60 protein-coding genes, 1 tRNA gene and 9 pseudogenes (2 of these 70 only partly in view) are annotated in these 55,497 nt (G+C 61.0%); 30 read left to right on the plus strand and 40 right to left on the minus strand.

The window, feature by feature from the left end:
- The 6 genes from WDO70_09085 to WDO70_09110 form a co-directional block, all read right to left on the minus strand.
- Positions 1–1,274, minus strand: the 5' portion of a protein-coding gene (locus WDO70_09085) for a glycosyltransferase (protein MEJ0063337.1). 3,226 nt of this gene lie to the left of the window's left edge; the window shows 1,274 of its 4,500 coding nt (coding positions 1–1,274); the start codon lies at positions 1,272–1,274; the stop codon falls past the left edge of the window.
- On the minus strand, positions 1,271–3,373 hold the full coding sequence (locus WDO70_09090; protein MEJ0063338.1) for a polysaccharide pyruvyl transferase family protein: 2,103 nt from the start codon (positions 3,371–3,373) through the stop codon (positions 1,271–1,273). The genes WDO70_09085 and WDO70_09090 overlap by 4 nt, the downstream gene beginning before the upstream one ends.
- A 92-nt stretch (positions 3,374–3,465) precedes the next feature.
- Complete coding sequence (locus WDO70_09095; GenBank protein ID MEJ0063339.1) at positions 3,466–4,884, minus strand: ABC transporter ATP-binding protein; 1,419 nt, start codon at positions 4,882–4,884, stop codon at positions 3,466–3,468.
- On the minus strand, positions 4,874–5,662 hold the full coding sequence (locus WDO70_09100; GenBank protein MEJ0063340.1) for an ABC transporter permease: 789 nt from the start codon (positions 5,660–5,662) through the stop codon (positions 4,874–4,876). The genes WDO70_09095 and WDO70_09100 overlap by 11 nt, the downstream gene beginning before the upstream one ends.
- Positions 5,663–5,804: 142 nt before the next feature.
- A tRNA-Ala gene (locus WDO70_09105) sits at positions 5,805–5,880 on the minus strand.
- A gap of 107 nt (positions 5,881–5,987) precedes the next feature.
- Complete coding sequence (locus WDO70_09110; GenBank protein MEJ0063341.1) at positions 5,988–6,359, minus strand: hypothetical protein; 372 nt, start codon at positions 6,357–6,359, stop codon at positions 5,988–5,990.
- A 239-nt stretch (positions 6,360–6,598) separates the two neighbouring features.
- Here WDO70_09110 and WDO70_09115 point away from each other — a divergent pair, with 239 nt between their 5' ends.
- From WDO70_09115 to WDO70_09130, 4 genes are all read left to right on the plus strand, one after another.
- Positions 6,599–7,186 carry a RecX family transcriptional regulator gene (locus WDO70_09115; protein ID MEJ0063342.1) on the plus strand — a complete coding sequence of 196 codons (588 nt, stop codon included), beginning with the start codon at positions 6,599–6,601 and terminating at the stop codon, positions 7,184–7,186.
- Between the two features lie 194 nt (positions 7,187–7,380).
- Positions 7,381–8,295 carry a hypothetical protein gene (locus WDO70_09120; GenBank protein MEJ0063343.1) on the plus strand — a complete coding sequence of 305 codons (915 nt, stop codon included), beginning with the start codon at positions 7,381–7,383 and terminating at the stop codon, positions 8,293–8,295.
- Between the two features lie 224 nt (positions 8,296–8,519).
- Positions 8,520–9,479: a tetratricopeptide repeat protein gene (locus WDO70_09125; GenBank protein ID MEJ0063344.1), complete on the plus strand. Its 960-nt coding sequence runs from the start codon at positions 8,520–8,522 to the stop codon at positions 9,477–9,479.
- 7 nt (positions 9,480–9,486) lie between these two features.
- Entirely contained in the window at positions 9,487–10,353 is an 867-nt protein-coding gene (locus WDO70_09130) for an AAA family ATPase (protein ID MEJ0063345.1), read from the plus strand.
- Here WDO70_09130 and WDO70_09135 read toward each other — a convergent pair.
- From WDO70_09135 to WDO70_09200, 14 genes are all read right to left on the minus strand, one after another.
- Positions 10,328–10,687 carry a hypothetical protein gene (locus WDO70_09135; GenBank protein ID MEJ0063346.1) on the minus strand — a complete coding sequence of 120 codons (360 nt, stop codon included), beginning with the start codon at positions 10,685–10,687 and terminating at the stop codon, positions 10,328–10,330. The two genes, WDO70_09130 and WDO70_09135, sit on opposite strands and share 26 nt — an antisense overlap.
- The gene (locus WDO70_09140; protein MEJ0063347.1) at positions 10,684–11,286 is read right to left on the minus strand and encodes a hypothetical protein; all 603 of its coding nucleotides are present in this window, start codon (positions 11,284–11,286) and stop codon (positions 10,684–10,686) included. The genes WDO70_09135 and WDO70_09140 overlap by 4 nt, the downstream gene beginning before the upstream one ends.
- The gene (locus WDO70_09145; protein MEJ0063348.1) at positions 11,283–12,722 is read right to left on the minus strand and encodes a hypothetical protein; all 1,440 of its coding nucleotides are present in this window, start codon (positions 12,720–12,722) and stop codon (positions 11,283–11,285) included. Before WDO70_09145 ends, WDO70_09140 begins: the two co-directional genes overlap by 4 nt.
- Positions 12,719–13,933: a type II secretion system F family protein gene (locus WDO70_09150; GenBank protein MEJ0063349.1), complete on the minus strand. Its 1,215-nt coding sequence runs from the start codon at positions 13,931–13,933 to the stop codon at positions 12,719–12,721. Before WDO70_09150 ends, WDO70_09145 begins: the two co-directional genes overlap by 4 nt.
- A gap of 254 nt (positions 13,934–14,187) precedes the next feature.
- Positions 14,188–14,997 (minus strand): SDR family NAD(P)-dependent oxidoreductase, encoded by an 810-nt coding sequence (locus WDO70_09155; protein MEJ0063350.1) that lies wholly within the window; start codon positions 14,995–14,997, stop codon positions 14,188–14,190.
- Between the two features lie 17 nt (positions 14,998–15,014).
- The gene (locus WDO70_09160; GenBank protein ID MEJ0063351.1) at positions 15,015–16,184 is read right to left on the minus strand and encodes a zinc-dependent alcohol dehydrogenase; all 1,170 of its coding nucleotides are present in this window, start codon (positions 16,182–16,184) and stop codon (positions 15,015–15,017) included.
- Between the two features lie 212 nt (positions 16,185–16,396).
- Positions 16,397–16,780, minus strand: coding sequence for a hypothetical protein (locus WDO70_09165; protein MEJ0063352.1), 384 nt, complete (start codon positions 16,778–16,780; stop codon positions 16,397–16,399).
- Positions 16,755–17,144 carry a hypothetical protein gene (locus WDO70_09170; GenBank protein ID MEJ0063353.1) on the minus strand — a complete coding sequence of 130 codons (390 nt, stop codon included), beginning with the start codon at positions 17,142–17,144 and terminating at the stop codon, positions 16,755–16,757. Before WDO70_09170 ends, WDO70_09165 begins: the two co-directional genes overlap by 26 nt.
- A 22-nt stretch (positions 17,145–17,166) precedes the next feature.
- Entirely contained in the window at positions 17,167–18,924 is a 1,758-nt protein-coding gene (locus WDO70_09175; GenBank protein MEJ0063354.1) for a GspE/PulE family protein, read from the minus strand.
- A complete protein-coding gene (locus WDO70_09180; GenBank protein ID MEJ0063355.1) occupies positions 18,906–19,748 on the minus strand; it encodes a type II secretion system protein in 843 nt (280 codons plus the stop codon). The genes WDO70_09175 and WDO70_09180 overlap by 19 nt, the downstream gene beginning before the upstream one ends.
- Positions 19,749–19,807: 59 nt before the next feature.
- Positions 19,808–20,461 (minus strand): type II secretion system protein, encoded by a 654-nt coding sequence (locus WDO70_09185; protein MEJ0063356.1) that lies wholly within the window; start codon positions 20,459–20,461, stop codon positions 19,808–19,810.
- 201 nt (positions 20,462–20,662) lie between these two features.
- A complete protein-coding gene (locus WDO70_09190) occupies positions 20,663–22,444 on the minus strand; it encodes a secretin N-terminal domain-containing protein (protein MEJ0063357.1) in 1,782 nt (593 codons plus the stop codon).
- 77 nt (positions 22,445–22,521) lie between these two features.
- Complete coding sequence (locus tag WDO70_09195; protein MEJ0063358.1) at positions 22,522–23,142, minus strand: histidine phosphatase family protein; 621 nt, start codon at positions 23,140–23,142, stop codon at positions 22,522–22,524.
- Positions 23,139–23,951 (minus strand): manno-octulosonate cytidylyltransferase, encoded by an 813-nt coding sequence (locus WDO70_09200; protein MEJ0063359.1) that lies wholly within the window; start codon positions 23,949–23,951, stop codon positions 23,139–23,141. The genes WDO70_09195 and WDO70_09200 overlap by 4 nt, the downstream gene beginning before the upstream one ends.
- Positions 23,952–24,090: 139 nt before the next feature.
- Between WDO70_09200 and WDO70_09205 the strand changes: the two genes are divergently transcribed.
- Entirely contained in the window at positions 24,091–24,864 is a 774-nt protein-coding gene (locus WDO70_09205) for a hypothetical protein (protein MEJ0063360.1), read from the plus strand.
- Positions 24,865–24,881: 17 nt separating this feature from the next.
- Here the strand turns inward: WDO70_09205 and WDO70_09210 are convergent, their stop codons facing one another.
- Complete coding sequence (locus tag WDO70_09210) at positions 24,882–26,066, minus strand: DUF2336 domain-containing protein (GenBank protein MEJ0063361.1); 1,185 nt, start codon at positions 26,064–26,066, stop codon at positions 24,882–24,884.
- Positions 26,067–26,210: 144 nt separating this feature from the next.
- Between WDO70_09210 and WDO70_09215 the strand changes: the two genes are divergently transcribed.
- Positions 26,211–26,726 carry an adenine phosphoribosyltransferase gene (locus WDO70_09215; GenBank protein MEJ0063362.1) on the plus strand — a complete coding sequence of 172 codons (516 nt, stop codon included), beginning with the start codon at positions 26,211–26,213 and terminating at the stop codon, positions 26,724–26,726.
- Between the two features lie 2 nt (positions 26,727–26,728).
- On the opposite strand, the gene WDO70_09220 is transcribed toward WDO70_09215, so the two are convergent.
- The 4 genes from WDO70_09220 to WDO70_09235 are packed head-to-tail and all read right to left on the minus strand — an operon-like array spanning position 26,729 to position 29,792.
- Positions 26,729–27,451 (minus strand): ATP-binding cassette domain-containing protein, encoded by a 723-nt coding sequence (locus WDO70_09220; protein ID MEJ0063363.1) that lies wholly within the window; start codon positions 27,449–27,451, stop codon positions 26,729–26,731.
- The gene (locus WDO70_09225) at positions 27,451–28,287 is read right to left on the minus strand and encodes a transporter substrate-binding domain-containing protein (GenBank protein ID MEJ0063364.1); all 837 of its coding nucleotides are present in this window, start codon (positions 28,285–28,287) and stop codon (positions 27,451–27,453) included. The genes WDO70_09220 and WDO70_09225 overlap by 1 nt, the downstream gene beginning before the upstream one ends.
- Positions 28,284–29,123: a transporter substrate-binding domain-containing protein gene (locus WDO70_09230; protein ID MEJ0063365.1), complete on the minus strand. Its 840-nt coding sequence runs from the start codon at positions 29,121–29,123 to the stop codon at positions 28,284–28,286. The genes WDO70_09225 and WDO70_09230 overlap by 4 nt, the downstream gene beginning before the upstream one ends.
- A 3-nt stretch (positions 29,124–29,126) precedes the next feature.
- Positions 29,127–29,792: an ABC transporter permease subunit gene (locus tag WDO70_09235; GenBank protein MEJ0063366.1), complete on the minus strand. Its 666-nt coding sequence runs from the start codon at positions 29,790–29,792 to the stop codon at positions 29,127–29,129.
- Between the two features lie 141 nt (positions 29,793–29,933).
- Between WDO70_09235 and WDO70_09240 the strand changes: the two genes are divergently transcribed.
- Positions 29,934–31,463 carry a YifB family Mg chelatase-like AAA ATPase gene (locus WDO70_09240; protein MEJ0063367.1) on the plus strand — a complete coding sequence of 510 codons (1,530 nt, stop codon included), beginning with the start codon at positions 29,934–29,936 and terminating at the stop codon, positions 31,461–31,463.
- Positions 31,464–31,642: 179 nt separating this feature from the next.
- Positions 31,643–32,053, plus strand: coding sequence for a ribbon-helix-helix domain-containing protein (locus tag WDO70_09245; protein ID MEJ0063368.1), 411 nt, complete (start codon positions 31,643–31,645; stop codon positions 32,051–32,053).
- A 159-nt stretch (positions 32,054–32,212) separates the two neighbouring features.
- Here the strand turns inward: WDO70_09245 and secF are convergent, their stop codons facing one another.
- Both secF and WDO70_09255 read right to left on the minus strand, forming a co-directional pair.
- Entirely contained in the window at positions 32,213–33,166 is a 954-nt protein-coding gene (secF, locus tag WDO70_09250) for a protein translocase subunit SecF (GenBank protein ID MEJ0063369.1), read from the minus strand.
- Positions 33,167–33,225: 59 nt separating this feature from the next.
- Positions 33,226–34,002: a hypothetical protein gene (locus WDO70_09255; protein ID MEJ0063370.1), complete on the minus strand. Its 777-nt coding sequence runs from the start codon at positions 34,000–34,002 to the stop codon at positions 33,226–33,228.
- Between the two features lie 152 nt (positions 34,003–34,154).
- On the opposite strand from WDO70_09255, the pseudogene pyk reads away from it, so the two are divergent.
- From pyk to WDO70_09280, 5 genes and pseudogenes are all read left to right on the plus strand, one after another.
- A pseudogene (gene pyk, locus WDO70_09260) lies at positions 34,155–35,565 on the plus strand (pyruvate kinase).
- Positions 35,558–35,896 (plus strand): AAA family ATPase, encoded by a 339-nt coding sequence (locus WDO70_09265; protein ID MEJ0063371.1) that lies wholly within the window; start codon positions 35,558–35,560, stop codon positions 35,894–35,896. Before pyk ends, WDO70_09265 begins: the two are co-directional and overlap by 8 nt.
- Positions 35,897–35,921: 25 nt before the next feature.
- Positions 35,922–36,104 (plus strand): AAA family ATPase, encoded by a 183-nt coding sequence (locus WDO70_09270; protein MEJ0063372.1) that lies wholly within the window; start codon positions 35,922–35,924, stop codon positions 36,102–36,104.
- A gap of 71 nt (positions 36,105–36,175) precedes the next feature.
- Positions 36,176–37,699 (plus strand): tetratricopeptide repeat protein, encoded by a 1,524-nt coding sequence (locus WDO70_09275; GenBank protein ID MEJ0063373.1) that lies wholly within the window; start codon positions 36,176–36,178, stop codon positions 37,697–37,699.
- The gene (locus WDO70_09280; protein ID MEJ0063374.1) at positions 37,686–37,919 is read left to right on the plus strand and encodes a hypothetical protein; all 234 of its coding nucleotides are present in this window, start codon (positions 37,686–37,688) and stop codon (positions 37,917–37,919) included. The genes WDO70_09275 and WDO70_09280 overlap by 14 nt, the downstream gene beginning before the upstream one ends.
- A 12-nt stretch (positions 37,920–37,931) precedes the next feature.
- On the opposite strand, the pseudogene ykgO reads toward WDO70_09280, so the two are convergent.
- A pseudogene (gene ykgO / locus WDO70_09285) lies at positions 37,932–38,058 on the minus strand (type B 50S ribosomal protein L36).
- Positions 38,059–38,640: 582 nt separating this feature from the next.
- Here ykgO and WDO70_09290 point away from each other — a divergent pair.
- Positions 38,641–39,406, plus strand: a pseudogene (locus WDO70_09290) (PhoH family protein).
- 290 nt (positions 39,407–39,696) lie between these two features.
- Here the strand turns inward: WDO70_09290 and WDO70_09295 are convergent.
- On the minus strand, positions 39,697–39,933 hold the full coding sequence (locus WDO70_09295) for a hypothetical protein (GenBank protein ID MEJ0063375.1): 237 nt from the start codon (positions 39,931–39,933) through the stop codon (positions 39,697–39,699).
- 160 nt (positions 39,934–40,093) lie between these two features.
- Here WDO70_09295 and WDO70_09300 point away from each other — a divergent pair, with 160 nt between their 5' ends.
- Complete coding sequence (locus tag WDO70_09300; protein ID MEJ0063376.1) at positions 40,094–40,579, plus strand: hypothetical protein; 486 nt, start codon at positions 40,094–40,096, stop codon at positions 40,577–40,579.
- A gap of 270 nt (positions 40,580–40,849) precedes the next feature.
- Complete coding sequence (locus WDO70_09305; GenBank protein ID MEJ0063377.1) at positions 40,850–41,644, plus strand: hypothetical protein; 795 nt, start codon at positions 40,850–40,852, stop codon at positions 41,642–41,644.
- Between the two features lie 20 nt (positions 41,645–41,664).
- Here WDO70_09305 and WDO70_09310 read toward each other — a convergent pair whose 3' ends face one another.
- The 4 genes and pseudogenes from WDO70_09310 to WDO70_09325 all read right to left on the minus strand — a co-directional run bounded on the left by WDO70_09310 (position 41,665) and on the right by WDO70_09325 (position 43,377).
- Positions 41,665–42,009 (minus strand): IMP dehydrogenase, encoded by a 345-nt coding sequence (locus WDO70_09310; protein MEJ0063378.1) that lies wholly within the window; start codon positions 42,007–42,009, stop codon positions 41,665–41,667.
- Positions 41,984–42,058 carry a hypothetical protein gene (locus WDO70_09315; protein MEJ0063379.1) on the minus strand — a complete coding sequence of 25 codons (75 nt, stop codon included), beginning with the start codon at positions 42,056–42,058 and terminating at the stop codon, positions 41,984–41,986. The genes WDO70_09310 and WDO70_09315 overlap by 26 nt, the downstream gene beginning before the upstream one ends.
- Before the next feature lie 100 nt (positions 42,059–42,158).
- Positions 42,159–42,209: pseudogene (locus tag WDO70_09320) on the minus strand (hypothetical protein).
- A gap of 61 nt (positions 42,210–42,270) precedes the next feature.
- Positions 42,271–43,377, minus strand: a pseudogene (locus tag WDO70_09325) (IMP dehydrogenase).
- On the opposite strand from WDO70_09325, the gene WDO70_09330 reads away from it, so the two are divergent.
- The gene (locus WDO70_09330; protein MEJ0063380.1) at positions 43,359–43,631 is read left to right on the plus strand and encodes a hypothetical protein; all 273 of its coding nucleotides are present in this window, start codon (positions 43,359–43,361) and stop codon (positions 43,629–43,631) included. The pseudogene WDO70_09325 and the gene WDO70_09330 sit on opposite strands and share 19 nt — an antisense overlap.
- Before the next feature lie 357 nt (positions 43,632–43,988).
- On the opposite strand, the gene WDO70_09335 is transcribed toward WDO70_09330, so the two are convergent.
- The 4 genes and pseudogenes from WDO70_09335 to WDO70_09350 form a co-directional block, all read right to left on the minus strand.
- Complete coding sequence (locus WDO70_09335) at positions 43,989–44,603, minus strand: hypothetical protein (GenBank protein ID MEJ0063381.1); 615 nt, start codon at positions 44,601–44,603, stop codon at positions 43,989–43,991.
- A 122-nt stretch (positions 44,604–44,725) separates the two neighbouring features.
- Positions 44,726–45,448, minus strand: coding sequence for a type III pantothenate kinase (locus WDO70_09340; protein ID MEJ0063382.1), 723 nt, complete (start codon positions 45,446–45,448; stop codon positions 44,726–44,728).
- Between the two features lie 185 nt (positions 45,449–45,633).
- Positions 45,634–45,750 (minus strand): annotated as a pseudogene (locus tag WDO70_09345) (phosphopantothenate/pantothenate synthetase family protein).
- Complete coding sequence (locus WDO70_09350; GenBank protein ID MEJ0063383.1) at positions 45,717–45,965, minus strand: phosphopantothenate/pantothenate synthetase family protein; 249 nt, start codon at positions 45,963–45,965, stop codon at positions 45,717–45,719. The pseudogene WDO70_09345 and the gene WDO70_09350 overlap by 34 nt, the downstream one beginning before the upstream one ends.
- On the opposite strand from WDO70_09350, the gene WDO70_09355 reads away from it, so the two are divergent.
- The 6 genes and pseudogenes from WDO70_09355 to WDO70_09380 all read left to right on the plus strand — a co-directional run bounded on the left by WDO70_09355 (position 45,861) and on the right by WDO70_09380 (position 48,718).
- The gene (locus WDO70_09355; protein ID MEJ0063384.1) at positions 45,861–46,094 is read left to right on the plus strand and encodes a hypothetical protein; all 234 of its coding nucleotides are present in this window, start codon (positions 45,861–45,863) and stop codon (positions 46,092–46,094) included. The genes WDO70_09350 and WDO70_09355 overlap by 105 nt on opposite strands.
- A 19-nt stretch (positions 46,095–46,113) precedes the next feature.
- Complete coding sequence (locus tag WDO70_09360) at positions 46,114–46,317, plus strand: hypothetical protein (GenBank protein MEJ0063385.1); 204 nt, start codon at positions 46,114–46,116, stop codon at positions 46,315–46,317.
- A gap of 13 nt (positions 46,318–46,330) precedes the next feature.
- A pseudogene (locus WDO70_09365) lies at positions 46,331–47,034 on the plus strand (response regulator transcription factor).
- The gene (locus WDO70_09370) at positions 47,031–47,693 is read left to right on the plus strand and encodes a stimulus-sensing domain-containing protein (protein MEJ0063386.1); all 663 of its coding nucleotides are present in this window, start codon (positions 47,031–47,033) and stop codon (positions 47,691–47,693) included. The pseudogene WDO70_09365 and the gene WDO70_09370 overlap by 4 nt, the downstream one beginning before the upstream one ends.
- Entirely contained in the window at positions 47,621–48,400 is a 780-nt protein-coding gene (locus WDO70_09375) for a HAMP domain-containing sensor histidine kinase (GenBank protein ID MEJ0063387.1), read from the plus strand. The genes WDO70_09370 and WDO70_09375 overlap by 73 nt, the downstream gene beginning before the upstream one ends.
- A gap of 6 nt (positions 48,401–48,406) precedes the next feature.
- Positions 48,407–48,718, plus strand: coding sequence for an ATP-binding protein (locus WDO70_09380; protein MEJ0063388.1), 312 nt, complete (start codon positions 48,407–48,409; stop codon positions 48,716–48,718).
- Between the two features lie 226 nt (positions 48,719–48,944).
- Here the strand turns inward: WDO70_09380 and WDO70_09385 are convergent, their stop codons facing one another.
- Positions 48,945–49,202 (minus strand): hypothetical protein, encoded by a 258-nt coding sequence (locus WDO70_09385; GenBank protein ID MEJ0063389.1) that lies wholly within the window; start codon positions 49,200–49,202, stop codon positions 48,945–48,947.
- Positions 49,203–49,378: 176 nt separating this feature from the next.
- On the opposite strand from WDO70_09385, the pseudogene WDO70_09390 reads away from it, so the two are divergent.
- From WDO70_09390 to WDO70_09410, 5 genes and pseudogenes are all read left to right on the plus strand, one after another.
- Positions 49,379–50,553, plus strand: a pseudogene (locus WDO70_09390) (acetyl-CoA C-acetyltransferase).
- Positions 50,554–50,600: 47 nt separating this feature from the next.
- Positions 50,601–51,321 (plus strand): annotated as a pseudogene (phbB, locus tag WDO70_09395) (acetoacetyl-CoA reductase).
- Between the two features lie 6 nt (positions 51,322–51,327).
- Positions 51,328–51,789: a hypothetical protein gene (locus tag WDO70_09400; GenBank protein ID MEJ0063390.1), complete on the plus strand. Its 462-nt coding sequence runs from the start codon at positions 51,328–51,330 to the stop codon at positions 51,787–51,789.
- The gene (locus WDO70_09405) at positions 51,779–52,369 is read left to right on the plus strand and encodes a hypothetical protein (protein ID MEJ0063391.1); all 591 of its coding nucleotides are present in this window, start codon (positions 51,779–51,781) and stop codon (positions 52,367–52,369) included. The genes WDO70_09400 and WDO70_09405 overlap by 11 nt, the downstream gene beginning before the upstream one ends.
- Positions 52,299–52,514, plus strand: a complete 216-nt coding sequence (locus WDO70_09410; GenBank protein ID MEJ0063392.1) for an ATP-binding cassette domain-containing protein — start codon at positions 52,299–52,301, stop codon at positions 52,512–52,514. Before WDO70_09405 ends, WDO70_09410 begins: the two co-directional genes overlap by 71 nt.
- A 305-nt stretch (positions 52,515–52,819) precedes the next feature.
- Here the strand turns inward: WDO70_09410 and WDO70_09415 are convergent, their stop codons facing one another.
- Positions 52,820–53,002 (minus strand): hypothetical protein, encoded by a 183-nt coding sequence (locus WDO70_09415; GenBank protein MEJ0063393.1) that lies wholly within the window; start codon positions 53,000–53,002, stop codon positions 52,820–52,822.
- Between the two features lie 86 nt (positions 53,003–53,088).
- Here WDO70_09415 and WDO70_09420 point away from each other — a divergent pair, with 86 nt between their 5' ends.
- Entirely contained in the window at positions 53,089–53,520 is a 432-nt protein-coding gene (locus WDO70_09420) for an NUDIX hydrolase (protein ID MEJ0063394.1), read from the plus strand.
- Between the two features lie 49 nt (positions 53,521–53,569).
- Here WDO70_09420 and WDO70_09425 read toward each other — a convergent pair whose 3' ends face one another.
- Positions 53,570–55,144 (minus strand): sigma-70 family RNA polymerase sigma factor, encoded by a 1,575-nt coding sequence (locus WDO70_09425; GenBank protein MEJ0063395.1) that lies wholly within the window; start codon positions 55,142–55,144, stop codon positions 53,570–53,572.
- A gap of 302 nt (positions 55,145–55,446) precedes the next feature.
- On the opposite strand from WDO70_09425, the gene ybeY reads away from it, so the two are divergent.
- A protein-coding gene (ybeY, locus tag WDO70_09430) for an rRNA maturation RNase YbeY (GenBank protein ID MEJ0063396.1) crosses the window boundary here: on the plus strand, positions 55,447–55,497 show its beginning. It continues 486 nt past the right edge of the window; the window shows 51 of its 537 coding nt (coding positions 1–51); its start codon is at positions 55,447–55,449; its stop codon lies off the right edge, out of view.

A 55,497-nucleotide genomic window follows, 5' to 3' on the forward strand; every position in this document is an offset into this window, starting at 1 on the left:
GAACGCTGGAGGATCGTTTCGTAGACATTCAGGTAACGGCGGGACTGAACCGAAGGGGAAAAATTCTCGACCGCGAATTTCCGAGCGGCCATGGACCAAGCCTTCAGACGTCCGGCATCGCCCAATATATCCGTCATCGATGCGCCCAAGGCGCCGATATCGCCGGCGGGAACCAGCCAGCCGGTCTCGTTATGGCGCACGGCATCGGCAACGCCGCCGGATGAAAAAGCGAGAACCGGAATGCCGCAGGCTTGGGCCTCGAGAACGGTATTGGGCAGATTGTCTTCCAATGACGGAAGAACGAAAAGGTCGGCCGCGATATAGGCCGTGCGAAGCTTTCGCTGATCCTCGATGCGGCCCAGCGACACGATGCGGAGTCCCGTTTCGACCAATTCCCGCGCCGGTTCCCCGAAACAAAGCACCGTCGCGGCCTTTAACGCGGCAGCCGAGGCGGAGTCGTCCAGCCGCGCCTTGAGCGCCTCCATCAGGATCGAGAATCCCTTCCGGCGCTCCGCATGATTATCGGCGCCGAAGAGAATGCACGGAACGGCGGGATCGATGCCCAAGGACCGGCGCGCTTTTTCCTTGTCGCCCGGCGCGAAGATATCGACCGGCACGGCATTGGGGATGGTGAATATCTCGGCGTCACGGAACAGCGAGCTGCGCATGGCGCTTTGCCGCATCCATTCGCTCGGCGCGATCAAGGTCAGGCCGCCGCCATTAAAAGCATGGCGCCGGTCCGCCAGGCGCGCGCCGATCAGATTGTCCGGGTCGGATTCCAGCTGCGGACAGGCCGAACATTGCGCGGTGAAGCCCTCGCAGCCCGCCGTATAATGGCAACCGCCCGTGAAAGCCCATTGATCGTGCAGGGTCCAAACGACGGGACGCTCGGCATGCAACAGCTTGCCGATGGATTCTATGGATAGAAACGACGTAACCCAATGGAGATTGATCACATCGCTTCTGACGATCAGCGGGTGGCGTCCGATATCGATGCCGGGATATCCCAGCGAGAAAAGCGTATTGCTGACCGGGGAGCGGCGCTTGTCGATATATTCCGCCTGGACGGCGCGGGCGATGATATCTTCTTGCACATCCTCGATGTCGGGAACTTCGCCTATGTAAGTATGCGGGTCGTTGCCGGATTTGAACCTCACCAGATGGCGGGACGAAACGCCCGCGGCGCGCAGCGCCTTATGCGTCCGGGTGGCGGCGATTCCCGCGCCGCCGCGAGAGTCATAGGTGCTGACATGCGTGACGGCGATGGATTTCATGGCGCGGCGCCCGCGACCGTGCCGGGCATGCTGGTAAGCGCGCCGATGCGCTCCATGGATATTTTTTCAAGGGATTGGAAATCGAAACAACGATCTTCCGTGCCGGCATCGCGCAGAAATCCGGATATCTTGCCGCCGGCGGTATAATCCACGGCAATGAACGGCGCGCCGATCGTATGGGCGAAGACGACGGAATGGAAACGCATCGACACGCAAAAAGCCGCCGTCGACATGCGCTCGATAATCTCGCTCGGCGACATAGGTTCCATCGGGACGGCGATGCGGTCGCTGCCGATGCGCTTGGCGAGCCTGCGCGCGAAGACCCGGTCGTCATTCCCGATCGGGAAATAATGCATCGCCAGAAGCTCGATGGCATGATCCGGATACTGCTCTAAAAGACGCTGGAGAAAAGCCGCCGTGATGTCTTCGGCCTGGGCGGAGGTCACGGCCTGCGGATATTCCGAGGTCAGCTCGCGCAAGAAGCAGCGGATGACTTTCGAATCTTTTCCCTGCCACCGGATTCCCAGGCCGCGAACATAATCGCGGGCGGGGTCGTCGCGCACGCCGATGGGCTTGGAGATTCCCCAGCCGCGAAGGCGCGCCGCGCTGTCATGATCGCGCACGGAAATCTGCGTCGCCAGGCGGGCGATGGCGATCACGTTATTTTTATATTGCTCGACATTCAGCGGGCCGATGCCGCATCCCTCGACAATGCGGGGACGGCCGCGAGCGGCAAAATAGGAAAATAGCGACGCAATCATTTCCGTCTGCGGAATATCCATGAGCGGCCCCCCCGCCATAATCAGCGCGCCAGCCTCGTCAGCCGCAAATTTCGCCTCTTCGCTGACATAATCGACGACGCTTATCCGCTTGGCAAGACCGTCGGGCAGGTCATGAATCGTCAGGGCCGTATAGCGCGGGAACAGGCTGAGCAGCGTAAATCTGGCGGCGGGATGACGATCGGCATATTGACCGACGATCCCGGCGAGGATGGCGATGTCTCCGGCGGTTTCCGTGCCGTACCAGCCGGCAAGAATAATATGGGTCAGGCTGCCGGGCGCAGCTTCCGCATGCGGCGTTTCAGCCATGGATTCCAGGGCTATCGGCCGCCCATACAATGCGGGCCGGGCCTGCTCCGCCCGGTTGCGCTTCCCGGTTTCCGGAATCGACCATTCCGCGTGATAATCGTGAATGCATGACGGGCAGTGCTTTTCGACGATCTCCGCCCTTTCATGCTCATAGCGCATCAAATCCAGGGAAGGATTATGGCCGAGAGGATGAGGCGCGCCGCGCGGCGCGCAATGGGCAAATCGTCCCTCGCAATCGATATTGATCGCCGTCGCGTTCTGATAGGGACAGCCGACCAGCCGTATGTCCCCGGTCAGGAGGGACAAGATCGAATGATATGTTCTGCGAATTTCTTCGGAAGTTTCATAAAAATGGATCAGATAGTGATAAAATGCGACCAGATGCTTGGTCTCCTGAACATCGAACGAGCGGATTTGCGCATTGGATGAATCGACATAGAGACGGTCGATATGCTCCGCCACCCGGAAGCGCACATGGATATTATTCTCGGCGCCCCAGTCCAACAGATCGTGAAGCCCATACACGTTTTCCTTGACGATGGTGCAGCTGGCGATAACCGGAATGCCCGCGTCGCGCAGCCCGAACAATGTCTCGGTGGCGCGCGCGAATGCGTCTTCCCGACCGCGAACGCGATCATGGACGGCTCCGATTCCGTCGATCGAAACCATGCCGCTGAAGGAAACGCCTTTCGCCGCATAGGCCGCATGCACCTTGGCGAGCATGGGTAACGCGCGCGAAGAACTGAAACCGTTGGTGATAAAACGCCCCTCCCGCAGATTGGGCAGCGCATCGAGGGCGGCTTCGTAGTAACGGTCTAAATCTTCCTTGAGCGTCGGCTCTCCGTTGGCGATGTCCAAGACCTTGACTTCAGTGAACAGGTCATCAGAGAGCATGCGCGCGAACTGTCCGGGGGTAAGTTCCGGGCCGCGCTCGCGCATCCAGATATTGCACATCACGCAACGCGCGTCGCAGACATCATTGACCTGATAATTAATAACCCGCGGCTTCATAGGAGCCGGTAAAATAGGCGCCTTGTCACTCTGCATGTCCGACCGGGACGGCTTATTCATTGCGAGACATCTCAATCAGCGGCCATGGAAGATCAGGGCGCAAATACGTTTATCTGAATTTCAGTAGGCAAGTCCACAAGGCCATGATGCACCAGGAGCGGGCGGCTGGGATCCGGCGGCAACATCGTGAATGCCGCGACCCCGGGAACCTGCACCAGCCTGATTTTCAATTGATCGGCCTCCGCATGGGAGACGCGCTCCATGGCCATGAAACTATCGGCATCCATGGTCGACATGCCGATATCGAAGGTATATTCCCCCTGGGCGATGGTCAGAACGACGCGATGCTCGAAGCGCACGATAGACCCTGGCGCCGCGGGCGGAACGGAGGTTCTGGTTTGAAGCGAGCTTTTGCCATGAAGGATGACCCCCTTTTCCGTGCGAATAACCACGCCGCCGGCGGGAACGCCGGCTTGACTGCCAAAATAATGCTCATGATGAAATACGGCCGTCTCTCCGAAGCGAAAGCTCCTTCGCGGCCGGCCATGAATATCGGTCAAGGCGACGCGCAGGCATCGAGCGTCGCAGGCATTGATTTGAGCTATTCCATCGAGCGGAAACAGCGCCTCGTCCGGAAAAGGCGCATGGGCCGCGTCGCGGACGGGCAAAGGCGGCGTATCGAGAGCGGGGGCGGCATCCGCCTGCGGCATCCGTTCCTGCTGCTCGATAAGATAATATTTCTTGACGGCTTCCGCCGCCGGGCCGTTATGCAGCGCCTGCCCATGATCCAAAAGAATGGCGCGGTCGCAGTGATGCTCGATATCGCCCATCGAATGCGAGACCAGAATAATGGCCGCGCCCTGCTCCCTGAGCTGCTCCAGGCGGCGATAGCATTTCTGCCGGAAGAAAACATCGCCGACGGCGAGCGCCTCGTCGATGATGACGATCGAAGCGTCGATATGCGCCTGCACCGCGAAGGCAAGGCGCAGGAACATGCCGCTGGAATATGTCTTGACCGGCCTATCGATGAATTCGCCGATATCGGCGAATTCGACGATGCGGTCGTAACGCGCTTCGATTTCCTTCTGATTGAGCCCCAGGATGCGGGCGTTCAGAAACACATTGTCCCGGCCGCTATATTCCGGATTGAATCCGCTGCCGAGCTCCAGCAGCGCCGCCACGCGGCCATTGACGCTGACTTCGCCGCTCGTCGGCGCGAGGGTGCCCGCGACGATTTGCAGCAGCGTGCTTTTGCCGCTGCCGTTGCGGCCGATGATGCCCATGGTTTCGCCGCGGCGAAGCTGAAACGATACATTCTCCAAGGCCCGGAATTCGCGGTAATAACGCGGCTCGGCGCGCCCGGCGAAGAAGCCCCGCCCCCCCGCGAACCGGCGCGCGGCCCGATACAGGCGCGGGACAAGCATCTGCTTGAGCCTGTAATGCGGCGCGGCATAGATATCGTAATGCTTGCTCAGATTCCTGGCGTCGACGACGATTTCATCAGAGGACATCGGCGAACCCCCTGCGGGTTTTCTGGAACCACCAATAACCGAGAGAACAGACTGCCGTCCCGGCGGCCAATTGCACCGCCCATGCCTGCCATTCGACGGGATTGCCCCAGAGCATGACATCCCTCAATTGCAAAATAGGCAAAGTCAGCGGATTCCAGGCGATGAGCGCGCGATAAGATTCGGGAAGCGCGTCGATCGGATAAAAAACCGGGCTGAGAAAAAGCAGGACGGTCGTCACGATCCCCATGCCATGGGAAAGGTCGCGCAAATAGACCCCAAGCGAAGCGAACAGCCATGTAAGGCCGAGCGTCAGGAGAATTAGGGGCAAAAGGACGATGGGAATCAGGACGGCCTCGCCTTGGACGGGAACGCCTGCCATAAAACAAAAAACCAGCAGCACGCCCATACTGACCAGAAAATGCAGCAGCGCCGAGCAGAGAATCGTCCAGGGCAGAATCTCGAGGGGGAACACCACCTTCTTGACGTAATTCGGCTGGCTGGTGATCAGCGTCGGCGCGCGATTGAGGCATTCGGCGAAAAGGCCGTGGACGATCATCCCGGAAAATAGCACGATGGCGAACGCCACCTTGCTTTCCGGCCCCGTTCCCCAGCGGGCCTTGAACGCGACGCTGAACACGACGGTGTAAATCGCCAGCATCAGCAGCGGGTGGAACAGCGACCAGGCTACGCCCAGAAACGAGCCTTTGTAACGTCCTATGAAATCACGTTTGACAAGATCCCAAACCAATTCCCGATGACGAATGAGTCCTTTGAACATGGCTGGCTGGGGTTATGGTGGAAGCAATAGAAACGTATTCGGATCAGCCCGTCTTCGCTTCCTTCGGAAGCTTCACCGGGCACTGCTTCGCCCTAACGGTCTTCCGCGGGCCGCGCCACGCGTAGCCCGTAAGGGCGAAGCGTGGTGGAGCTGATGAGGATCGAACTCACGACCTCTACAATGCCATTGTAGCGCTCTCCCAGCTGAGCTACAGCCCCCTCGACTAATCGGGGCGGTTTATAGCAGTCGTTCGGGAAAAGCGCAAATCAGGAATCGCGCGACGCGGATAAGTCGGCGAGAAAGGCGGAAAACGGCGCGTTTGGCCCTACCCCGAAACCTCGTCCAGCAATTTGCGCAATTGCTGGCCTACCGGCTGGGCGGGGCGGATTTCGTTGATCGCCAGCATATCCTGCCCCCGGATATGGTCGATAAAATCGGGATCGCAAGTGATCAAAACCTGCCCGAACAAGGTGACGTCGATGGCGGAAACCTCGGCTTGAAGCCCGTTTTCCGCGATCCATTCCTTGAGCATGGCGGCAAATTCGAGCGCCATGGTTCGCCGCGCCTGCCGCTGCAGCAGCGGCGAAAGCGCATGGCGGTCTCCAGGCTGCAAAACGACGAAATACCGATAATGGTCGCCATTCATAGAGTTTCCCCCGGCGAGGGCGGCATTCATCATGATGGCTGTCGATGTCACGTCGCCTCGATTGGATCTGTTATTATGGACCTGTTCTCAGGGCCTGTTATTGCCTATCGCAGCTCAACAATTGGCAGGCCACCCCCGAAATCTCATGCTGCGCGACATGCCCTAAAGCCGTCTTGCCAACCGTTGACCAGCCGTTGAATTGCGATAGAGCTAGGATGCGTGACAAGATTTAAAGTCGGGTTAAGATGACGGCGCGGCCATTAAGCATGACTTAGGCCAAGGATTTGATTATGAAGGCAAAGTCTAAAACCGGCATTCACCATGCTGCGGCGCGGCAAAGGAAGATCGCGCCTCCGCCCGATGCCGCCGGATTGCGCGCCGCCGCGTTGCGTTATCTGGCGCGCTATGCCGCTTCCAGCGGCCGCCTGCGCCGCGTTTTGACGGCGCGCCTGGCGCGCGCGGCGCGGGACCATGCCGACTTCGCCGCCGATCCGGAACAGCGGGCGATCTTGCTGCAAGCCATAGAAATCATCATCGCCGACTGCATCGACAGGAAATATATCGACGACGCGGCCTTCGCCGCCACGAAAGCGCGCCATTTGCGCCAGGCCGGGGCCTCGCGGCGGGGACTGGCCGCCAAATTGCGGACAAAGGGCCTGACGGCGGCGCAAGTCGCCACGGTTCTGACGGAAGAAGCCGACGAGGAAGGCGAGCAGGCGGAATACCGGGCCGCGCTCCGGCTGGCGCAACGCAAGAAACTGGGGGCATTCCGGCCTGGGCCGCCCGACGCCATACAAAAGCGGCGCGATCTTGCTGCGCTTGCGAGGGCGGGATTCAGCCATGACGTCGCGCGTCGCGCCTTGAATAACGCGGAATAAAAGCCAATCGACCGCTTTATTTATAGGCCCCTTGCCGCTATTATGCCCGCCGCTGAGTTAGACCCATGGTCAGTCCGCTTGAAAACCCGGAAAAAACTCCGTCGCTATCGTTTGCAGAAACGCACTAAACTGGTGCGGATGCGACGGAGTTTTTTCCGGGCTTTCAAGTTGACGTAATATACTAAGGCATTGCAGTGACTGCTACGGCTACCTATTTTCCGCGTTCGGTCCATGACTTGACCATCCGCGCCGCCGCCAACACCGGACGGCGGATCACGGCTGGACTGACCGTGGTCAACCGCGCGGGCAAGGGCGCGCGCAGCCGCGTATGGCTGCCTGGCGATGTCACCCGCGATCCGGAAAAGCTCGCCGCGCACGAGTTCAAGGCCGAATGGGTCGCCGTGCGCGAAATCGACATCGCCCGCCAGTACGGCAACGACATGATCTACGACATGGATGTCGAATCGCAGAACCACCTGAAATGGGCGCTGTACGACCATTCCAAGATGACCGACGACGGCTATCGCATGGTGGTCGTGACGATGGGCCTGTACGAATCCTCGGCAATGCTGCGCGGCGGCGGCGACGAGCTGCAGATTTTCGACCGCGCCTTGCGCGACCGGGTGCAGCAGATCGTCAATATCCTGTGGGACATGGATCGCGGCACCAAGCTGAGCGACGCGCTCAACCGTCAATTATGGTTCAAGGGCTGGGACGAAAAACTTATGCTGCCGGATATCGGCATCAATCTGGCCGGCCTCGATCTGCTCTACCGCCAGAAAAGCTGGCATACGCCGAATCCGGTGAAGAAAATGAATTACACGCTGACGCGCAAATTTCTCGATCTGGTCGGACAATTGCGCCGCGATAATTTCCACAGCGACCAGGTGATGTTCGGCATTCATATTCCCGAATTCGACAAGAGCCACGAATGGATTTATCTCGCCGACGGCGACCAGAAAATCTGGGAATTCAACAGCGTCATATCAAGCATCTACAGCAAATTCGACATGTGGTCCGTGGGCAGCGGCTATGGCGTGCAGCCGACGGTCATGCATCTGCCCTCCTACCGCCACCGCCAGTCGGTTCAGTCCATGCGGGCGGCGTAGGCATTCCGTTACTTGATGGGTAGGGAAACCGCGCGCACGAGCGCCGAGATTCGCTGCGCCGGTTTTTCTGGAATATCGCCCTGGCAATATATTCGCCGTCAAATATAACACGGAAAAGGTGAAACTATTTTGAAATCAGGCGCAACCCTTGCGGGCAGGGAATGGGTAAGCTATAAGGATTCCATTCATTTTTCGACTATTGCCCCCATTTCCACCAGGACCTCATGAGCATCCTGTTCGCCGCTCTCAACCGTGCAGCCCACGCGCATCGCGACGCGGCGACAGCAGCCGCGACGCCGCGGCTGGGATCGGGAATGACGGCGGCGGCGTCCGGAATGCCCTGGTGGCTGGCGATGCTCGGCGGGCTGATGCTTGGCATTGGCGGGGCCGGTTTATGGATGTGGCAGACGGCACCGATAACCAACAGCCAGCCTATCGCTATATCGCCGCCGTTCGGCAAAGAGGAAATGCCCGCCGCATCTTCCTCGGCCCTAATGCCCGCCGTCAAAGCGGGCATTTCGCTCGACGCCCAGGCACTCGCCATTCCAGCGCCGCTGCTCGATGAAGTGACGGCGAAAATCGATCCCGTCCTCAATCCCCCCGGCTCCCCATCCAGCCTGCGCCTCGACGCGGCCTCCCTCGAACAACCGGCGCTCGAAGTTCAGATCACGGACGGCATGACGCCCGCCGACAAAGCCGACGCGCTGCAGCAAAGCGGCAATATCTATGACGCCGCCGCTCTATGGCGCAAGCTGCAGAAAGAATCCCCTGCCGATCCCGCGATCCGCGCCGGTTTCGCCGCCGCGCTGGCCGCCGTGAACACGCCGGAAGCGCGCGCCGAACTCGACGGCCTGATCGCCGCCTGGCCGCAATTCGCGCCCGCCTATGCGGCGAAAGCGGCGGCGCGGGCGAAGCTGGGCGATCTCGACGCCGCGCAGAATCTGCTCGAACAGGCTTTCGCGCTGAACCGCAATCCGGATTACCGCCTCAATCTCGCGATCATCGCCGACCGCCGGGGCAATGCGCAGCAAGCGCTGGCGCTTTACCGCGAAGCCCTTGCCGAACGCGCGCAAGGCGCGGCGGCGGCTCCGGTAAACTGGCCGATGATTCAGGCGAGGATTGATTATCTTGAGGGCAAGGGCCTTGAGCGGAAGGGTCCGGCGGGCAAAGGCAGCCGGAAATGATCCACGGATGACGCCGATCCTGAATCACTTCTCGCTCCGCGATCATCCTTTCGCCCTGACGCCCAATCCGCATCTGTTCTTTCCCTCCGAGCATCCGCAGGCGATGCTGGCGGGACTGGAATTCGCGCTGATGCGGGGCGACGGACTGTTGAAAATCACCGGCGCGATCGGCAGCGGCAAGACTTTGCTGTGCCGCCTGCTGCTCGACCGGCTGGAAGCGCTTGCCGTCAACACGGCTTACCTGAACGCGCCGGTGACCGATCCCAAATATCTGCCGCTGATCGTGGCGCGCGAATTCGGCGTCGAGCCGAGCGACCATTGCGAACCATACCGCGACCTGCGCGAATTCCTGCTGCGCGAATTCGCGCATGGGCGGCGCAACGTGCTGGTGATCGACGAGGCCCAGGCTTTGGGCGCGCAAGGGCTTGAGCTGGTGCGGCTGTTGTCGAATCTCGAAACCGAGACGCACAAGCTGCTGCAGATCGTGCTGTTCGGGCAGAAGGAGCTCGACGGGCTGCTGGCGCGGCATGATATGCGCCAAGTGGCGCAGCGCATCACTTTCAGTTTCTCGACCCGTCCCCTGCCCCGCGACCAGGTCGCCGCCTATGTGCGCTACCGGCTGCAACGCTGCGCCGAGGGCTATCACGGCCCGGATTTATTCTCGCCCGCCGCCGTGAAGCTTCTCACCGCCGCCAGCAGGGGCTGGCCGCGCCCGATCAATATCCTGGCCGACAAAGCGCTGATCGCCGCTTATGGCGCCGGCGGCAAGCGGGTCGAACGCGCCCATATCCGCGCCGCCATCGGCGATACGCGGCATCTGCCGCTGCCGGTGCCATTTCTCGACCGACTCATTTGGCGGCGGAACTCGGCGTAGTGCCCTCGACCACTTTATCCTCGTTCCACAAATAGCTCTGATGCGGCGCGAGGGTGATGGTGCGTTCCTTATCGCCGATATGCTGCACGAAACGCGCGCCGTCGGCCGTCACGTCGATGATGTCGAATTCCGGATCGCGCGCGGCGGGCGTCAAAACACGGCCATTGAGGCGCACTTGCCATTGATCCTGGCCGTAATAGACGAGGGAATCCAATGTCGTCATGCCTTGCCATGTATTTTGGGCGGCGCTTTCCTGCGGCGTCAGGAACAAGGACGGCGGATTGCCGGCATGAGCCGGAATGGCCCATAAAAGCAGCAGCAATAGGACGATCATGGCTTGGCCCTCGCCATCAGCCTGTCCTCGGCGAAAGCCAGCCATTTGAATTCCATTTCCGCCGCGATCAAAGACGGATTGGGCGCGTCATCCGGCAGATGGTCCGCGTCGCGCCGCACAGCGAATTTTTCGAGGCGGATATAACCCGGTGCCTGGCGGCTCGCCTTTTCGGCGAAGGCGAAGATTTGCCGGTCGGTGGCGGCGGTCGCCTTGACCGTGAGCGCGCTCGAGGTCAGCGGCCATGATTCAGGCGCGGCGGGAAGCGCCTGCACGGACGCGGCGCTGCCAAGCTTAAGTTCGAAATCGTTCAATCCGGCCTCGATTCCGATCTGGCGCAGCGCGGCGACGATCTGCGCACGCGGCGGCGGCGCGACCAGATTGCGCCAGGCGGCTTCGCCCATGTCGGCGCGCAGCTTCAGCCCTTCCGCCCTGTCATTTTGCAAGGCCCGGTATTCGTCGCGCCAATGCGCGGTCTTCAACTGCTGCTGCTCCTGTTCCGCGCGCGCGGCAACCAGCATGTCTTCGCCATAGGACGAACCCACGGCGAAAATGAGAGCCAGCGTCCCGGCGGCAATCCACGGCATGAGATATTTTTTCATGGCTCGCGTATCTCCAGCGTCGCGGTGGAAGGAGCCGCGGCCTGCGCGCTCAGCATCGCCGGATCGGAGAAGGGATGCGCCGAGTCCAATGCATACGGCGCCTGGGTTTCCTTGATTTCGGCGGCGGGCATCGCCTTACGCGCGGCATCGGCGAAGTCGCGATAGAGCTGCAAAGCCTCCTTCTGCGCCGGATCTTTCTCCGTCGCCTCGAGCGCGAGGCGCATCGTCATGCCGGTCAGCGCACCGTGCCCCGGCTGCGCCTGCCATGTCAATTCGCGCAGGCGGATGGCGGGCGGAAGAATGTCGCCCAGCTTGCTCAATAAAACCCACGGCGCGGGAGCCGAGGCGGCGTCGCGCAGCATCTGCGCATGGCGCATGCGGGTTCGGGCCATGACATCGCCGCCCATGCTTTGCTCGACATGATCAATCGCGGCCTGGATTTCCGTTTGCTCGGTTTTCTGCGCTTCGGTCAGGCGGCGCGTCTCGTACAAATCATAGGCCGCGCTTCCCGCGGTCAGGACGCAAGCCAGCAAAATCGTAGCCGCCACCGCCCAGCCGCCGCGCGCGATAATATTCTCCCGATTGGCCGCCGCCGCTTCGGGCGACCACAGCGGATGCAGGCGGCGGCGAAAATGTTTCTGCGCGGCGATCAGCAGCCCCACCCCGTCGGCGCAGCCATAAGGCAGCTTGAGCCACGCGGCGGCGTCTTGCGGCGACAGCAGCAGCGCGTCGGCGGGCAATCCCGGCGCGGCGTCGGCCAGCGCCGCTTTCGGGGCCACCGCCACGATCTCTTCTTCGGCATCGAAGCGCCAGCCATGGCGAGCAAGATAATTCCGGGCATCGCGCAAGGCTTGCTGAATAGCCTCGCCCGGCTGCTCGCCGTCATCGTCCATGGCGATCATGCGCGTCAAGACCGGCTGGCCGTCATGCAGCGTGACCTGCCGCGCACCGCCCGGCATGGCGATAAAGATATGCATCCAGGCGGCAATGTCTTTCCCGGCCAGATCGCGCGCCATGCAGGCGATGATGTCGCCGCTCAGGATCGTGCCGCGCCGCGGGTTAGGTAGCGCCGCGAGCCAGCGCAGCCACGCATAAGAGGGCGAGGTTTCGGGAAGATAGGCGAAATAAGCCGTTTCGCCCTCGGCATCGCGCTTCACGGCGATGCAGGCGGCAAGCGCGCCGGAGAAATGCTGCTCCATCCGCCGCTGCATAAGCTGCGCCCGGTCGAAACGGCCCAGGCGCGGCAGGCGGTCGGGACGGATTTCCTGCGCGTCATCGTCGGCGATCAGGATCACGCCGAGACGCGGCGAGGCCAGCAATACCGCGGCCAAATCCTTCGCGCCGTCGGGATGCACGGCCGCGAGCGGCGACGGCATCCATCGCGGATGCCACAATGCCGCGCCCCGGCTGCCGACGGTGAGAACGAAATCACTCAATGCGCATACCCCAGATTTTTCAGCGAGCCATAGAGCGGCGTCAGCACCGCCAGCACGATCCATATCAGCAACAGGCCCACAGTCATCGTCAGCGCCGGCTCGATGCTCGCGACCAGTTGCTTGCCGCGCGTCATGGCTTCGGCGTCGTAATCCTTGCTGGTCTGCAGCAATTGCCCCGCGAGATCGTCGCCCTGTAGGCCGATTTGCGCCCGCCGCGCGATCATGCCGGAAAAATCAGGCTGGGTCCGCATCGCGTCGGCGAGACTCTTGCCGTCCGCGAGCTGCCCGATCATCGCGTCGGCCTGCCGCGCCAGCGCGCGGTTGGTCAGAGCCGAACGCGCGCCCTGCAGCGAAGGCAGCAGCGGCACGCCGCCCGCGATCATCAGGGCAAGGTGATGCAGGAAATGCGCCTTCTCGACGGCGGCGGCGATCTTGCCGATCAGCGGCAGGCGCAGCAGCATCCCGTCCGTGCGTAGCGCGAATCCCGCCGAGCGCAGCCGCAGCCGCGTGACGAACAGAAATCCTCCGGCGGCAACCAGAGGCACGGCCCACAGCAGCGTGACGAATTGCTCGGACAGCCAGATCAAGCTTCGGGTAGACCAGGAAAGCGCGGTATTCTGCGCGGCCAGAAACTGCGTCAGTTGCGGCACGACCATCAGCATCATGAAGGCGATGGCCGCGCCGGTCAGCGCCAGAAGAAAAAGCGGATAGCGCAATGTGCGGCGCAACGTCGCGCCAAGCTCGGCCTGCCAGGCGACGTGATCGCGCGCATGGGCGAAAGCGGCGGCAAGATCGCCTCCCGCCAGGCCCGCTTGCAGCAGCGCCGTGACCGTCGGCGAGAACGCGTCGCGATGGCGCGCGCACGCGGCGGCGAAATCCGCGCCGTCGCGCACCTGCCGCGTCACCTCGCGCACCGCGTCGCGCAGCGCGCTATCCGGCATCGCGACGACGGTGTCTTCAAGGCAGGTGACCAGCGGCACGCCCGCCTTGGCCAGCGCCGCCAGCTGCGTGAACAGCAGCACCCGCTGCTTGCTTCCCTGCTCGCCGCGCCAATGGCGGAACCAGTGAATCCGCTGCCGCGCCCGGAAAACGATCAGCTCATAGCCCATGCCGGCCAGCCGCTCGGCCAGATGATTCTCATTGGCGGCGTCCATCCGGCCCTTCATGACCTGACCGAGCGTATTGACGGCGCGAAAACGGTATTGGGGCATTTTTGGTGGCCGGGGAGTTAGAAAACCTGTCTCTCGAAAGGTCGCGTTGGCCTTTAGCCGCGAGGCTTGGACATACGCCAGCGCCTCCCCGACCAAAGTCGAGGAGTGCGAAAAGCGCGGCTCGCACAAAGCCGCGAGAGACAGAGGTTTCTACGCCCCGAAGCCAAGAAAAATTTGGCTTCAGGCACAGGTTAGGCATTCCCGGAATAGGAGTCAAATAAACGGCGAAAGGGCGGAATCCGTCCTTTCTCGGCCTAGGCTTTGCCTTTTTTCCTGGCGCTGCCCGGCTCGGTGGAGGCGCGATGCATTTCCGCCGTGATATCGGCGGGAAGCACCGAACCCATCGCGGCGCGCATTTTATTTTGCCAGCCGCTGATGACCTCGCCCTCGCCATTCATCATGGCGTCGAATCCCTTTTGAGCCACGGAATCCGCGTCTTCCTTTTCGCTCTGCCCGACTTTCGTATCCATCAAGCCGGCGCGTTCGAAAAATTCTGTTTCGGTCGCGCCCGGCATCAGGCAGGTAACGGTCACGCCGCTATTCTTCAATTCATGGCGCAGCGCGAAGGAGAAGGAGTCGAGGAACGCTTTGGTGGCGTTATAAACCGCATGAAAAGTTCCCGGCACGAATCCGGCGATGGAGCCGGTGATAAGGATGCGGCCATGGCCCAGATCGCGCATGTCCTGGCCGACTCTATGGATCAGATAGAGCGTGCCGGTGATGTTGGTGTCGATCACATGCCGCCAGGCATCCACCTCCTGATCCAGAAAGCCCTTGCCGAGACCGCGACCGGCATTCGCCATCAGAACTTCGACCGGACGGCCATTCAACGCCTCGTAAAGCTCGTCGACTCCTTCCATCGTGGCGAGATCAGCCTGTACCGTCTCCACGCTGGCGCCGAGAGCTTCGAGGGCCTCCGCCGCTTCCTCGATTTCGGGCTCGTCCGCCGCGATGATAAGATCGAAGCCGTTCCGGGCGCTGCATTTCGCAAGCTCGAAACCGATGCCGGTCGACGCGCCGGTTACCACGGCAAGAGGCCGTAACGTCTGGGATGTGAGGGCCATGGCGTTCTCCTTTATGGTCAGGGTTTCATGACGACTTTGATGCAGCCGTCTTTCTTGTCGCGGAAGGTTTTGTAAAATTCCGGACCTTCTTCCAGCGTCGTGCGGTGCGTGATGACGAAGGACGGGTCGATATCCCCTCTCACGATCCGCTCCATCAGCAGCGGGAGATAATGCTGCACGGGGGTCTGCGCCATCCGGAAAGTGAGGCCGCGATTGATGGCGGAACCCATGGGGATATTGTCCAGCAATCCGCCATAGACGCCGACGATGGAAACCGTGCCGAAATTCCGGCAGCATTGGATCGCCTGCCGCAGCACATGCGGGCGGTCAGTGCCCATGAAGGTCGCGACCTTGAGCCGATCGACCGCCGAATCCAGGCTAGCCATGGCGTCCGCCTCGGTTCCGACGGCGTCGATGCAGGCGTCCGCGCCGCGCCCGCCCGTCAATTCCTGGATGCGCTCATACACATCCTCCTGCATGAAATCGATGGTGACGGCCCCGGCGTCTTGCGCCAGCGCCAGCCGCTCGGGAACGGTGTCGATCGCGATGACGCGCGACGCGCCCAGCAGAAAGGCGCTGCGGATGGCGAACTGCCCGACCGGCCCGCAGCCCCAGACGGCGATCGTGTCATCCGGCTGGATGCCGCAGAAATCGGCGGCCATATAGCCTGTCGGAAAAATATCGGACAGGAACAGCACCTGCTCGTCGCTCAAGCCTTCCGGAACCTTGATCGGCCCGACATCGGCATAGGGAACGCGCAGATATTCGGCCTGGCCGCCGGCATAGCCGCCCAGCATGTGCGAATAGCCGAACAAGCCCGCCGGAGAATGGCCCCATAATTTTTCCGCTTTCTTGGCGTTGGGATTCGACCGCTCGCAGCCGGAAAAGAATCCGCGCTTGCAGAAAAAGCATTCGCCGCAGGAGATCGTAAAAGGCACGACGACCCGGTCGCCGACCTTCAGCTTCTTATTCTCGCTTCCGACCTCGACCACCTCGCCCATGGTTTCATGGCCGAGAACGTCGCCATGCTCCATGGTCGGAATCAGCCCGTTGAAGATATGAAGGTCGGAGCCGCAGATGGCACAGGCCGTGACCTTGATGATCGCGTCGCGCGGATGCTCGATCTTGGGATCGGGCACGGTTTCGCAGCGCATGTCATGCTTGCCGTGCCAGCATAGGGCTTTCATCGAACGACTTTCCGAATCTGCAAGAGGGCTAAATCTGTAAAAGACTGTGGGCCGACTATAGAAACGGAGGCCATAAAGCCGCCATGCTTGAGGGATGCGAAAGGAATCTGATTAAGGTTCGGCTCGCGCGGCGGCCGGCGGAATTTTTATGGCCGGGGGGGCCGGTTGATGATGGCGAAGCTTCGCAACCTCGGATCGGTTCGGCACAGGCGTCACGAAAAGTAAAACGGCCAGAGCAGGCCGAAGCCGCCCGATGCCGCATTCGCGGCCAGCGACCATAAAAAGCATGTGGACAGCCTTATTTTATCCCCGCGCAGCAGCAGGAAATACAGCAAGCTTTCGGCAACGACAACCGCGACTTCGCCGACGACGAAGAACCGCCACCATAAATAATCCTGGCGGGCGAGGATGGCTTTCATCGAGACGGAGAATATAGGCTGCGTAACGAGGTTGGCGATTACGGAGAGGGCGGCCAGCTTCGAGCGTTTTATCCGTGCGGGCACGGCAAACGCCAATACGGATGCTTCGATGATGATGGTCAGGAAAAGCTCGGCAAGCGATCCCTGCACATCACTGCTCCACGATAGCGATGCCATCCTGGCGGTATATCGCCTTGAAATGAGCGTCGAACGCCTTTTTCTCGAAGACATCGCTGGTCATTTCGCGTCCGTCCTTCAGCTTTAACTTCAATTGAAGATAGCGAGCAAACCCGTAAGCCATGCCGGAACAGACTGCGGCGGCGCAGGAAAATCTCTGCGGTCCGACGGCCGCCAGCGGCTGGGCATCGCCGCAATCCGCCTGCTTGCATAGCAACAGCACGCCCTCTTCGGCCTGACCGGAAATCTCGGAGGGAAGGTCGATGCGGATCGTCGGCTTGGGGCCGATATCGGCATGCGCCGGGCGGAGGCCAAAGACCGCCCATGCGGCAACCAGCGCGGTCGCGATGATGGAATTTTTCATGAACTTCCTTCCGTTGTCCGTACTATCCCGGTGCCGACACGGCGGCGGCGAGGTCTTCGTAAGCCACGCGGCCCGCCTCGACCTTCGCGGCGCCATGCTCCCATATACCGGAAAAACCCTGCCGCGCAAGCAGCTCGTCGCGGCGCGACGGTGCGAGATCGACGGCGAAAAGCTCCTCGGCTCCGGCGGGAAACTCCAGCGCCTCGGCGACCAGGGTTCTGCCGCGCCGTCCGGTATTGAAGCATGCCGGGCAGTCACGCGCGACGCCGCCGCCCTGCGGCTTGCAGTGCGAGCATAATGTCCGTACCAGCCGCTGCGCCACCGCGCCGCGCACATGTCCCGGCAGCAGATGGCGCGGCACGCCGAGATCGACCAAGCGCGGAATGACGCCGAGCGCGTTGTTGGTATGCAGCGTGGACAGCACCAGATGCCCGGTCATCGCCGCGCGCATCGCCTGCTGCGCGGTGGCGGGATCGCGAATCTCGCCGATCAGGATGACATCGGGATCGTGGCGCAGCATGGTGCGTACGCCCTCGGCGAAGCCAAGTCCATATTGCTCTCTCACCTGAGTCTGGCTGACGCCGTCGAACCGGTATTCGACCGGGTCTTCCAGCGTCATGATGTTGCGCGCGCTGCGGTCGAGCTCGCGCAGCAGCGCGTTCAAGGTCGTGCTCTTGCCGCTGCCGGTCGGGCCCGTGACCAGAACCAGGCCTTCCGGACGCTGCATCCAGCGCCGCAGCATGGCGATGTGACGGTCGCCGAATCCCAGCGAAGCGAGCGGCAGCGCGGCGAAACGCGGATCGAGTAGGCGCAGCGCCGCCGACTCGCCATGCACCGTCGGCATGAAATTGGCGCGGAAATCGATGCTCGCGCCGCCGCAATTTTCGCTGAAGCGCCCGTCCTGCGGCATGCGCGTCTCGGCGATATTCACGCCGGAGAGAATTTTCAGGCGCTGCAGCAGCGGCGGCCAGAAATCCCGGTGCAGCGCCTTCACCTGATGCAAAACGCCGTCGATGCGCAGGCGCACCGCGAGCGCGCTGGGCTGCGGCTCGAGATGGATGTCGGACGCGCCAAGCTCGGCGGCTTCGGCCAGCAGGCGGGAGAGCCAGGCGGCGACTTCGCCGCTTTCCGGCGCTTGCCGCAGCGTCGGGCGCGCGGCGACGCCATAACAGCGGTCGATGGCGGCGCGCAAAGCTTCGGCGGGGGCGAGCGCCAGCCGCAGCCGGACGCCGGCCCCGAGACAGGCGCGCAGCTGATCCTGCGCCACGATGTCATAGGGATCGGCGCAGGCGACGGCCACGACGCCATGCTCATGGCGCAGCGGCAGCATTTGCAGCCGCGCGGCGAGCTGGTGGGGAACCGCGCCGATCAAGGACGGCTCGGGTGCGAGCGCCTGAACATCGCATACCGCAAGCCCCGCGCGCGCCGCCAGCATCCGGCACAAGACTCCGTCATCGAGATAACCGAGGCGGCGTATGACCTGTCCCAGCAATCCGCCGGATTGTTTCTGCTCATGCAGCGCGATGCGGAGCTGATCGGGCGTAATCAGCCCCTCCGCCAGCAGCATCTCGCCGAACGGCGGCGGCGCGTCATCTTCCAGATGCGCGGCCTCGCGGGAAGATTCCATGCGCGCGGTTTCGCGAGAGGGTTCCATGCGCGCGGTTTCGCGAGAGGGTTCCATGCGCGCGGTTTCGCGCGGCGAGCGCAGCTCAATGATTTGTGCCGATGGGTGGGCCGACAATGCTGCGTTTTTCATCGCCGTCACCATGTCGTCCCGCATGCGCCAGTGCCTAAATAGCTGACCAGCGCATTGCGGTCGGCATACACGATCACATCGTCGAAATTGTCACCGCGATCCATGAGGAAAAAATTATTGTCAGGCGTTTTGCATTCATCGTTGCAAGTCTCCGATTCCTTGCCTCCGACACATGGCCTTGCATTCGAGGGAAACCCATAACGCCAAGCCGCACAGTTAGCTCCCTGTCTCGCATAATACGCGCCGTAGCCATTCGCACCATGGCTAACGAAAACAACAGCGGCGGGGCTGGAAGCACTATTCGCAATATTGACGGCAAGCTGTTTAGGCAAACTGGCACGGCATATTCCATTTTTTCCCGCATCGGTCGTTACACAACCCGGCAGAATGTTCACTTGGGCTCCCGCGCATGACGCAGCGGGGGGCACGACACCGCTTTTCGCGAGTTCCGGATCGATATGCATTGTTATCCATCGTCCCCAGCCGTCTTTCGCCACCGATGGATCGAGACCCAGCGCAATGTAGGGTGGAATTCCGTCGGGGCCAGAAGTGCCAGCAGTTCGGCAAGTGCCGCATGCCGCCCCGTCCATAGTGCCAATCTTGCCGAAATTCGATGGAGAAGCGTTTGCCGGAGCCGGGCACGGCAGGCAGCCATTGGCCTGAACATAGGCGGCGGTGGCGCGGAGAAGGCTTTGCAGATTGGTCTGCGTCGCGCTCAACTGGCCCGCCTTGAGAAAGCTGGTCATCGCGGACATCACCGGCACGAGGATGATCCCCGCGATCACGACGACGAACGCCATTTCGATAAGGGTGAAGCCGAAAGCCAGTGTCCCGCTCCTGTGTTTCATATTTGGGCCGTCATTCCGGACACCCCCTTTAGGGAGCGATCCGGAATGACAACATTTCCTCAAAGCAGTGACGCGCACATGACATAAATGCCATTATTGTCGTAGCTATCTTTGCCAGCTATATCAGCAGATGTGTCGCCACCGGCGGCCGAGCGCATATTGCCCGTTGTAGCTTTGCCATCGTCGAGCTGAAGATCGATGGCCAATGCCGCACCACCCGGCACGTGGTCGAGGCATACGACACTTGTTCCCGCCACAAATCCGTTGGTGGTATCGAAAGCACCATTGTGAATCGTGTAAAACCCGCCGCTGAACGGATTGCTTGGCAACGTTGTGCTATTGCCATCGCCTTTGATTAAACCAGCCGCACGCAGATGAGACCAAAACCACACCGGCTCATTTTGATTGCCAACACTTTCGATGGTGCCCTTCCCATCGCCGGAACCAAGAACTTTATTCGGAAACCTTGTTGCAGCATTGGCATCATCCCCCGGCAATGCGCCGTAATTCTGGTTATAGCTTTGCGTGGCGGCCTGGAGCGATTTGACCGCTTGAACCGCGTTGGTGATGCGGGCGTTCTGGGTGATTTGCTGGGCCGTCAGCACGCCGCCGATGATCAGGCCGACGATGACCAGCACGATGGCGAGTTCGACCAGGGTAAAGCCGGCGGTTTTGTGCGCGCGGCGGGAGTGCAGATTCATGCCGATCATCATGGGAACGCTCCGAATGTTTTGTGAAGGAAGATTGGGGGTGGATTCTGAAATGCAGGACGCCGATTTGATTGCAATGAATACGACGCTATGCAACCGCCTGAAAATTTTTCAGAAGCTTGTCCCCAGGATTATCCACAGATTTTGCATTGCGGCATACCAAGGTATGTATTTGATCTATATGATCAAGTGGCGACGTTACCATCAGTCTTCGTCGTCGCTCTTTTCGTCTTCATCTACCTGCAGGGACGGGGCGACGATGGCGCGGGGATCGCGGTTGTATGCATGATAAAGCGCGGCGTCGGCGCTGTCGGGACGGGGCTGATCGGTGATGGTGGCGCGCAGCAGAATCACCAGTTCCGTCACCGAGCCGTTATTGTCGCGCGAGCGGCCCAGATTGCCGAGCACCGGCACCTCGTCGAAAAACGGCACGCCCGCGTCGTTGTTGATCGAACTATCCTGCATCAGCCCGCCCATGACGGCGACCTCGCCCGAATGCATCCGCAGCACGCTGTCCATCTCGCGCACCGCCAGCACCGGAATCTTGGAATCAATGGGCGCCGAGATGTTGCTCTGCGCCGCGTTCAGGCCGATGGACGGATCGCTGACCCTGTCGACTACGCGCGAGACAGTCGGGCGCAGCGTCAGCGTCACGTCCTGGGTCTCGAGATCGATGGAAGGCTGCACCGTCATGACGAGGCCGACCGGAACCGTGCGCGGCGTGCTGGTAAATACGGGTGTGCCGGAGACCGGAACGCCGCCGGTGGTGACGGTGGTGGGAAACTGCGCCGAGGTGGTGAAGTAAACCTCGTTGCGCGCCACCTTCAGCACCGCCGTCTGATTGTTGAGCGTGGTCAGGCGCGGCGCGGAAAGAACCCGCGTCGCGCCGAATTCGCGCACCAGATTGAGGATGGCAGCGAAATCCTTGGTGCTGTAGGTCGCGGTGAACAAGCCGTCGGTCGCCGTCGCCGCGGTCACGAACGGCGCGCCCGCCGCCGCCGGGCCGAACTTGGCCGCCGCGTTGAATCCCTGATCGAACAGGCTGCGCCAGTTGATGCCGGAGCGGTATTTGTCGCCCAGCTCGACCTCGACGATCCGCGCCTCGATCAGAACCTGGGCGCGCGCGAACCGCCGCGCCTCGCGGATGAAATGCTCGACGGCCTTCTGCTGCCGGCCGTTGGCGAAAACGGCGATCAGGCCGGTCTGGCGGTTGATGCTGAAACGGCCGTCCACGGGCGCGTCCTTGAGGGCGGGATTGCGCGCCTGTCCGGTCGCCGACAGGATATTGGCGAGATTTTTCTCTAGTTCGCCCCAGAAATCGGCGTTCGCCTCGCTCTTAACCTTGGCGGTGGAATTATTGTCGCCGTTGCCCGACCCGCCGCGCGCGCCGGTCGTGGTGACGCCGTTGCTCCCGGTCGAGGTCACGTCGGCGTCGAAAACATTGGTGGAAATCGCCACTTCGCTTTCGGTCTTGCGGCCTAGATTGAGATAGTCGATGCGGTAAGTCTTGGCATAAGGCTCGTCGAGCGTGACGCGCAGGAAACCGTCTTTCAGCTCATAGCGCAGCCCCGCAAGATCGCAGAGCCGCTCCAGCACCACCGTCAAGGGCTGCTGCCGCGCCGAGAAAATCACGCCGCCCGCCACGCGCGGATCGAGTTCGAGATTGAGCCGCGCGCTGCGCGCCAGTTCGACCAGCACGTCGCGCAGCGGCGCCTTGTCGGTGACGGCGATGGTCACCAGCTTTTCCGGCGGAGACGACGCGCCGGGCTGCGCCGCCGGCACGATAAGCTCCGGGATCGGCGGCGCGCCGGCATCATCTTTCGGCTGATATTCGTCCGCGACCGGGCGGTCGCGCAAGGCGCGATAATCCTTGCGGCTTAAATTCCCCGAAGGATCGATCTTGTCGTAACTCCCGAGACCGCAGCCCGGCAAAGCCAGCAGCGCGGCGAGACACAAGCACCATGAAGTATGAAAAAGTCTTGGCAAGAGCAGCACGCCCATTATACGACAGGTTGTGCCGCTAGGTTACATGGCTATGCAGGATTGTCAAAATCCAAACTATGTCACGGACGAATGTTCCAATCGCTGATCCGCCACGCGCCGCCGTCATGCGCGAGAACGCACAGGCCGCCGGTGGCGATTTTCGGCTTGTACCGGGCGCGAAAACCGGCCTCGTCGCCGGTCAAAGCGGGCGCGAAACGCGCGACCCCGTTGCTGGTAACGACAAGGATCGTTTTTCCGGCATGATCGCGCAGGATTTCCGCGCCGAAATCCAGCCAGCCTTGGCGCATCGCCGCCGGATCGGCCAGCCAGCCGTCGGGAACGACGCTGTCGTCCTCCCAGGCGCGCAAGGCGTCTTTGCCGAGGCGGGCGACGACATCGTCTTCAGGCAGGCCTTCATCCACGCCGTAATCGACTTCGTTGAAGACCCGGCGCGTTTCCGGCTTCGCGTCATAACCCGCCTCGGTCAGCGCGTAAGCCGCCGTCTCTTTCGCGCGCTTAAGCTCCGAGGTGAAAACCAGATCGGGCATGATCGCATGCTCGCGCAAATAAAGACCGAGCTTCTTCGCCTGCTCGACGCCGCTCGACGACAAGGGCAGATCGGTGCGCGCGCCGACGCGCAGGATCACGTCGCCGGAATCGAACGTGTTGCCGTGCCGGGCGATGAGCAGCGTGGTTGTCACGGCAGCAGCTCGCCATGCTTGGCGATCAGCGCCTCGGCGCGGGCGATGTCTTCGGGGCTGTCGACGCCCGACATGCTGGCGCGGCCGCGATAATCCACCGGCACGCAGCGGATTTTATAGCCATGTTCCAGCACCCGCAATTGCTCCAGCCCTTCGAGCTTTTCGTAATAGCCTTCGGGCAGCGTGACATACTTGTCCAGCATCGCGCGGCTATAGCCATAGATGCCGACATGACGCCAGACCGGAGAAAATTGTTCCTTGGCGCGCAGCGCTTCTTCCTTGCGCATGGTGGGCAAAATGGTCTTGGAGAACCAATGCGCCATGCCGGTCTGCCGGTCGAATACCGCGACGGTGCCGCTATGCGGCGTCGTCTTCTTGCTCTCGCGCAGCCGGTCGAGCGCTTCCCAGTTCATATTCGTCACCGGCGTCAAAACGTCGGCGGGCGCTTTGCGGTAGGCGTCGATCAGCCCGCCGATGAAATCAGGCGGCGTGAGAGGCGTGTCACCCTGCAAATTAATCACGAAATCGGGCGAGGATGCCAATTGGGCGACGGCGGCATGAACCCTATCGGTGCCGGTGGGACATTCGGGCGGGGTCATGACGGCATCGACGCCAATCTCGGCGGCATGGGCGGCAATGCGCGGGTCGTCGGTGGCGACAACGATGTTAACCAACGGGTCGCCGTTCGCGGCGACTTTGGCGATAGCGGCAACGCGCGCCAGCATGGTGCGGCCCGCGATCATCGCGAGCGGCTTGCCCGGCAGGCGGGTGGAACCCCAGCGGGCGGGAATGATGATGGCTGTTTTCATAATGAAAGTATCCTGTGGCCGTTCAAGAGTTGCGATGAAAGTATTTTGTGAAAGGGAATTTATCGGGTATTTTCATAAAGTACGAAAAACATAATAGAAAGGCCGGATTTTGAAATATCCATCTTTTAAAGCCGCTGCCGTGGCAATAGCGCTTGCTGCCCCATCCCTGGCCAAAGCCCAGACTGCTGCGCCCGCACCCGCGCCGTCGGCCCAAACTCCGCCTCAACCCGCACCGCCACCGCCGCCTCAAGCCGCGCCGCCGCCTGCGCCGCCAGCCCAGGCTGCGCCTGAAACTGAAGTTCAAGTTGCTGTTGAACCGCCGCCGCCCTCCGCGCCCCGCGCTACCTATGCGGGATCGAGCTGGATAACGGTGACCGCGGCTTCTTTTCAGCCCGGCTCACAGGGATCGAAGGGCGGCTTCATGCTGCTGCCAGGCATTGGCGTCGAAAGCAGATTCAAGGATTGGACCCTTGCCCTCGGCGTGCGTTACGAAGGCTCGCATACGCAGGGTTATTACCAAAATGTGACCTATTGCGATTATAATTACTATTGCTCGACGCAGCCGGTATATCGCGAACGGACCATCATCGACGGCGCTCTTTACGGCGGCGTCGCCTATACGCCGCTGCATATCGGCCCGCTGGCCGGGGTCAATCTGCATCTCGGCGCCTTCGTCGGGCTGGATAGCGGCTTTCAGAGCAACAATCCCATGCGCCCGTTCATCGGCGGCGGTTTTGCCGCCATCGAAGGCCGGAATTTCGGTGTCAATCTGCTGCTGACTCCGCCCATCCCGCCGCCGAAAGACGATCCGTCGCGGGAAGGCGCGCCCTTCAGCATCGGCATTCAGCTTAAATTCGGCGGCCCGACATACATTCACCGCCACGGCGCCTCGGCGCCTCCGCCCCAGCCGTAAGCGTCCGGGCGGACAGCTTAAGCCGCCCGGTCGTCGTCCATCATATCGCCGAGCTTGTCGATCAGATATTCGATGTCTTCCTGCTGCATGTCCTCGAACTGCGTGAGGATGCGCTCGATCACCGTGCAGCGATAGCGTTCCATATCGTTCTCGCCGCCGTCAAGCTCGGTTTCGCGCACGACGTCCATCGCCACGCGCACGGCGGGCAAAAGGCGCGGCGGCAAGCCGGATTTGTCATACAGCGCCTTAAGGCCGAGCCGCCCCGCATCGTGAATCAGGATGCGGGCATTGACCAGCGGCACGTTGGACATCACGGCGATGGAAGCCTCGAAGAACGCCATATCGCCCATGCATAGCGCGCGCAGCACCAGCGACGGCGTCAGCCTTTTGTTGCGGTAAAGCTGAACCACCAGCTTTTCGACATCGGTTTCCGAGGATTGCGAGACCAGATTGATCGTCGCGCGCTCGCGGCTTTGCAGCACCATGTCGGCCGCCATCGCGGGCGACAATTCGTGATGCGTGACCAGATAATCCCGCAGTTTTTCCGATACCCTGACCACCAGGCGCTCGGCGACCGTCACCGGCAATTTCTCGCGCTTGACCAAAGGATCCTGCACGGCTTCGCTTTCGGGGAAACGGTCGATAGCCTTGTTGAGGCTGCCGTCACCGATTTGCGCGCCGCTATTGCCGACCAGCGTCGCCACCACTTTCTCGGTGCCGCGATCCACCAGCGCGTCGGATACGACCGGCGAAACTTCCGGACGGCCGGCGATGGCATTGTGCTTGCTCTCGGAATTTTCGCCCTGAACGATGGAGATCAGATCGCTGTCGGTCAGAATCAGGCAATCTTCGAGAACCGGCAGCGCCACCCGGTCCACGTCCCGGGCGAGTTGCAATGCCACGTCATGCGGCAAACGCTGCGCCTTGCGCAGGCTGAGAGACAGCGACTCGCGCACCGACACGGCGACATCCTTGGCCAGCACCCGGATAACGTCCTGCGCCAGCTCGACTTCGCGCTCGGTCAAGCGCGGGCTATCGAGATCGAGGCCGATCTTGGACGCCACCTCCGCCCGGGCGGAGGGGGCGGGATTGGTCAAAAGCTTTGCGACGTCGGCTTGTGAAAGTTGGGTCGTCATTTTCACCTTGGACATAGGGCGGCTTTGCTCGCCGCCATAGGCTTTATCACCAGGGGGCTTTGTCACGCGAAGCCTAACATACCATTCAATATCGCCAATAAAGCTTTGCGTTTCGTTAAAATTCAGTAAAATTAGGTATAAGTCGGTAACCAGTAAGAAAATGCTCCGCCTTCCCACTCCCCCATCCATCGTCTCGTTTCCGCCATGACCATCGATCTTAAACAGCATATTCGCGGCATTCCCGATTTTCCGAAGCCGGGGATCATGTTTTACGACATCTCGACGCTGCTGGTGCATGCCGGAGCATGGCGGACGGCGATCAACCGGATGACCGAGGCGCTGCGCCCCGACAAGCCCGATCTTCTGGTCGGAATCGACGCGCGCGGATTTCTGCTCGCCTCCCCTTTGGCCATCGCGCTCGGCACCGGCTTCGTCATGGTGCGCAAGCGCGGCAAATTGCCGGGCAAGACCGTCCCCTACGATTACAGCCTGGAATACGGCACCAACACGATCGAGATTCAGGAAGACGGGATCGCCAAAGGCCAGCGCGTGGTCATTCTCGACGACTTGCTGGCGACGGGCGGAACGGCAGCGGCGGCGGTCGCGCTATGCCGCCATGTCGGGGCGGAAGTCGTGCGCGCGGCCTTCGTTATCGAATTGAACTTCCTTGGCGGCCGCCAAAAGCTCGACGTGCCGGTGACGAGCCTCGTGCGGTACGACGAATAAAACTACGCGAATTCCGACATCGACAGGAACTGCCTGAGCCGCTCGGTCTTGGGCTGCAGCAGGATTCCGGCATTGCCGGTTTCCTCGACGCGCCCGCCGCTCATGAAAATCACCTGATCCGCCGCGCGCTTGGCGAAGCCGAGATGATGGGTGATCAGAAAGACGCCGATATTCCGTTCCTTCAGATGCGAAAGCTTTTCGAGAATGCGCCCGGTCTGCTCGACATCGAGCGCCGAGGTGATCTCGTCGAGCAGCACATAGCGCGGGTTGAGGATCAAGGCCCGCGCGAGGGCGGCGCGCTGGCGCTGCCCGACCGAAGCCTCGTTAGGGTGCCGGTCGACGAAATGCTCCATCTCGAACAGCTTGATGAAATCATCGATGTCGCGCTCGGCATGGGGATTGCGGTTGCGCGCGGGCAGCATGATGTTCTCGCGCAAAGTGAGATGCGGCCATAGGAACAAGGACTGGAACACCGCCGTCATCTCGGGCCAGGGCGGCGCGATCTTCTGCCCCTTGGCCAGCGGAAAATGAAACGTCTTGCCGTCGATGGCGATGCTGCCGCCGTCGGGATAATCCAGCAGCGCCAGCGCGCGCAGCAGCGTGGTCTTGCCGGTGCCGGACGGGCCGATCACGCACACGATCTCGCCCGGCGCGATGGCGATATCGACGCCGCGCAGCACATGCTTGCCGCCGAAGGATTTATGAAGATCGGTCGCGGTGAGCATTACTGAGGAACTTCGTAGGGTTTGGCGACGAAGTAATAAGAGTCCTTTTCCGGAATCCATTTCTCCAGAACCGGATTGACAGCATTGGTATTGTGCATCATCGCGGTCGCACTATTGATCATGGCGAGCAGTTTGCCGTCGTCCTTCATGGCCCCATAGCCGATCGGATAAACCGCCACGGGCGCATCGGGCGCAAAAGCGCTCAGGCCCGGCTTGTTGTTCTTGTTGAAATTATGCACCGTGCCGGGATCGATGATGGCGACATCGGCCTTGCCAGTGTTGATGTCCGTCATCATCATGCTGGGATCGGATGTGGCCGGCAGCGTCCTCAGCTTCGCCTTCGGGTAGAACAGCCCCACGAGGCTGACGCTCAAATCGCCGTCGAGACCCACGAACGTCACGTCTGGAGAGTTCAATTCCTCCAGCTTATGAAAGCGCTTGTTGTCCTGGCGGACATAGGCATGCACCGGGACGTAAAATAGCGGATCGGCGAAATCAATGAATTTGATCATCGAGAAAACATAAGGCCCGTCATTCACCGCGACATCGCAGCGTCCGCTCTTCAACTCCTCGACCTCGGTGCCGACGCCGGGCAGCTCGACCCACTCGACTTTCAGCCCAAGAAGATTGGCGAAGATTTTCATATGATCGGCGGCGACGCCGGATATTTCCCCGGTGTTCGGGTCTTTGATCTGATAGGGCGGCCAGACCGAATATCCCGCCTTGATGGTTCCGGTGCGCATCACGCGCTCGTAGGCGGACTCTTTCTTGTCTTGCGCCGCAGCGGGCAGCGCCGCGATCAGAACCAGCAGGCAGATGGAAAGAAATTTTCTCATTTCGCCGGCTCATAGGGTTTGGCGACGCGCAGGAATTGGCCGGATTCCGATTCCCATTTTTTCATCATGCGGTCGATGCTGCCGTCATTGTTCATCTCATCGATAGCCGTATCGAGGAAGTCCTTGAGCGCCCATTCGCCGCGCCCTACGGCAAGCGTGAAAGATTGCAACTTCACCGGATGGGCAGGATCGACCAGCCGCAGCTTGACGGGATTGTTTTTATTATAAGCAATCTCGCCGTTGCGATCCATAAGAATGGCGTCGGCCTTCTTCGTGACGATGTCCTGCAGCATGGTGGGACCATCGACGCCCGCCATCACGTTGTGGATTTTGGCCTGCGGAAAAACATCGGGGGTCGTGCTGAGAAAATCGCCCCCGTCCTGCATGATGAAAGTGACGTCGGGCTTGTTCAGGCGCGCAAGGTCGTTGTCCTTGAAACGCTCATCATCGGCCCGCACCATCGGCGAGAGGCCGGAATACAGGAAGGGGACGGTAAAAGCCGCTCCCTTGGCCGTGCTCGCGCCCGGAAACATAGGCGTGCAAACGGCATCGAAGCGCCTGGACTGGAGCGCCGGCGCCCAGTTGCCGAAGGTCACCTCTTCCGTCCATTCGATCTTGAGCGAGGCTCGCTTGGCGATGGCGTTCATCATGTCGATTGAGAAGCCCGATAGTTCCTTGGCGTTGGGATCGCGATAGGTCACTGGCGGAAATACATAATAGCCGCATTTCAAAACTCCCGTCCGCATCACGCGGTCGAAAGCGGATTCTTTCGCGTCTTCCGCGACGGCGGGAAAGGTAACCAGAACCAGCAAGCAGGCGATAAGGAATTTTTTCATTGCTCAATGCTCCGACATATTGCGGGTGAATCGTTTCTTGAGCCAATAGGCGAAGCCGTTGACGGGCAAGCATACGGCCAGGAAGAACACGCCGAGCGCGGTATAGATTTCCACGGGGCGGTATATCTGCGCGTTGATGCGCTGCGCGACGCGGAACAGCTCCTCGACGGAAATCAGGCTCGAAAACAGCGAGGCGTGCAGCATCGAAACCTGCAACAGCAACAACGGCGGCATGACCTCGCGCAGGATCAGCGGCAGCTGGATGCGCAGCACGGTCTGCCGGCGTGTCAGGCCGGTCACCTTGGCCGCGAACAGATATTGCTTGGGAAAATCGTTCAGCGCGCCGCGAACGATATCGGCCACGCAGAAAATATTGATGACGGAAAGCGTGAAGGCCGACGTATAGAACGGGTCGATGACGACGTTGAACATCGCCTGCACCGGATAATGCAGCCAGAACAAGAAGACCAGCAGCGGCACCGCGCCGAGAAGGAAGGAAAACAGCCGCGACGGCGCGCCGACCCATAGCGGCTGCTGCGCGCCCGCCAATCCCAGCGCCGCGCCAAGGACGATGCCGCTGATCCATATTATCGCGCAAAGCTGCAGCGTGACGGCAAGACCGCCCAGAAAGGCGGTATGATAATTGATAAGGATATCCAGAACCGACATGAGCCGCGCTTAATCCAGGAAGGCTGAAAATATCATGAGCTGCCTATTGGCGTCAGCAATTATGGCAGGACTCTTTGCTAATCTCAACCATTGCTGGTAACCAAGGGTCGAAATTCGGTTCCCCGTTATATTCATCGAGTCATGGTCGCACGTATCCATACCGTCGCTTTTTCCGGCACCGACGTGCTGGCCATCGATACCCAGGTGCAGACGCTGCCCGGCCAGGTCGTGTTCACCATCGTCGGCCTGCCCGACAAGGCAGTGGCCGAAAGCCGCGAGCGGGTGCGCGGCGCGCTGCATGCGCTCGGCCTCGCCTTGCCCGCCAAGCGCCTCACCGTCAATCTCGCCCCGGCGGACGTGCTGAAAGAAGGCAGCCATTTCGATCTGCCGATCGCGCTTGGCGTGCTGACCGCGATGGATATCCTGCCGCGCGAGGAAATGGCGGGCTATGTCGCACTCGGCGAACTGGCGCTCGACGGCTCCCTGACCGGCGTCGCCGGGATTCTTCCCGCCGCCGTCCATGCTAATGCGGGCGGGCGCGGGCTGATCTGCCCGGCAAAGAACGGCGGCGAGGCGGCATGGGCGGGAGAGATCGACATTCTCGCGCCCGCCAATCTTCTGGCGCTGATCAATCATTTCAAGGGCACGCAAATCCTGGCGCGGCCCACGCCGGAAATACAGGATCGCGGCGGCGTCCATCATGCCGATTTGCGCGACATCAAGGGACAGGAAACCGCCAAGCGCGCGCTGGAAGTCGTGGCGGCGGGCGGCCATAACCTGTTGATGATCGGCCCGCCCGGCTCGGGCAAGAGCATGCTCGCGGCACGGCTGCCGGGCATCCTGCCGCCTTTGTCGCCCGCCGAGGCGCTGGAAGTGTCGATGATCCATTCGCTCGCGGGGCTGCTGGAAGGCGGCAAGCTCCTGCACCGCCGCCCGTTCCGCGATCCGCATCATTCGGCGACGCAGCCCGCGCTGATCGGCGGCGGGATTCGCGCCAAGCCGGGCGAGATATCGCTGGCGCACCATGGGGTCCTGTTTCTCGACGAATTGCCGGAGTTCCAGCGGCCCACGCTCGAAGCCTTGCGCCAGCCCATCGAATCGGGCCGCGCCGTGGTCGCGCGCGCCAATCATCATGTGACCTATCCCGCGCGCTTTCAGCTTGTCGCCGCGATGAATCCGTGCCGCTGCGGCTATATCGACGATCCGGCGCAGGGCTGCGGCCGCGCGCCGAAATGCGGCCAGGATTATCAGACCAGGATTTCCGGCCCTCTGCTCGACCGCGTGGACTGCCAGGTGGAAGTCGGCGCGGTCAGCATCGAGGAGCTCGGCCTGCCGCCAGCGCGCGAGGATTCCGCGGCGGTCGCCAAAAGGGTCGCGGCGGCCCGCGCCATTCAGGCCGAGCGATACCAGTCGCACAAAACCTCGAGCGGCCAGCAGATTCGTACCAATGCCGAGACCGAAGGCGAATTGCTGGAAAAAGCCGCGGCGCCCGATCAGGACGGGCGCAATTTGCTGCAAACCGCCGCGGAGCGTCTTAAATTATCCGCGCGCGGCTATCACCGCGTGCTGAAAGTCGCGCGCACGCTTGCCGATTTGGGGGAAGAAGATACCGTCCGCCGCGTCCATATCGCCGAAGCGCTGACCTACCGCCGGTTAGGGTCTGGGCCCTAACGGCTTCTCTATAATCATTATAAAAACGCGAACCAAGAATCCGCAATCGTGAATAGCAAACGGTTCTTTTCTTATATACAATTAGGATGCATCTATGTTACGCATCGCTGAACTAATAACACTATGATACAAACATAGGGCGTGCGAAGTGCAAAAAAAATAACATGCGGTGAAACGACATGCGCGACAGTTCCAGGGCGAAACGGCCATTACCGGATCGAAATAAAAACGGACATGGATGCGACTTCATCAGCCGCAATATTCGTGTTTGCGGAAGACGGACCTCGATCCGCCTGGAACGCGCGATGTGGCAAGCTCTCGAAGACATCAGCGCCCGCGAATCGGTGGCGATTCGCGATTTATGCAGCATCGTCGATGAACGGCGGCGCGGCAATAATCTTACCGCGGCCGTCCGCCTTTTTATCATCGGCTATTTTCGCATTGCGGCGATGGGCGCCAATCCCTTGCCGCCGCTGCCCACGACCTATACTTCGCCGCCGCCATCACCGCCGCCGCCTAAACCGAAGACAAGCTTCTCGGACAACTATCTCGGCCCTCTCGTGATCGCCGCGATCATAGCGCTCGAATAGATCTTTGGGCTGACCCAAGAACCTGTTTAGAATCTTGTCAGGCCGAGGCGAAAATGGGGGTTTTTCAAGCTTTCGGGCGCAGCGTATTCAACATACGTGAGCACCGAAAGTTTGAAAAAGTTCCATTTGCAGCCCGGCATCACAAGATTATAACAGGTTCTAGGCTGCCTTCAGTTCCATGCGCCTGAGCGGCGGCATATAGAGCAAAAGCGCGGCCGCGACATAAATCGACGAATAGGTGCCGACCAGAACGCCCCATGCCAAGGCGAGAGAGAAATTCAGCATGGCCTGTCCGCCGAACAGAATCAGCGGCAGCAAGGCAAGCAGCGTCGTTCCCGCCGTCATGATCGTACGCGACAATGTCTGATTGACCGACGCGTTGATGACGGCGCGAAGGTTTTCGGTCTTGTGCCGCCTGATGGTTTCCCGGATACGGTCGAATACCACGACGGTATCGTTGATCGAATAGCCCGCGAGCGTAAGCAGCGCCGCGATCGCCGTGAGATTGAAGTCCAGCTGCAGCACGGCGAACAGCCCGACCGTCACGAACACGTCATGCATGGCGGCCATCAGGACGGCGACACCGAACTGCCATTCGAAACGGAAAACGACATAGAGCGCGATCGCCAGCATCGCGAACAGAACCGCGAGCAGCCCGGCCCGCAGCAATTCCGCACCGATGGTCGGCCCGACCACTTCGACTCGCCGGTATTCATAGCCCGGCCCGAGCTTGGCGCGCACCTTCTCGATGGCGGCCATTTGCGTGCTGTCATCCGCCGCCTGGCCCGCCGGATGACCTTCCGCCTGCCCCCCCGCCTGGCGCTGAATGCGGATCAGCACGTCGCGCGGGCTGCCGAATTCCTGCAAGGATATTTCGCCGAGATGGAGGCTTTCCAGATCGGCGCGCAGCGCCGTCACGTCGATCGTTTGCTTGGATTGGGCCTCGATCAGAATGCCGCCCTTGAAATCGATGCCGAGGTTAAGCCCCTGCACCGCAAGCGCCACGACCGTAATGAGCATCAACCCTATCGTCACGCCGAACGCCCACCAGCGTTTGGCGACGAAATCGACATTGGTATCGATTTTAACCCAGTGAATTGGCTTGAATTTCATGGCTATCGGCGATGGCTGTTTTGTGAAGCCAAGCTCAATACGCCATTATCGCGGTTTTGTCACCCCAGTCCGAATTTTCCGGTCGCGGCGGCGAAATCGTCCGAGAAATTCGGCCCGGTATGGATGATGGCGACGTCGGCAGGCAAATCGTGAAGCGGCTTGCGGTCCGCCTCGAGGCTGGTCATGACCGCCATCGGGCAGGCGCGGGTAGGCCGCATGATCTTGAGCGCCCGCACCAGTTCGACGCCGTTGATCGGCTCCATGACGATGGAGGCGATGATCATGCCGGGCACGACGCGCACCGCCTGCGCCAGCGCCTCGATGGGATCGTGCATCAGCACCGGGCGAAAGCCGCAGGCGGCCAGTTCCCCGCCCACCAGCTTGGCCGCCACGCGCGTCGGCGTGACCACCATGATCTCGATATGCTTGACCACGACGTCGCCGACATTGAAATCGTAGCGGGTGGGCAAATCCTGGATGAGCTGCTTGGCCTCTTCGGGATCGGGCTGGATCGCCCGCTCGGCCAGCGTCACCAGCAGATCGGCATAGGCCTGCAAATCGTCCAGCGTGCGCGGCTGGAACGCGGCGAGCCCCTGGAGATAGCCCTCCATGCGCTGCGCCACCATATTGACGACCGGAAAGCCGTAACCCGCCGCCGTGCCCTTCAAGCCCTGAATGTCGCGGTAAAGGGCGAGCAGCGCGGGCTCGTCCGGGATTTGCTTCGCTTTCGCAGCATTGATGGTCGCGTTGATTTTCGCCAGCCTGTCCGCCGCCTGATCGCGGAATTCGACCTGCAATTGGGCGTCAAAGCCTGCTTCGGAGAAATCTTGGGTCATGGACTAAATTTTCTAGAAGGCAAAACCTAAGCATTGGTTAAGGCAAATCTCGGAAAACAGACGCCCAATGACAGAAAGACAGGTGACAGCAGTTGAAGAAGCATCTATAGATTTTCTCTTCTGTCATCTGGCATCTGTTTTCTGACATCGGCATGCGCACCCGCCCCACAAAAATCGTCGCCACGCTTGGCCCCGCCAGCACCGATCCCGCCATCATCAAAAAACTGTTCCTGGCGGGAGCCGATGTGTTCCGTTTCAATTTCAGCCATGGCAGTCATGAAGATCATGCCGCGCGCATGGCCATCGTCCGAAACCTGGAAAAAGAAGTCGGCAGGCCCGTCTGCGTTCTGGCCGACTTGCAAGGGCCTAAGCTGCGCCTGGCCACGTTCAAAACCGGCAGCATCGACCTGATCGCGGGGCAGAAGCTGCGCCTCGACCTCGATCTCACCCAGGCGACGACAAGCGCGTCGGCCTGCCGCATCCTGAAATTCTTTCCGCCGTCACGCCCGACAGCGAGCTGCTGCTCGACGACGGCAAGGTGCGGCTGCGCGTGCTCAAGGTCGGCGGCGATTTCGCCGACACCGAGGTTATCGCGGGAACCAAGCTTTCCGACCGCAAGGGCGTCAACGTGCCCGGCGTGCTGCTGCCGCTTTCGGCGCTGACGGAAAAAGACCGCCGCGATCTTGACGCCGCCTTGAAGCTGGGCGCGGACTGGATCGCGCTTTCTTTCGTACAGCGCCCCGAAGACGTGATCGAAGCGCGCAAAATCATCGGCAACCGCGCGGCGATCATGGCGAAGCTCGAAAAGCCGTCGGCCATCACCACGCTTGAGGAAATCGTCGAAGTCTCCGACGGCGTCATGGTGGCGCGCGGCGATCTCGGCGTCGAGATGCCGCCCGAAGACGTTCCGGGGCTGCAAAAGCTCATCGTGCGCACGGCGCGCAAGCACGGCAAGCCGGTCATCGTCGCCACGCAGATGCTGGAGTCGATGATCACCAGCCCCGCGCCGACCCGCGCCGAAGCGTCCGACGTCGCGACCGCCGTCTTCGACGGTGCCGATGCCATCATGCTGTCGGCGGAAACCGCCAGCGGCAGCTACCCCATCGAGGCGGTGACGATGATGGACCGCATCGCGCGGCGCATTCATGTCGATCCGATCTACCGCACGACCAATCGCGCCTATCATCCCGATTTGCAGCATACGATGTCCGACGCGATCACCGCGGCGGCGCGGCAGGTGGTGGAAACCATCGACGCCGCCGCCATCGTGACCTATACGACATCCGCTCGACCACATGGCGCGCGGCGCGGGAACGCCCGGACGTGCCGATCCTGTCGCTGACGGCCAAGATCGAAACCGCGAGGAAACTAACCTTGAGCTTCGGCGTCCATGCCGTCCATACCGCCGACATCGCCGATTTCACCGAAATGGTGGAAAAAGCCGTCTCTATCGCCAAGCGCGACGGCTTCGCCAAGAGCGGCGCGAACCTCGTCATCACGGCGGGCGTCCCCTTCGGCACGTCCGGCAGCACCAATGTCCTGCGAATCGCAACCGTTGGGTAAAAAACTCATCGTCCTGTCCGGCTGTTCCGGCGGCGGAAAATCGACGCTTCTCGATGAACTCGGCAAAAACGGCCATACCGTCATGCCGGAAGCCGGCAGGGAAATCGTCAAGGAACAGCTGGCGATCAAGGGCGGCATCATGCCCTGGCAGAGCCCCCAGGCTTTTTGCGAATTGATCATCGCCAGATCGGTCGAGAAATTTCATCAGGCGGCGGAAGCGCCCGGACAGGACGGCCTGGTCTTCTTCGACCGGAGTTTTCTTGACGGCGTCGCCGGTTATCAAAGCTTGAAAATCGCGGACTCGGGAAAAATACGACCATCTCATCGATGATTGGCGATACCACCCGGCGGTTTTCATGACGCCGCCCTGGAAAGAAATTTTCTGTCAAGACGACGAACGCAAGCATTGCTTTGAAGACGCGGTCGCCGAATATGAGCGATTGACGGCATTCTACCCCAAATGCGGCTACCGGATTCTCGAAATTCCCAAAACCGGCGTGCAGGAACGCCTGCGATTCGTGATGTCCAATATTTCTTAAGGTTTTTGTCCTTTGATAGAGGCGGCGCCAAGCGCGCCGCCGCCCGATTCTATTCCTGAGAAGCCCGTTCGATGCCCACCCTTAAGCAAGCCATCGACCTGCACCGCGCCGGAAAGCTGCCGGAGGCGGAGCGCGCCTATCGCGCTATCGTGACGGCGAGCCCGCGCGAGGCCGATGCCTGGTCGCTGCTCGGCGTCGCGCTCGAGGGCCAGGGCAAGGCCGGAGAAGCCGTCGCGGCGATCCGCCGGGCGGTGGCGCTCGATCCCAAAGCGCCGTTGTTCCGATTCCATCTCGGCAACGCATTCATGGCCTCGGGCGACGCCGAAGCCGCCGCCAAGGAACTCCAGCTCGCGGCGCGGATGCAGCCCGATCTGGCCGAGGCGCATTACAATCTCGGCAACGCGCTGCGCGCCATCGGCAACAACCCGGCGGCCATCGCGGCATACCGCGACTGCCTGCGCTATATGCCGACGCTGCATCAGGCGCGCAACAATCTCGCGCTGCTGATTTCGGCGGCGGGCGATTACGACGGCGCGTTCGCCGAGCTGCAGCACGTGCTGGCCGAAGACCCCGGTAATATCCAGGCGCGCGTCAATCTCGCCAATATCGCCGATGAATCCGGGCGCCGCGACATGGCCTATCAGGAAGCGCTCAAGGCGGTAAAGCTCAATCCGAATTATCCCGACGCGCTGTTCGTTTTCGGCCTCGCCTGCATCAGGCTGGGTCGCGACAAGGACGCCATCGCCGCCTATCGCCGCCTGGTCGAGATCGATACCGGCAATTTCGCCGCCTGGGACAATTACGCCCAATGCCTGCAAGCGACCGGCGACTACGCCGGGGCCGAGGCGAGCTATAAGAAGGCGCTGGCGATCAAGCCCGACGATCCGGACGTCAATTATCACATAGCCCTGCTCGATCTGCTGCTGGGCCGCCTCGACCAGGGATTCGCCGGTTATGCCTGGCGCTTCAAGGCTATCAAACTCCTCAAGCGCGCGGCGGTTCCCGCGCCGCTATGGGATGGAAGCGATCCGGCGGGGAAAACCATTCTCGTCGCCGACGAGCAGGGCTTCGGCGACAGCATCATGTTCTGCCGCTATTTGCCGCTGCTGCGGTCGCGCGGCGCGCAAGTGATCTATGCCTGCCGCGCGCCGCTGCAGTCCTTATTGCAGGGATGGGACGGCGCGGACCGGTTTGTCGCGCTGGGCGACGCGGCGAAGACGGTTTGCGACGCCCATGCGTCGATGATGGATTTGCCGCATCTGATGGGCACGGGGCCGGACGCCATGCCGGGACGCATTCCCTATATCCCGGTTCCTCCCGGCGACGTCCCGCCCGAACTGGCCGAGGAAAAGAATCTGCGCGTCGGCATCGTCTGGGCAGGCAACAAGGATCACAAGCACGATCATCGCCGCTCGATCGAATTTTCCGCGTTCAGCGCGATCTGCGGCGTCGAAGGCGTGCGGTATTACAATCTTTTGCGCCCGTCCGATTTGCGCGGCGAGGAGGCGGCGCGATTTCGGCAAGCTCGGTATCGCCGATCTTGGCGCGAAGATAGGCGATTTCGCCGATACGGCGCGGTTCATGGCGGCGCTTGATCTGGTGATCGCGGTGGACACGTCGACCGTGCATCTTGCGGGAGCGCTGGGCAAACCGGTCTGGGTGCTGCTGCCGACCGGGCCAGACTGGCGCTGGCAGACGGAGGGCCGGGACAGCGCATGGTATCCGACGGCAAAACTTTACCGTCAGAGCAATTTCAACGACTGGCCGGAGGTTCTGGCGCGCGTCAGGCGGGATTTAGCCGCCATGACAGGTTAGGCCGGCGACAGTTTAGCCCTGGCGAGCCTTATAGCGCGGATTCTTCTTATTGATGACATAGACGCGGCCCTTGCGGCGGACGATGCGGCAATTTGGCATCGCGCTTTTTGAGCGAACGCAGTGAGTTAGCGATTTTCATTTTTTCCAACCTTCCGCATCAAGCGGCCATAAATCCCTGTAAGGCCGGGAAACTAGGGATATAACCCCCTCCTTGTCAAGCAAGGAAAATGCGCCTTGAGCAAGTTTCATATATATCAGTCTGTTACAAGGGCTTATCCTTCTTGTGCCATTTTTGCACCTGCACGCTTTATTGAATGACTCCGCCTTGAAACATCTTGCCTAAACTCCATATTAATATTCAACTACTAGAGTGTAATTATGGATTAAGGCTAATGCGTCTTAAACCAGTTCCCGGCGAAGCACAGAAACCGGGAGCGATGCTCGAGGGAGAAACGATACTGACCAGTCAGTTCACAACTCTCGCCGCCCAGCGCCCCCATCGCCGCTATTAATCTTTTTGTTACAAAAAATCACCCCGCTTCGACGTCCTTCCAGGGACGGCGTTGTCATGACCTGTTTCGTTTATCTTACGTCAACTTGAAAACCCGAAAAACACTCGGTCGCTTTCGCATGGCTTCTCCGCTGCTGCGGCGTGGCGGCGACGGAGTGTTTTCCGAGTTTTACAAGCGGACTGACCACATCTCTAACCCAGGAGAGCTTTATGAGCAGAAGATCGCACCGTAGCAGAATCGAGTTAACGTCTGTGCGTCGTGATGACAAGAAATTCAATGTCGAGCCGATCTTCAAGAAAAAGGGCGCTTGGGATCCCTTAAGCAATCCCGCCTTCGAGCGCCGCGATCAAAGCTATATCCGCACCGTCAAGCCGCAGAACCCGAACCAGGCCGCGCTGATGGAGGCGATGGCCGCGCATAACCTGGTGGTCGCCGTCGGGCCGGCGGGCACCGGCAAGACCTATCTCGCCATCACCGCTGCGGTGGAGGCACTCGAAGCCGGGCGGGTCGACCGCATCATCCTGTCCCGCCCCGCCGTCGAAGCGGGCGAGCATCTCGGGTTCCTGCCCGGCGCGCTCGAAGAGAAAATGTCGCCCTATCTGAGGCCGCTGTATGACGCGCTCAACGACCGCCTCGGCAGCAAGCGCCTCAAGCAGCTGATGATGGACGGCGCCATCGAGATCGCCCCCATCGGCTTCATGCGCGGGCGGACGCTCAACAACGCTTTCGTCGTGATCGACGAAGCACAGAACTGCACCTACACCCAGATCAAGATGCTGCTGACGCGGCTTGGATGGCACTCGACGATGGTGCTGACCGGCGATCCTGACCAGACCGACTTGCTGGAAGGCATGTCGGGCCTCGCCGATATCGCCAAGCGGCTGGAGACTCTGTCCCGGCATCGCCGTGGTGCGCCTGACCGACCGCGACGTGGTGCGCCACCCGTTGGTCGCGACGATGCTGGGCGTGTTGTAGAACCTCGTATCATCGAAAACGGCCGTCATTCCCGCTTTTGCGGAAATGACGGCCCTCCTTTTCTGCCTGCAAAAACCATGAAAGTATTTAATTCGCTCGGCGCATGATTTTGGCGCGTGATACCATGTCTTTTGCAGATGGCATTGCAATTATTAAGTTAATAAGGAGATTATTATGTCAAGCGAAGAGACGATAAATCAATGGAGCCTCCGTCACCTTATAGAGGCGACGCGAGAAATCACCAGCGACAGCAGGCGAGCCAACCGCGTGGCGGGGCAGGATGTGAAGGACTATTCAAGGCTCGCACCAGGCCAGGAAGCCCTTCGGAAGCGCCCGAAGAGCAGGTCGCAGCCATCGTCGGCACGCTTATCAATGTCGTCGCTTTTGAAGACATGAATCAGTCGCCGCGGGTGCGCATGGACGCTCTGCTCGCCATTGGAAATATCGCCAAGGCAAGGCCCGATGCGGTTCACGATGATGCCAAGACTCTCATCGCCAGAATTGCTCATCCGGACAATGGCGATCATGAAGGAGTTCGCCATTGGGCCACAGTCTTATGCACTCAGCTTGGCATTCAACCGTCTCCTGAAAGGAGCATGTCGAGCGCGCGGTTTAATAAGCAGGCTTTGCAAAATGGCTGACCGGCGCGGGATTTTATAAACTTACGTTTTCATGAAGGAGAGTATGATGTCCAGAGGCCGCATCGCACCCGAAGATAGCGTAGAGGACGCCGCTATCAAGCTTGCCATACCGGATATGACGCGCCCCGAAGAAGTTCATATGAAATCTTTGGTGATTTTAAGTCGGCTAGCGGAGCTGGGCGATCTAAGCAATCCCAGCGGCACGATCCGGCATAAGAGAATCCTTATGCACGCCGATGAGCTTGGGCTGTATGGAGACAAACCCTGGAAGCTGTACAATTTAATATGCGACGAAGACATGGAAAAAATGTCTGCGCTCGTTAGCGGCTGCCATCATCACATCGGAATTACCGCCGGGCCCTTGTCTCGGGCCATAAAGGCCGGTTGGGCCCATGGCTTTTTCGACGTGGATGATGTCGTGCGCCAGGTGCAAGACCGCATTCCCGGCTACAAGAAAATCCTTCCCGATCTTCCGGCCAAGCCGGGTTTTGGGCCGAGTTCAGCGCCGGGATCGGCGCTTACGCCTCAATAAGTTTTCATGAAGGAGGACACCATGTCTCAAGACCCAAGCGACGCAGCCCACTTCTGGGCCATGATGAACCGGGCCAACAGCCAAATGCAGGCCAAGCTTGAGCGTAGGGTAGACCGTGGAGAGGTACATAAAGAACACCCTCAGCAACCGGCCAGACCGGGCTCGAAGCCGGATTCTGGAACGGGTTCGGTGCCGCCGCCCGCGCCCAAATAAGGCGCATCCGTCCTGCGTATTCGTGAATGATTATTTATTCGGGAGTATAAAGGTTTTATGAATAGTCCGACGCCAGGATTTTTAACCAGAACGACGCCTCGCGGCGCTGGCTTCGCGCCGGAGATGCGGATCGAGATTCCTAAGGAGCGGCGGGTGGAACTGGCGGTTCTCGGCCAGCGCCCGCTCAGCGCCAGGGAAAGCGACCGGCTCGATCTTCCCGCCGCCGCCGCCACGCTGAGCGACCGTCAGAAAGCCATGTTCGCGCCGGATGAAAGTCTCGGCGCTTTCTTTATTGCGAGCCGCGATAATGTGTATACGCCGTTTGCCGTCGATCCCAAAGCCAGCCCGGATGATCTGCACCGGACGTTTCTGGACGTAGCGACGGCGCTTGCCGCGAATATTACCACGGTTCGTCCCACATACGAGCGCATAAACGACCAGCCGGAAGTGCCGCTGACGCCGGAGCAAGCGCAAAAAGTCGCCACCGATATCGTTCCGCTTTTCGCCGATACCCTGGCGGTGCATCATGCCTTTTTTGGCCTTAGAAAGGGCGCGGCGATCATGACCTACTGGCAGGAACTTATGCTGCCGCCGGATGAAGGGTGCCCGTATCTATGGCACACGGATTCCCCGCGACCGGCAAATCCTGACACCCCGCGGCCCGTCCCGCTCAGCTACCTGATGCGCTCAACGTCGCCCGCGAATATGAAACGCCGGGGCGAGCTTTACCGGACGGGGGAGAACCAGCTTGGCCTGATCGTGGCCGACAGCACCGAACACCAGACCAATATTCCCGAACGTCCTGTCTGGTCGAGCTTCTCCCGGCTGGAAATCTATCCGAACTTTGATTGAGTTTCTAATCCGCGAGAGACTCAATCCACCCGGTAATTCGGCGCCTCGGCGGTGATCTGGATATCGTGGACGTGGCTTTCCTTGAGGCCCGCGCCGGTGATGCGCACGAATTTCGCGCGCTTTTGCAGATCCTCGATGGTCGCCGCTCCCGTATAGCCCATCGCCGCGCGCAAGCCTCCCGCGAGCTGATGCACCACCTGCCCCACCGGGCCTTTATACGGCACGCGGCCCTCGACGCCTTCCGGCACGAGCTCATGCGGGTCCTGCGCCTGCTTCTGGAAATAGCGGTCGGCGGAGCCTTTCGCCATTGCCCCCAATGATCCCATGCCGCGATAGGTCTTATAGGCGCGGCCCTGATACAGCACCTTTCTCGCCCGGCGCTTCGTCGGTGCCCGCGAACATGCCGCCGAGCATCGCGCAATCCGCGCCCGCCGCGATGGCCTTGACGAGATCGCCCGAATAATTTGATGCCGCCGTCGGCGATCACCGGAATGCCCTGTTTGCGGCAGGCTTCGGCCACGTCCATGATCGCGGTGAGTTGAGGGACTCCGACGCCCGCCACCATGCGGGTGGTGCAGATCGATCCCGGCCCGATGCCGACTTTCACGGCGTCCCGCGCCCGCGTCGATCAGAGCCTTGGCCGCGTCGCCGGTGGCGATATTGCCCGCGATGATCTGCGTCGCGTTCGAGAGCCGCCGCGCCTGCCGCACTTGCTCGAGCACTTTGTCGGAATGGCCGTGCGCGGTATCGATGATGAGAACGTCGACGCCCGCGTCGAACAGCGCCGCCGCGCGCAGAAGCCCGCTCTCGCCGGTGCCGGTCGCCGCCGCGACGCGCAGCCGCCCCTTTTCGTCCTTGCAGGCGTTGGGATACAGCCGTGCCTTTTCGATATCCTTGACGGTGATAAGGCCGATGCAGCGGTAGGCGTCGTCCACCACGAGGATTTTCTCGATCCGGTTCTGGTGCAAAAGGCGCTTGACCTCGTCGGCGCTCACGCCCTCGCGCACGGTAATCAGCTTGTCCTTGGTCATGAGCTCAGCGACGGGCTGCTGCATGTCGGTGGCGAAGCGGACGTCGCGGTTGGTGAGAATCCCGACCAGCTTGCCCGACGCCTCGCATACCGGAATGCCGGAAATCTTGAAATCCGCCATCAGCCTCAAGGCCGAGATCAGCGGCGCGTTCGGGGCGATGGTGATCGGGTTGACCACCATGCCGGATTCGAAGCGCTTCACCCGCCGCACTTCCTCGGCCTGATGCTCCGGCGTCATGTTGCGGTGGATGACGCCGATGCCGCCCGCCTGGGCCCAGCGCGATCGCCATGCCCGATTCGGTGACGGTATCCATCGCCGCCGAGACAGCGGCACGCCGAGCTTGATGCTTTTGGTAAGCTTGGAACTGGTATCGGCTTCGGCCGGAAGCACCGACGAGGCTTGCGGAACCAGCAAGACATCGTCGAACGTCAGGGCTTCGGGGAAGCGCGAAAGAGACGGGGGAATAGGCGGAAGATTCGGCCATGATGCAACTTTCATAGGGATAAACCAAAGTTGCAGGGCACTATAACCAAGGAAACCGGAAATAGAAAGCGCGGTTTTGCGCTTAAGCCGGCTCATTTTTGGGGAAAAGCATCCTCGGTTTGCCGGAAAGCTCCCCCACCGCCGCGCATCAAAGGCATGATATCGCGGGCCACAAATCTTTGTGTTCCTCGAGAATAGGCATGATCTGGCGGCGAACATCGCCGGGCAGCGCCCCCTGCCGCTTCCAGCTTTTCCAGCCCGTCGCGGATAAACTCGCCGGGCGTTTTCACCGCGCCGCCCGGATGGGTGGCGCCCTCGACGCCATATTTGAGAGCGATATTCGCGAAGCCAGATCGACCAGAGGCTGTATTTCCGTCTCCCGGTTGAGGTCTTCGCCCATCTCGCGCGAGAATATCACCATCTCCGCCGTGCCGCGAAAACTGTTCGTGCCCGTGATCCTCTTGCCGTCATAATAGCTGCCTGTCCGGCGTACAGAACGCCCTCCTCCAGCAACAGCCCCTCATAAAAGGGCGAGGCGGTTCCGGCGTTTCGTAACCGTGATCTTCGGATATAGTCATGATGATACCTCCTTAAATGCCTAAATCGATTGCCGCGCGGATCAAAGGGCGCAGATTATCGCGGCGGGCGATGAGACTGTCCTTGATGATTTGCATGTCGCCCATGCTGTGAAAAGCGGTTCGGGCAAGCGGTCAATCGAATCCCTAATGAAGGAATCCGGCAGGGATTGAATGACATCGATGGTTTGCTCGACTTCAGGCACCCCGGCGGCGATCTGATCGAAGGCGCGCGCTGAACATTTCCTGATATTGTCATGCTCCTGCCCGCCCGATGGGAAAAGAGGCGGAATGCCTCATCGCTTCCATCCAGGCATGCAGAACCGAAATCGATATAGGCCTTGGCGGGGCCAGCGGAGGGATCATAAACAATCTGCCCTCTATGCCGGTCGCCGCATATGATCCATTGGTCGAAAATTGAAATTTGCGCGAGCGAACGATCGGCAAGAAGAACTTCGTCGGGCGGACTATCTCGCGTGTAGGGGAAGGCCCGCAACGACGCCACGCGATAATCATGAGGCTCGCTCTCATCCCGCCGCCATAAGCGCGTGGGAGGAATCGGCAGGCAATGGCGCGGCCTAGATCGGAAAAGAGTTTCTCGCGACCGCCAGTTATCCTGCCTTCGGGATTCCCGTTTTTGACGACAGTGAGCCTGCCAGCCCGGTCCCGCGCCCATACGGCGTTTTCCGACCCGCTGTTAATCTCATGAGGAAGAAGAAGGCACAGAGTTCTGGCGACATTCCGGAAATCCTCAAGCGCAACTGGTTTGAAAGCATCCGCGCCCGTCACCACCGGCCTGTCGCGCCACTCGGCGGCGATTTCCGGCGTGATCGTCGGCGTGAAGAAATTTTCGAGCGAAGTCCAGGTCATGCGCGGAGTTTACCGCGCAAAATTAGTTTCACGAACAGTCAATTAAGGTTAACGCACCCGTTAGCCGCCCGGATTTTGCCGCTCGAACAACAGCCTTAACCCGTCCAGCGTCACCAGCTGATCTACGATCTCGATGGTGGCGCTGGCGTTTGAATGAGAGGGGCAAGCCCTCCGGTGGCGATCACTTTCGCGCCGCCGCCAAGCTCTTTGCGGATGCGCGCAACGATGGCGTCGGTCTGGCCCGCATAGCCGAAGACTAGGCCGCTTTGCATCGCCTCGGCCATCGTCTCGCCGATGGCGCGCGGCGGCGCGGCGAATTCTACCCGGTGCAGCCGCGAGGCCCGCTGAAACAGCGCGTCCATCGAGATGCCGATGCCGGGCGCGATGGCCCCGCCCAGATAATCGCCGTTCGCGGCGATGGCGTTGAAGGTCGTGGCGGTGCCGTAATCGACAACGATGGCCGGGCCGCCATATTTGGCGAAAGCGCCGACGGCGTCGCAGATGCGATCCGCGCCGACTTCCACCGGACCTTTATAATGGATGGCAATGCCGATATCGCCCTGCGCCGAGACGAAGAAGGCCTCGGTCTTGAAATAGCGCCGCGCCAGTTCGGACAGCATGCGGCTCATCGGCGGCACGACGCTGGAGATCGCGACATGGCGGATATCGCCGAGCTTCAGCCCGCCATGCGCCAGCAGCGCCTGCAGCGCCATGCCGTATTCATCTGCGGTCTTGTCTCTGTCGGTGCCGATGCGCCAATCGCCGGCAAGCTCGGCGTCCTTGCCGCGCCCGCGATAGACGCCGATGACGACATTAGTGTTTCCGACATCCAGAGCCAGCAGCATCGCTTACTCTCCTGCCTTGCGCAGCAACTCGGACGACAATTTTCCCAGCCGCTCGCGGATGAATTCCAGCACGCGCGCGGTCGCGCGGTCGTTGTCGATCCCCTTGACCAGCGCGTCGACAATCTCGGATGGCCTTTTAATTCTTCGGCGGCGGCGGCAAGCAGCGGCAGCGCCCTTACGACATTGTCGCAGATATTGATCGTCGCGGTCCGTGCCGTTCGCGACAAGGGGTTGAGATCGATGGAAATGACTTTCTTGCCCCAGGCTATCAGCGCCTCGTGCGGTCGCCATCCTCCAGGCACACGACGACGACATCGGCCTTGGCGATGCCCTGGCTATCGACGCTGCCGCGCGCGGAGGCGAGATTAGGAACCTTGGCGTCCGGATTGACCCCGAGAACCTCCCCGGCGCCATGGGATTGCAGAAACTCGGCGATTTTCTTTTCGCGCTCCGCCGTGCGGCCGTAGAAGACATTGACCTCGAGCTTGGCCGGAATCGCCTTCCCGAGTTCGGCCAGCGCTCAGGCGCGAGAACGGCGGTGTTGCCGTTAATGCTGATGACCGGATGCTCGGCTTGCAGCAAAAGCGCGGCGGCGGCGCGGATATCCTGGCGGACGGGTTCGGGCGTCGCCTCGCCCAGCAGATAATCGAAGGCTTCGCCCCGCCATGGGCGATCGGCCCGGTTTCGGCCACAAGGCCGGTCTGCCGGTGATGCTCGATAGCCTCGCGCATCCGCAAGCTCGCGGCGCGGGGATGATTATCAGGAACGCTGGACATGGGGCCTTTATAGACCGCGCCCTACCCGGCGGCAAATCGATTCCCTATTGCCGCCATAATTTTTCTGGCATAATCGGCCTGCTGAAAAATTAAAGGATGAAAACAAGTGTCCCAAACCATCGTCCTGGTCGATGACGACCGCAATATCCTGACCTCGGTGAGCATGGCGCTCGAAGCCGAGGGATTCCAGGTTCAGACCTATAATGACGGCGACGAGGCCCTGCGCGGCCTGACCCAGCGCCCGGCCAATCTCGCCGTGCTCGACATCAAGATGCCGCGCCTGAACGGCATGGAATTGCTGCAGAAGCTCAAGCAGAACCCGGCGACCTCGGGAATGCCGGTGATTTTTCTGACCTCCAAGACGAGGAAGTGGACGAAATCATGGGGCTGCGGCTCGGTGCGGACGATTACATCACCAAGCCCTTTTCGCAGCGGCTCTTGCTCGAGCGCATCCGCGCGCTGCTGCGCCGCGAGCAGCTGCGCGCCCAGCCGGGCACGGCCGATCCGGGCGCGGTGATGGTGCGCGGCGACATGGTGCTGGACAGCGGGCGGCATCTCTGCACCTGGAAGGGCGAGGCCGTCGATCTGACCGTCACCGAATTTCTGCTGGTCAAGGCGCTCGCCGTCCGTCCCGGCCACGTCAAGAACCGCGATCAGCTCATGGACGGCGCCTATGGCGAATCGATCTATGTCGACGACCGCACCATCGACAGCCATATCAAGCGGCTCCGCAAGAAGTTCCGGGATATCGATCCGGATTTCGCGCAGATCGAAACGCTGTATGGCGTGGGCTACAGATACCGCGAATGACCGAAGGCAGGGATCGGACGCCGGATGACAAAGGACAGGCGGCGCTGCGCCGCCCGCTGGCTTCGGTTATCCGCCACCCGCCGTCCGTCTCCCCGCTTACCTGGCGCATCATGGCGGTCAATATGCTGGCGCTCGCCATTCTGGGCGGCAGCATGGTTCTATCTCGGCGGCTATCAGGAGCGCCTGATTCAGGCGGATCTCGAGGCGCTGTCGCTCGAAGCGCGGATGATCGCCAGCGCTTTGGGAGAAGGCGCGGTCATCGCCGGCGAGAGGAACGCGACATCCTCTCGCCCGATCTGGCCCGCTCCATGGTGCGGCGTCTGGTCGAAAGCTCGGACAGCCGCATGCGGCTTTTCGACGCCGAAGGCGAGCTGATCGCCGACAGCCGCATGCTGGCCGTGACGCGCGAAGCGATCCAGATCGAGGACGTGCCGCCGCCCGACGGCTGGCGCATCGGGATGTTTTGGCAAATCCTGACCGATTTCGTCGCCGAAAAAATTCCGCGGCAGTTTACGCGCCCTATGAGGAGCAGACCGAACAGCGCGCCGAGCATTACTCCATCGCCGCCAAGGCGCTGCAAGGAACCGTGGCGACCGCCGTCTGGCGCTTGCCGCAGGGCAATCTGCTGCTGGCCGCCGCCGTGCCGTGCATGGCTATAAGCAGGTGCTGGGCGCGGCGATGGCGACGCCGCGGCTCCGCCAAGATCGACGCCGCGCTCGCCGAAGTGCGCGCCAGCGTCGGCAAGGCGTTTCTCGCGGTGCTGGGGCTGACGGTGCTGCTGTCCTTCTATCTCGCGCGCACCATCGCGGGGCCGCTGCGGCAGCTCGCCGCCGCCGTGCGCGACGTGCAGCATGGGCAGACCCAGGCGGAATTCGGCGGCGTGGCGGCGATTCTCGCGCAGCGGCAAATTCCCGACATGGGCGAGCGCGCCGACGAGATCGGCGAACTGTCCCGCGCGCTGCGCGCCATGACGGCGGTGCTGGCCACAAGATTGTCCGCCATCGAGAATTTCGCCGCCGATGTCGCGCATGAGCTTAAGAATCCGCTTACCTCGCTGCGCAGCGCGGTGGAAACCGCCGCGAAGATCGACGATCCGCAGCGCCAGCGCAAACTCATGGCCGTCATACGCGACGATGTGGACAGGCTCGACCGGCTGCTGACCGATATCGCCAGCGCCTCGCGGCTCGACGCCGAACTGAGCCGCGCCCAGGCCGAAAGCGTCGATATCGGCAAATTGATGGAGGCGCTCGCCGATTTTTACGCGCCGATGGACGCGCCGTCGCGCGTGGCCGTCATGGGCGAAATTCCGGCGGGATTGACGGTGCGCGGCTCGAAGGCCGTCTGGCGGAAGTCATGCGGAATCTGATCGACAATGCGCTGTCCCTTCCTGCCGGAAGGCGGCAGCGTGCGGCTGTGGGCCGTCCGGGAGGGCGATTATGTGCGCCTGACCGTCGATGACGACGGCCCCGGCATTCCGGACAATAAACTGGAGGCGATTTTCGACCGGTTCTACAGCGAACGCCCGCGAAGCGAGAAATTCGGCCTGCATTCCGGCCTCGGCCTCTCCATCGCCAAGCAGATCACCGAGGCCCATCGCGGGCGCTTATGGGCCGAAAACCGGCATGACGAAAACGGCCATGTCATCGGCGCGCGGTTTACGGTCCTGCTTCCGGTCGAGACTTGAAATTAAGCTTGTACGGATTGCCTCGGAAATCGCCCAGAAGGCCAACGGCTTTCCGTAAGGCACATACGTCTTTATGCAATAACCCTCATCGGCCTCATGGTGGATATGAAACGTTTCCCTGCCTTTTTCGGCGAAGACGGTCAGGGTGCAGAACTTCCGAGCGGCGCAGACGTATCCGCCGAATGCACGATCACAAAAGACTCGCTGTCGGGCGATGAGCGGCGGTCTAATATAAATGGTTTTCCGGCAAACTCCTTACCCGAAAAACCTTCGCTGGCAGTTTCCACAAGCTCTCGATGCCGCCGACCTCGACGGAGCCAGGCGCATTCTCCGGCGCGCTGCGAAGGGCATGCGCCATGAAAATAGCTGCTTGCTCTTCAAGCGTCATGGGCTTTTCTTCGGTTACTGCGGCCATAGTTAATTTCTCCTTGATAATGTCGGGGGATATTATCGGAGAAAAGGCGAAAGTACAAAATTTTTCCATACTCGAAGCCGAATATTGCTCCTTTTCATCGATTTCCCGCCCTTGCCTCCCCGCCGCGCTTCGCTTATGTTCCCGTCCAAGTTGCCCAGCCCGGTGATTGATGGGAAAGCCTCTCGTTCCCATATATAAAGCGGTAGCCAACCGCTTATAAGGAGTCCGCCCCCATGTCCTCTTCCATGTCCAATATCGTCATCGCCAGCGCCGCCCGCACCCCTATCGGCGCGTTCAACGGCAGTTTAAGCGGCTTCAGCGCCGCGCAGCTCGGCTCCATCGCCATCAAGGCCGCGCTCGAGCGCGCCAAGGTCGACGCGGCGGAAGCCGGAGAAGTCGTCATGGGGCATGTTCTGGCGGCGGGCGCGGGCATGGGCCCTGCCCGGCAGGCGGCCATCGCCGCGGGAATCGGCAAGGACAAGACCGCCTATGCCGTCAACCAGATTTGCGGCTCCGGCCTGCGCGCCGTGGCGAACGGCATGGTTTCGATCATGGCGGGCGATCAGGAGATCGTCGTCGCGGGCGGCATGGAAAGCATGAGCCAGGCGCCGCACGCCATCCATCTGCGGGGCGGCGTCAAGATGGGCGACGCCAAGATGGTCGATACCATGATTAAGGACGGGCTTTGGGACGCTTTCAACGACTATCATATGGGCCAGACGGCGGAGAATGTCGCGGCCCAATGGCAGATCACCCGCGCGATGCAAGACGAGCTCGCGCTCGGCTCGCAGAACAAAGCCGAGGCGGCGATCAAGGCCGGAAAATTTACCGATGAAATTACGCCTGTGACCGTCAAGAACAAAAAGGGCGAGGAAATCGTCAGCCAGGACGAGTTCCCGCGCTTCGGCACGACCATCGAAGCTTTGGCGAAATTGCGTCCGGCCTTCACGGCGGACGGCACGGTGACGGCGGGCAACGCGTCGGGGATCAATGACGGCGCAGCGGCGTTCGTTCTCATGTCGGATGCGCTGGCGGCCAAGCGCGGCATCAAGCCGCTGGCGCGCATCGTGTCATGGGCGACGGCGGGCGTCGATCCGGCGCTGATGGGCAGCGGGCCGATCCCGGCTAGCCGCAAGGCGCTGGAAAAAGCCGGATGGAAAGCCGCCGACCTCGATCTGATCGAGCCAACGAAGCCTTTGCGGCGCAAGCTTGCGCGGTGAACAAGGACATGGGCTGGGACCCGGCGAAAGTGAACGTCAATGGCGGCGCGATCGCGCTCGGCCATCCGATCGGCGCGAGCGGCGCGCGGGTTCTCGTGACGCTGATCCATGAGATGCAAAAGCGCGGCGCGAAAAAAGGCCTCGCCACCTTGTGCATCGGCGGCGGCATGGGCATCGCGATGTGCGTCGAAGGCCAGTAATTAGGAAACAATTCGGAAAACGGCAACCAAGACACAAAGGAAGAGACATGGGGAGAGTTGCGGTCGTCACCGGCGGAACCAGAGGCATCGGCGAAGCGATTTCCGCCGCGCTGCATGCGCGGGCTATAAAGTCGCCGCCACCTATTACGGCAATGACGAGAAGGCGCTGGCCTTCAAGGCCCGCACCGGCATTCCGGTCTATAAATTCGACGTATCGAATTACGACACCTGCCAGAAAGGCATCGCCGCCATCGTCCAGGACCTCGGGCCGGTTGAGATTCTGGTCAACAATGCCGGGATCACGCGCGATACGCTGCTGCATAAAATGACGCTGGAGCAGTGGCGGGAAGTCATCGACACCAATCTGAACTCGCTGTTCAATATGTCGCGCCTGGTCGTCGAAGACATGCGCGCGAAAGGCTTCGGGCGCATCGTCAATATCAGCTCGATCAACGGCCAGGCCGGACAGCTCGGCCAGGTCAATTACTCGGCGGCGAAGCGGGCGTCATCGGCTTCACCAAGGCGCTGGCGCAGGAAAGCGCGATCAAAGGCATCACCGTCAATGCCATCGCGCCCGGCTATATCGACACCGAGATGATGAATACGATCCCTCAAAACGTCCTCGACGCGATCATCGGCAAAATTCCGGTCAAGCGGCTCGGCAAGATCGAAGAAATCGCTCGCGCGGTGCTGTTCCTCGCCGCCGACGAAGCCGGTTTCATCACCGGCTCGACGCTTACCGTCAATGGCGGCCAGTATCTTGCTTGAGCGGATTTGGGACAATCCTATCTATTTCTTTATCGCCAGGTCTGGCGCTACGGCAGGGCTCACCGCCACGAACTGATCCGGATTTATAGCCGGCTTACCGCCGCCAATATCATCCTCTTGCTTCTGCCCTCGATCTTCGGCGCGATGATCGGCATGCTGCAAAATCCGCAGGGGCCGGTTTTTCCCGCGCTGCTGTACTGGATGGCGCTTTATGTCTGCGTCACGCTCATCTTCTGGACGCTTAATAATCCGGCGCGGATCGTCGAACGGCGCACGGCTTTCGAGATTTTCCGGCATTTCAGTGATTTGTGTTATGCGAAAATCATGCAATTGCCGCTGCGCTGGCACCAGGATCACCATTCCGGCGACACGATCAACCGCGTTTCACGGGCCGGCGGCGCGCTGCATAGTTTCGCCCAGGACCAGTACACGGTCATCGAGCTTGCGGTGCGCTATATTGCGGGCTGATTGCTCTTTCCTTTTATGCGCCGCAGGCAGCGGCGGTGGCGTCGGCGCTGACCATGACAGGATTCCTGTCTCGCATAAATTCGACACCTTGAAGCTTATCCCCCTCTATGAGCGGATCGCCGAATGCGATCATCATGCCAAGGCGGCTTTCTATGATTATGTCGGGAACGCCGTCTCGCTGATCACCCTGCGCCTTCCTGACCGGACGCGCGGCGAGCTTGACCGCCGTGTCGCTGCCGCCACGCCCTATCTCTGGGACGAAATAAGGCTCAACGAGGCCAAATGGAGGGCGGGTTATCTTTTTATGACGGCGACGCAGCTCGGCACGCTGCTGGCCTATGTTCTCACCCACCGGCAAGCGGACGGCAGCGTCGCGCTCGGCCCCGCCGTGGCGATGTTTCAGTATATCACGATGATCACCGTTGTGTTCAGCGGCTTCATGGCCCGTTACGGCATCCATGTGCGCTGGCATACGGACATGCAGTCGGTGGAGCCGATCCTGAGCGCCCATGCCGCATTGCCCGCGGACGCGCCACCGCCGCGCCTGCCGACTGGAGCGTGGCGCGGATACGGAATCTGAACTTTTCCCACAATCACGGCGACGACAAGCCCATGATTTGCGCGATATCGGCCTCGACATCGCAGCGGGACGCAAAATCGCCCTGATCGGCCGGAGCGGCGCCGGCAAAAGCACGCTGCTGGCGCTGTTGCGCGGCCCTTTATGAGGTGGATGGTGCGGAACTTGAGATCGGCGGGAACGGATTCCGCGATCTTCGCCCGCTGGCGGCTTGCGCGACGCTGGTGCCGCAGGATGTCGAAATTTTCGAGAACACCGTACTCTATACCTTACGCTCGGCGTTGAAACGCCGCAGGCCGCCATCGATGAAGCGGTCGCGCTGGCGGGTTTCGGCGAAGTGGCGGCGCGTCTGCCGCGCGGACTGGCCTCGGACATCCGCGAACGCGGCGTCACCTCTCCGGCGGGCAGAAACAGCGGCTGGCCCTGGCGCGCGGCCTGCTGGCCGGGCGCGATTCAGCTCTTCTTCTCCTCGACGAGCCGACCAGTCATGTTGACATTGCGACCGAAGCGGTCATCTTCAGCCGACTTTTCGCCGCGATGCCGGACAAAGCGATGATCGTCTCGATTCACCGCCTGCACCTCTTGCCATGCTTCGATCATATCTGCTTGATGGAAGATGGCGCGATCGTGCAGCAAGGCTCGTTTGCGGAACTTGACGCTACGCCCGGCCCGTTCCGCGAATTATGGCGCAAACATCTGGCAGGCCATGCCGGGAAGGACGCATGACCGCCGCTGCGCCTAATTCGGACGCGAAAGGACGCCTTCTGCCCGATCGGCCCTGGGCCGGGGTCGTGGCGGTTGTGTGGCGCGAAGGAAAATTCCTGCTCACGCTGCGAGGCAATCCGCCCTACGAAGGCATTTGGGGATTGCCGGGCGGCGCCATCCGGCTGGGCGAGACGGCGTTCGAGGCCGCTGTCAGGGAAGTGCGCGAAGAAACCGGCATCCTGTGCAGGCCCTATGCGAGCTTTACGACCGTGGACGTGATCGGGCCTGAAGGCTCGCCCGCGCCGGATCATCATTTTCTGCTGGCGGCGATCGCCGCCGACTGGATCAGCGGCGAGATCGTGCCCGGCGACGACGCCCGGGAGGCGCGATGGGTCGCGGCGGAAGAATTATCCAACCTGCCAAATGTTCCTGGCACGCCGAGCTCGTGAAGCAGGCTTTGGCGCTGCTTCGCGCCTGAGAGCCGGTTCGGAAAGCCCGTCACCACCACCGCTTCCATGCCGGTTCCTTCGAGCTTTTTTGTTTTTTGACGGGAGGCCGGAACGGCGACGGCGACGCATGAACCGCGGACTCGGATGGAGGCGAGGTTTCGAGTTGGGGCGATTCGGCCTGAGAAGATTTTGCCTGCGGGTGCGGCAGCCGCAGCGGCAGGGGAGATTCCTGCCGCGAAGATTTCGGCGCCTGCGCTTCCGGCTGCGATGGCGGGTTTGCGGCCTCGACGAGGCGTGGCCGCGGCCGCGGCAAAGGCGCGTTTTCGTCGACTAAATGCCTCATATGATGTCCCCGGCGGACAAATTTTTTCAATGATCTTGCCTCGATCTGGCGAATTCTTTCCCTGCTAAGCTCGAATTTATTGCCCGTATCTTCGCAAGAATGTTCTGTTCCGCCACCGATTCCATAGCGCATGCGCATAATTTCTTGATCGCGCGCGGGCAGCGTCTTTAAAAGCCGTTCGGCCTCGGCCTTGATCTCGTGACCGACAAGTTCCGCGAAAGAATCAACGCGCGTATCCGGAATAAAGTTTCCGAGCGCGGTTCCCCCTTCCGCCCCATCGACAGGCGCATCGAGGCTCGTGTAACGGAATCCGGCCTTTTGCCGCAGGGCATTAATTTTTTCGACAGTCATGTCCAATCTTTGCGCCAGCGAATCCGCCGTCGGCTCCTCGCCGGTTCTGACATTAATTTCAGTGGATACGCTGCGAAATTTCCTGATTTTCTCGCACTGATGGCCAGGAATGCGCACGGGAGCGCCCTGATCGTCGACCGCCCTCAGCAGGGCCTGATTGATCCAATAGCTGGCATAAGAAATGAATTTGAAGCCGCGGCGATGATCGAATTTCTCCGTAGCGGCCATCAGCCCCATATTGCCTTCCTGAACGAGATCGATAAAGGAGACGCCACGCCCGATATATTGCTTCGCGCGTGAAACGACAAAACGCAGATTGGCGGCAATCAGGTGATTTTTGGCGGCATTGAGTTCCCGCACCGCGTTCGCAGCCGCTGGAGAAGCCGCGCGTCTCGCTATGTCCTGAAGATGCGCGTCTTTTGGCCGCATATCGAATATCAGAGCAACGAGTTTTGTTCTTTCTTGGCTGATTTCTGGATTGAGGCCGGGATCGGGAGCTTGAAGATCGGTCTCATATTTCGTCAATTGCGCGGCAATGGCGCCAGCGGTTGCGAGCCATTTCTTGATATCGACGGGTTTCTTCGGCGGGTTTTGTCCCTCGGGACTCGCTTCGATTGCCTCGATGGCTTCGGGATCGCTTAAAGATTCGATCATCTGCGCCAAGGGCCGCTTGCGTCCGGCGACGCTTGCATATAGTGCCTGAAGCCCCCTGGCTCCTTTCGGTGACTCCAGCAATCTCTCGATGACGCTTTCCCGCGCCGCCTCTATCCGCAGGGCGCACACGACTTCCTGATCCCTGTCCAGGGGCGCCGCGTTGCCCAGGCTGCGCATATATGCGGCAGTCGCATCCGGCGAATGCGGAATATCCTTATCAGCCTTTGCCGAAGGTTTGGACATGGCTTCCACGGCTATGGACGGTTTGCGCCGCATGGATGATACATCGAAATATGAGGTTATCTTTATAATAATTCATGTCTTAGAAACCATCTGAAAAGTCATCAGGCCGTGGCGAAAACCATGCTTTTCGAGAACCGCGGCGTAGCGTATTCAATATACGTGAGCAGCGGAAGCGCAGAAAAGTATGGTTTGCAGCCCGGTATCATGGCTTTTCAGAGGTTCTCTTAGCATAACGGGCAAGAACGGTCATAGCCTTATGATGGGTTAATGTCGAAATGGGGTCGCTTCCGGCCGCTTCTTGTGCGGCCTCTGCTTTCCGGATAGGGATAGCCTCTATGATCGTCATCAAAAAGAATAGTCGCGCGCGCCTTTCGCTTGAATTCGTA

Source organism: Alphaproteobacteria bacterium (assembly GCA_037200005.1).
In the GTDB taxonomy this organism is placed as follows: Bacteria; Pseudomonadota; Alphaproteobacteria; order UBA9219; family RFNS01; genus JBBCGY01.

Bases quoted from the DNA above. Each gene is read 5' to 3' on its own strand.
- WDO70_09090 (MEJ0063338.1), bottom strand. From the start codon at position 3,373: ATGAAGCCGCGGGTTATTAATTATCAGGTCAATGATGTCTGCGACGCG.
- WDO70_09200 (MEJ0063359.1), bottom strand. From the start codon at position 23,951: ATGAAAACAGCCATCATCATTCCCGCCCGCTGGGGTTCCACCCGCCTG.
- WDO70_09130 (MEJ0063345.1), top strand. From the start codon at position 9,487: ATGACGCCGATCCTGAATCACTTCTCGCTCCGCGATCATCCTTTCGCC.
- WDO70_09115 (MEJ0063342.1), top strand. From the start codon at position 6,599: ATGAAGGCAAAGTCTAAAACCGGCATTCACCATGCTGCGGCGCGGCAA.
- WDO70_09160 (MEJ0063351.1), bottom strand. From the start codon at position 16,184: ATGAAAGCCCTATGCTGGCACGGCAAGCATGACATGCGCTGCGAAACC.
- WDO70_09180 (MEJ0063355.1), bottom strand. From the start codon at position 19,748: ATGAAACACAGGAGCGGGACACTGGCTTTCGGCTTCACCCTTATCGAA.
- WDO70_09235 (MEJ0063366.1), bottom strand. From the start codon at position 29,792: ATGTCGGTTCTGGATATCCTTATCAATTATCATACCGCCTTTCTGGGC.
- WDO70_09155 (MEJ0063350.1), bottom strand. From the start codon at position 14,997: ATGGCCCTCACATCCCAGACGTTACGGCCTCTTGCCGTGGTAACCGGC.
- WDO70_09165 (MEJ0063352.1), bottom strand. From the start codon at position 16,780: ATGGCATCGCTATCGTGGAGCAGTGATGTGCAGGGATCGCTTGCCGAG.
- WDO70_09185 (MEJ0063356.1), bottom strand. From the start codon at position 20,461: ATGATGATCGGCATGAATCTGCACTCCCGCCGCGCGCACAAAACCGCC.
- WDO70_09225 (MEJ0063364.1), bottom strand. From the start codon at position 28,287: ATGAGAAAATTTCTTTCCATCTGCCTGCTGGTTCTGATCGCGGCGCTG.
- WDO70_09125 (MEJ0063344.1), top strand. From the start codon at position 8,520: ATGAGCATCCTGTTCGCCGCTCTCAACCGTGCAGCCCACGCGCATCGC.
- WDO70_09150 (MEJ0063349.1), bottom strand. From the start codon at position 13,933: ATGCCCCAATACCGTTTTCGCGCCGTCAATACGCTCGGTCAGGTCATG.
- WDO70_09355 (MEJ0063384.1), top strand. From the start codon at position 45,861: ATGGGATTGCAGAAACTCGGCGATTTTCTTTTCGCGCTCCGCCGTGCG.
- WDO70_09295 (MEJ0063375.1), bottom strand. From the start codon at position 39,933: ATGATCGCCATTGTCCGGATGAGCAATTCTGGCGATGAGAGTCTTGGC.
- WDO70_09360 (MEJ0063385.1), top strand. From the start codon at position 46,114: ATGGGCGATCGGCCCGGTTTCGGCCACAAGGCCGGTCTGCCGGTGATG.
- WDO70_09385 (MEJ0063389.1), bottom strand. From the start codon at position 49,202: ATGGAAAAATTTTGTACTTTCGCCTTTTCTCCGATAATATCCCCCGAC.
- WDO70_09410 (MEJ0063392.1), top strand. From the start codon at position 52,299: ATGCCGCATTGCCCGCGGACGCGCCACCGCCGCGCCTGCCGACTGGAG.
- WDO70_09420 (MEJ0063394.1), top strand. From the start codon at position 53,089: ATGACCGCCGCTGCGCCTAATTCGGACGCGAAAGGACGCCTTCTGCCC.
- secF (MEJ0063369.1), bottom strand. From the start codon at position 33,166: ATGAAATTCAAGCCAATTCACTGGGTTAAAATCGATACCAATGTCGAT.
- WDO70_09100 (MEJ0063340.1), bottom strand. From the start codon at position 5,662: ATGTTCAAAGGACTCATTCGTCATCGGGAATTGGTTTGGGATCTTGTC.
- WDO70_09300 (MEJ0063376.1), top strand. From the start codon at position 40,094: ATGTCCAGAGGCCGCATCGCACCCGAAGATAGCGTAGAGGACGCCGCT.
- WDO70_09275 (MEJ0063373.1), top strand. From the start codon at position 36,176: ATGCCCACCCTTAAGCAAGCCATCGACCTGCACCGCGCCGGAAAGCTG.
- WDO70_09425 (MEJ0063395.1), bottom strand. From the start codon at position 55,144: ATGCGGCGCAAACCGTCCATAGCCGTGGAAGCCATGTCCAAACCTTCG.
- WDO70_09340 (MEJ0063382.1), bottom strand. From the start codon at position 45,448: ATGCTGCTGGCTCTGGATGTCGGAAACACTAATGTCGTCATCGGCGTC.
- WDO70_09380 (MEJ0063388.1), top strand. From the start codon at position 48,407: ATGCGCTGTCCCTTCCTGCCGGAAGGCGGCAGCGTGCGGCTGTGGGCC.
- WDO70_09230 (MEJ0063365.1), bottom strand. From the start codon at position 29,123: ATGAAAAAATTCCTTATCGCCTGCTTGCTGGTTCTGGTTACCTTTCCC.
- WDO70_09305 (MEJ0063377.1), top strand. From the start codon at position 40,850: ATGAATAGTCCGACGCCAGGATTTTTAACCAGAACGACGCCTCGCGGC.
- WDO70_09135 (MEJ0063346.1), bottom strand. From the start codon at position 10,687: ATGATCGTCCTATTGCTGCTGCTTTTATGGGCCATTCCGGCTCATGCC.
- WDO70_09335 (MEJ0063381.1), bottom strand. From the start codon at position 44,603: ATGACCTGGACTTCGCTCGAAAATTTCTTCACGCCGACGATCACGCCG.
- WDO70_09245 (MEJ0063368.1), top strand. From the start codon at position 31,643: ATGCGCGACAGTTCCAGGGCGAAACGGCCATTACCGGATCGAAATAAA.
- WDO70_09140 (MEJ0063347.1), bottom strand. From the start codon at position 11,286: ATGAAAAAATATCTCATGCCGTGGATTGCCGCCGGGACGCTGGCTCTC.
- WDO70_09370 (MEJ0063386.1), top strand. From the start codon at position 47,031: ATGACCGAAGGCAGGGATCGGACGCCGGATGACAAAGGACAGGCGGCG.
- WDO70_09240 (MEJ0063367.1), top strand. From the start codon at position 29,934: ATGGTCGCACGTATCCATACCGTCGCTTTTTCCGGCACCGACGTGCTG.
- WDO70_09280 (MEJ0063374.1), top strand. From the start codon at position 37,686: ATGGCGGCGCTTGATCTGGTGATCGCGGTGGACACGTCGACCGTGCAT.
- WDO70_09220 (MEJ0063363.1), bottom strand. From the start codon at position 27,451: ATGCTCACCGCGACCGATCTTCATAAATCCTTCGGCGGCAAGCATGTG.
- WDO70_09170 (MEJ0063353.1), bottom strand. From the start codon at position 17,144: ATGAAAAATTCCATCATCGCGACCGCGCTGGTTGCCGCATGGGCGGTC.
- WDO70_09270 (MEJ0063372.1), top strand. From the start codon at position 35,922: ATGACGCCGCCCTGGAAAGAAATTTTCTGTCAAGACGACGAACGCAAG.
- WDO70_09330 (MEJ0063380.1), top strand. From the start codon at position 43,359: ATGATCTGGCGGCGAACATCGCCGGGCAGCGCCCCCTGCCGCTTCCAG.
- WDO70_09095 (MEJ0063339.1), bottom strand. From the start codon at position 4,884: ATGTCCTCTGATGAAATCGTCGTCGACGCCAGGAATCTGAGCAAGCAT.
- WDO70_09175 (MEJ0063354.1), bottom strand. From the start codon at position 18,924: ATGCGGGACGACATGGTGACGGCGATGAAAAACGCAGCATTGTCGGCC.
- WDO70_09255 (MEJ0063370.1), bottom strand. From the start codon at position 34,002: ATGACCCAAGATTTCTCCGAAGCAGGCTTTGACGCCCAATTGCAGGTC.